Source organism: Aeromonas sp. NJAU223 (genome assembly GCF_051125555.1).
In the GTDB taxonomy this organism is placed as follows: domain Bacteria; phylum Pseudomonadota; class Gammaproteobacteria; order Enterobacterales; family Aeromonadaceae; genus Aeromonas; species Aeromonas veronii_G.
Window position 1 is genome coordinate 1,068,963 of sequence record NZ_CP144204.1, and the last position, 57,671, is coordinate 1,126,633.

General features: G+C 61.9%; 46 protein-coding genes (1 of these 46 only partly in view). 27 read left to right on the plus strand and 19 right to left on the minus strand.

Annotated features, from left to right (window positions below):
• Nucleotides 1-164: 164 nt before the first annotated feature.
• The 3 genes from dapD to map all read right to left on the minus strand — a co-directional run bounded on the left by dapD (nucleotide 165) and on the right by map (nucleotide 4,644).
• Nucleotides 165-992, minus strand: a complete 828-nt coding sequence (dapD, locus tag VZC39_RS05090; protein WP_434666285.1) for a 2,3,4,5-tetrahydropyridine-2,6-dicarboxylate N-succinyltransferase — start codon at nucleotides 990-992, stop codon at nucleotides 165-167.
• A gap of 135 nt (nucleotides 993-1,127) precedes the next feature.
• Entirely contained in the window at nucleotides 1,128-3,803 is a 2,676-nt protein-coding gene (gene glnD / locus VZC39_RS05095; protein ID WP_349921357.1) for a bifunctional uridylyltransferase/uridylyl-removing protein GlnD, read from the minus strand.
• Between the two features lie 52 nt (nucleotides 3,804-3,855).
• The gene (map, locus tag VZC39_RS05100) at nucleotides 3,856-4,644 is read right to left on the minus strand and encodes a type I methionyl aminopeptidase (RefSeq protein ID WP_349921358.1); all 789 of its coding nucleotides are present in this window, start codon (nucleotides 4,642-4,644) and stop codon (nucleotides 3,856-3,858) included.
• Between the two features lie 360 nt (nucleotides 4,645-5,004).
• Between map and rpsB the strand changes: the two genes are divergently transcribed.
• The 21 genes from rpsB to pdxY all read left to right on the plus strand — a co-directional run bounded on the left by rpsB (nucleotide 5,005) and on the right by pdxY (nucleotide 31,489).
• Nucleotides 5,005-5,733 carry a 30S ribosomal protein S2 gene (gene rpsB, locus VZC39_RS05105; protein WP_005303470.1) on the plus strand — a complete coding sequence of 243 codons (729 nt, stop codon included), beginning with the start codon at nucleotides 5,005-5,007 and terminating at the stop codon, nucleotides 5,731-5,733.
• A 104-nt stretch (nucleotides 5,734-5,837) separates the two neighbouring features.
• On the plus strand, nucleotides 5,838-6,719 hold the full coding sequence (tsf, locus tag VZC39_RS05110) for a translation elongation factor Ts (RefSeq protein ID WP_349921359.1): 882 nt from the start codon (nucleotides 5,838-5,840) through the stop codon (nucleotides 6,717-6,719).
• 71 nt (nucleotides 6,720-6,790) lie between these two features.
• Nucleotides 6,791-7,525 carry a UMP kinase gene (pyrH, locus tag VZC39_RS05115; RefSeq protein WP_349921360.1) on the plus strand — a complete coding sequence of 245 codons (735 nt, stop codon included), beginning with the start codon at nucleotides 6,791-6,793 and terminating at the stop codon, nucleotides 7,523-7,525.
• A gap of 186 nt (nucleotides 7,526-7,711) precedes the next feature.
• Nucleotides 7,712-8,269 (plus strand): ribosome recycling factor, encoded by a 558-nt coding sequence (frr, locus tag VZC39_RS05120; RefSeq protein ID WP_349921361.1) that lies wholly within the window; start codon nucleotides 7,712-7,714, stop codon nucleotides 8,267-8,269.
• Between the two features lie 72 nt (nucleotides 8,270-8,341).
• Nucleotides 8,342-9,118: a polyprenyl diphosphate synthase gene (gene uppS / locus VZC39_RS05125; RefSeq protein ID WP_434666294.1), complete on the plus strand. Its 777-nt coding sequence runs from the start codon at nucleotides 8,342-8,344 to the stop codon at nucleotides 9,116-9,118.
• A 26-nt stretch (nucleotides 9,119-9,144) separates the two neighbouring features.
• Nucleotides 9,145-10,002: a phosphatidate cytidylyltransferase gene (locus VZC39_RS05130; protein WP_349921363.1), complete on the plus strand. Its 858-nt coding sequence runs from the start codon at nucleotides 9,145-9,147 to the stop codon at nucleotides 10,000-10,002.
• Nucleotides 10,002-11,198 (plus strand): 1-deoxy-D-xylulose-5-phosphate reductoisomerase, encoded by a 1,197-nt coding sequence (ispC, locus tag VZC39_RS05135; RefSeq protein ID WP_434666297.1) that lies wholly within the window; start codon nucleotides 10,002-10,004, stop codon nucleotides 11,196-11,198. Before VZC39_RS05130 ends, ispC begins: the two co-directional genes overlap by 1 nt.
• A 58-nt stretch (nucleotides 11,199-11,256) precedes the next feature.
• Nucleotides 11,257-12,609, plus strand: a complete 1,353-nt coding sequence (rseP, locus tag VZC39_RS05140) for a sigma E protease regulator RseP (protein ID WP_434666300.1) — start codon at nucleotides 11,257-11,259, stop codon at nucleotides 12,607-12,609.
• Between the two features lie 34 nt (nucleotides 12,610-12,643).
• Nucleotides 12,644-15,067 carry an outer membrane protein assembly factor BamA gene (gene bamA / locus VZC39_RS05145; RefSeq protein WP_434666302.1) on the plus strand — a complete coding sequence of 808 codons (2,424 nt, stop codon included), beginning with the start codon at nucleotides 12,644-12,646 and terminating at the stop codon, nucleotides 15,065-15,067.
• A 152-nt stretch (nucleotides 15,068-15,219) separates the two neighbouring features.
• Nucleotides 15,220-15,732, plus strand: coding sequence for an OmpH family outer membrane protein (locus VZC39_RS05150; protein WP_349921367.1), 513 nt, complete (start codon nucleotides 15,220-15,222; stop codon nucleotides 15,730-15,732).
• A gap of 3 nt (nucleotides 15,733-15,735) precedes the next feature.
• On the plus strand, nucleotides 15,736-16,755 hold the full coding sequence (gene lpxD, locus VZC39_RS05155) for a UDP-3-O-(3-hydroxymyristoyl)glucosamine N-acyltransferase (protein ID WP_434666305.1): 1,020 nt from the start codon (nucleotides 15,736-15,738) through the stop codon (nucleotides 16,753-16,755).
• A 24-nt stretch (nucleotides 16,756-16,779) separates the two neighbouring features.
• Nucleotides 16,780-17,241: a 3-hydroxyacyl-ACP dehydratase FabZ gene (gene fabZ, locus VZC39_RS05160; protein WP_434476178.1), complete on the plus strand. Its 462-nt coding sequence runs from the start codon at nucleotides 16,780-16,782 to the stop codon at nucleotides 17,239-17,241.
• A gap of 5 nt (nucleotides 17,242-17,246) precedes the next feature.
• A complete protein-coding gene (gene lpxA, locus VZC39_RS05165; RefSeq protein ID WP_349921369.1) occupies nucleotides 17,247-18,038 on the plus strand; it encodes an acyl-ACP--UDP-N-acetylglucosamine O-acyltransferase in 792 nt (263 codons plus the stop codon).
• On the plus strand, nucleotides 18,031-19,170 hold the full coding sequence (lpxB, locus tag VZC39_RS05170) for a lipid-A-disaccharide synthase (RefSeq protein WP_434666309.1): 1,140 nt from the start codon (nucleotides 18,031-18,033) through the stop codon (nucleotides 19,168-19,170). Before lpxA ends, lpxB begins: the two co-directional genes overlap by 8 nt.
• 76 nt (nucleotides 19,171-19,246) lie before the next feature.
• Complete coding sequence (rnhB, locus tag VZC39_RS05175; protein WP_349921371.1) at nucleotides 19,247-19,837, plus strand: ribonuclease HII; 591 nt, start codon at nucleotides 19,247-19,249, stop codon at nucleotides 19,835-19,837.
• A complete protein-coding gene (gene dnaE / locus VZC39_RS05180; RefSeq protein WP_434666313.1) occupies nucleotides 19,838-23,317 on the plus strand; it encodes a DNA polymerase III subunit alpha in 3,480 nt (1,159 codons plus the stop codon).
• 16 nt (nucleotides 23,318-23,333) lie between these two features.
• Nucleotides 23,334-24,284, plus strand: a complete 951-nt coding sequence (gene accA, locus VZC39_RS05185) for an acetyl-CoA carboxylase carboxyl transferase subunit alpha (protein ID WP_349921373.1) — start codon at nucleotides 23,334-23,336, stop codon at nucleotides 24,282-24,284.
• 369 nt (nucleotides 24,285-24,653) lie between these two features.
• The gene (gene cadC / locus VZC39_RS05190) at nucleotides 24,654-26,177 is read left to right on the plus strand and encodes a lysine decarboxylation/transport transcriptional activator CadC (protein WP_434666316.1); all 1,524 of its coding nucleotides are present in this window, start codon (nucleotides 24,654-24,656) and stop codon (nucleotides 26,175-26,177) included.
• Nucleotides 26,178-27,015: 838 nt separating this feature from the next.
• Nucleotides 27,016-28,350, plus strand: coding sequence for a cadaverine/lysine antiporter (cadB, locus tag VZC39_RS05195; RefSeq protein WP_434666318.1), 1,335 nt, complete (start codon nucleotides 27,016-27,018; stop codon nucleotides 28,348-28,350).
• 76 nt (nucleotides 28,351-28,426) lie between these two features.
• Complete coding sequence (locus VZC39_RS05200; RefSeq protein ID WP_434666320.1) at nucleotides 28,427-30,559, plus strand: lysine decarboxylase CadA; 2,133 nt, start codon at nucleotides 28,427-28,429, stop codon at nucleotides 30,557-30,559.
• 69 nt (nucleotides 30,560-30,628) lie between these two features.
• Nucleotides 30,629-31,489 (plus strand): pyridoxal kinase PdxY, encoded by an 861-nt coding sequence (gene pdxY, locus VZC39_RS05205; RefSeq protein WP_434666323.1) that lies wholly within the window; start codon nucleotides 30,629-30,631, stop codon nucleotides 31,487-31,489.
• A gap of 9 nt (nucleotides 31,490-31,498) precedes the next feature.
• On the opposite strand, the gene VZC39_RS05210 is transcribed toward pdxY, so the two are convergent.
• Together VZC39_RS05210 and VZC39_RS05215 are read right to left on the minus strand one after the other, a co-directional pair.
• The gene (locus VZC39_RS05210; RefSeq protein ID WP_434666326.1) at nucleotides 31,499-32,908 is read right to left on the minus strand and encodes an MATE family efflux transporter; all 1,410 of its coding nucleotides are present in this window, start codon (nucleotides 32,906-32,908) and stop codon (nucleotides 31,499-31,501) included.
• A gap of 105 nt (nucleotides 32,909-33,013) precedes the next feature.
• Nucleotides 33,014-33,919 (minus strand): LysR family transcriptional regulator, encoded by a 906-nt coding sequence (locus tag VZC39_RS05215; RefSeq protein ID WP_349921379.1) that lies wholly within the window; start codon nucleotides 33,917-33,919, stop codon nucleotides 33,014-33,016.
• 496 nt (nucleotides 33,920-34,415) lie between these two features.
• Here VZC39_RS05215 and VZC39_RS05220 point away from each other — a divergent pair, with 496 nt between their 5' ends.
• Nucleotides 34,416-35,711 (plus strand): HAAAP family serine/threonine permease, encoded by a 1,296-nt coding sequence (locus VZC39_RS05220; protein ID WP_349921380.1) that lies wholly within the window; start codon nucleotides 34,416-34,418, stop codon nucleotides 35,709-35,711.
• A 100-nt stretch (nucleotides 35,712-35,811) separates the two neighbouring features.
• Here the strand turns inward: VZC39_RS05220 and VZC39_RS05225 are convergent, their stop codons facing one another.
• Nucleotides 35,812-36,477: a hypothetical protein gene (locus tag VZC39_RS05225; protein ID WP_434666329.1), complete on the minus strand. Its 666-nt coding sequence runs from the start codon at nucleotides 36,475-36,477 to the stop codon at nucleotides 35,812-35,814.
• 385 nt (nucleotides 36,478-36,862) lie between these two features.
• On the opposite strand from VZC39_RS05225, the gene VZC39_RS05230 reads away from it, so the two are divergent.
• Together VZC39_RS05230 and yjeH are read left to right on the plus strand one after the other, a co-directional pair.
• Nucleotides 36,863-37,288, plus strand: coding sequence for a substrate binding domain-containing protein (locus tag VZC39_RS05230; RefSeq protein WP_349922388.1), 426 nt, complete (start codon nucleotides 36,863-36,865; stop codon nucleotides 37,286-37,288).
• An 87-nt stretch (nucleotides 37,289-37,375) separates the two neighbouring features.
• On the plus strand, nucleotides 37,376-38,653 hold the full coding sequence (gene yjeH / locus VZC39_RS05235; RefSeq protein ID WP_349921382.1) for an L-methionine/branched-chain amino acid transporter: 1,278 nt from the start codon (nucleotides 37,376-37,378) through the stop codon (nucleotides 38,651-38,653).
• Between the two features lie 45 nt (nucleotides 38,654-38,698).
• Here the strand turns inward: yjeH and VZC39_RS05240 are convergent, their stop codons facing one another.
• The 4 genes from VZC39_RS05240 to VZC39_RS05255 form a co-directional block, all read right to left on the minus strand.
• Entirely contained in the window at nucleotides 38,699-39,241 is a 543-nt protein-coding gene (locus VZC39_RS05240; protein ID WP_349921383.1) for a GNAT family N-acetyltransferase, read from the minus strand.
• Between the two features lie 58 nt (nucleotides 39,242-39,299).
• Nucleotides 39,300-41,030, minus strand: coding sequence for an ABC-F family ATP-binding cassette domain-containing protein (locus VZC39_RS05245; RefSeq protein WP_349921384.1), 1,731 nt, complete (start codon nucleotides 41,028-41,030; stop codon nucleotides 39,300-39,302).
• A gap of 379 nt (nucleotides 41,031-41,409) precedes the next feature.
• Nucleotides 41,410-41,847 (minus strand): PliI family lysozyme inhibitor of I-type lysozyme, encoded by a 438-nt coding sequence (locus VZC39_RS05250; RefSeq protein ID WP_349921385.1) that lies wholly within the window; start codon nucleotides 41,845-41,847, stop codon nucleotides 41,410-41,412.
• Nucleotides 41,848-41,922: 75 nt separating this feature from the next.
• A complete protein-coding gene (locus VZC39_RS05255; RefSeq protein ID WP_434666335.1) occupies nucleotides 41,923-43,953 on the minus strand; it encodes a M13 family metallopeptidase in 2,031 nt (676 codons plus the stop codon).
• A gap of 127 nt (nucleotides 43,954-44,080) precedes the next feature.
• On the opposite strand from VZC39_RS05255, the gene tilS reads away from it, so the two are divergent.
• Nucleotides 44,081-45,430 carry a tRNA lysidine(34) synthetase TilS gene (gene tilS, locus VZC39_RS05260; RefSeq protein ID WP_434666338.1) on the plus strand — a complete coding sequence of 450 codons (1,350 nt, stop codon included), beginning with the start codon at nucleotides 44,081-44,083 and terminating at the stop codon, nucleotides 45,428-45,430.
• Nucleotides 45,431-45,561: 131 nt separating this feature from the next.
• Here the strand turns inward: tilS and VZC39_RS05265 are convergent, their stop codons facing one another.
• Nucleotides 45,562-46,473, minus strand: coding sequence for a GGDEF domain-containing protein (locus tag VZC39_RS05265; protein WP_434666341.1), 912 nt, complete (start codon nucleotides 46,471-46,473; stop codon nucleotides 45,562-45,564).
• 271 nt (nucleotides 46,474-46,744) lie between these two features.
• Between VZC39_RS05265 and VZC39_RS05270 the strand changes: the two genes are divergently transcribed.
• The gene (locus VZC39_RS05270) at nucleotides 46,745-48,697 is read left to right on the plus strand and encodes a cation:proton antiporter domain-containing protein (RefSeq protein ID WP_434666343.1); all 1,953 of its coding nucleotides are present in this window, start codon (nucleotides 46,745-46,747) and stop codon (nucleotides 48,695-48,697) included.
• 10 nt (nucleotides 48,698-48,707) lie between these two features.
• Here the strand turns inward: VZC39_RS05270 and VZC39_RS05275 are convergent, their stop codons facing one another.
• The 4 genes from VZC39_RS05275 to VZC39_RS05290 form a co-directional block, all read right to left on the minus strand.
• On the minus strand, nucleotides 48,708-49,853 hold the full coding sequence (locus VZC39_RS05275; protein ID WP_434666345.1) for a patatin-like phospholipase family protein: 1,146 nt from the start codon (nucleotides 49,851-49,853) through the stop codon (nucleotides 48,708-48,710).
• Between the two features lie 125 nt (nucleotides 49,854-49,978).
• Nucleotides 49,979-50,830: an alpha/beta hydrolase gene (locus tag VZC39_RS05280; RefSeq protein WP_434666348.1), complete on the minus strand. Its 852-nt coding sequence runs from the start codon at nucleotides 50,828-50,830 to the stop codon at nucleotides 49,979-49,981.
• A gap of 57 nt (nucleotides 50,831-50,887) precedes the next feature.
• On the minus strand, nucleotides 50,888-51,469 hold the full coding sequence (locus VZC39_RS05285; protein ID WP_434666350.1) for a TetR/AcrR family transcriptional regulator: 582 nt from the start codon (nucleotides 51,467-51,469) through the stop codon (nucleotides 50,888-50,890).
• 86 nt (nucleotides 51,470-51,555) lie between these two features.
• Entirely contained in the window at nucleotides 51,556-52,200 is a 645-nt protein-coding gene (locus tag VZC39_RS05290; protein ID WP_434666353.1) for a response regulator, read from the minus strand.
• Between the two features lie 154 nt (nucleotides 52,201-52,354).
• On the opposite strand from VZC39_RS05290, the gene VZC39_RS05295 reads away from it, so the two are divergent.
• Nucleotides 52,355-52,981: a glutathione S-transferase gene (locus VZC39_RS05295; RefSeq protein ID WP_434666355.1), complete on the plus strand. Its 627-nt coding sequence runs from the start codon at nucleotides 52,355-52,357 to the stop codon at nucleotides 52,979-52,981.
• A 57-nt stretch (nucleotides 52,982-53,038) separates the two neighbouring features.
• Here the strand turns inward: VZC39_RS05295 and VZC39_RS05300 are convergent, their stop codons facing one another.
• The 4 genes from VZC39_RS05300 to VZC39_RS05315 all read right to left on the minus strand — a co-directional run.
• Entirely contained in the window at nucleotides 53,039-55,150 is a 2,112-nt protein-coding gene (locus VZC39_RS05300; RefSeq protein WP_434666358.1) for an alpha-amylase, read from the minus strand.
• A gap of 215 nt (nucleotides 55,151-55,365) precedes the next feature.
• Nucleotides 55,366-56,526, minus strand: a complete 1,161-nt coding sequence (locus VZC39_RS05305; RefSeq protein WP_349921396.1) for a hypothetical protein — start codon at nucleotides 56,524-56,526, stop codon at nucleotides 55,366-55,368.
• Complete coding sequence (locus VZC39_RS05310; protein WP_349921397.1) at nucleotides 56,526-56,897, minus strand: GtrA family protein; 372 nt, start codon at nucleotides 56,895-56,897, stop codon at nucleotides 56,526-56,528. Before VZC39_RS05310 ends, VZC39_RS05305 begins: the two co-directional genes overlap by 1 nt.
• On the minus strand, nucleotides 56,894-57,671 hold the 3' portion of the coding sequence (locus VZC39_RS05315) for a glycosyltransferase family 2 protein (protein ID WP_349921398.1). 248 nt of this gene lie beyond the right edge of the window; the window shows 778 of its 1,026 coding nt (coding positions 249-1,026); its start codon lies beyond the right edge, outside the window; the stop codon is at nucleotides 56,894-56,896. Before VZC39_RS05315 ends, VZC39_RS05310 begins: the two co-directional genes overlap by 4 nt.

Sequence of the window (57,671 nt, forward strand, 5' to 3'; positions counted from 1 at the left end):
TCCAGCCAAGGCTGGTTACTCGCCGATAGCGCGCAGCAGGGCGCTGATGTCGAGGCATTGGGCCGTGGGTCTTGGTTTCATAACGTATCCGGATTGGGATGGCGGAATCGGAATAAAAAAAGGCGCCATTAGGCGCCCTTTTTGTTTCAGCGTTCAACCACGGATTATTCGTCGATGGAGCGCAGCAGGGCGTTGATGCCGACCTTGGCGCGGGTCTTGGCATCCACCTTCTTGACGATGACGGCAGCGTACAGGCTGTACTTGCCGCACTTGGAGGGCAGGGAGCCGGAGACCACCACGGAACCCGCCGGCACGCGGCCGTAGTGGATCTCGCCGGTCTCGCGGTCATAGATGCGGGTGGACTGGCCGATGAAGACGCCCATGGAGATGACGGAGCCTTCCTCGACGATCACGCCTTCCACGACTTCGGAGCGGGCACCGATGAAGCAGTTGTCCTCGATGATGGTCGGGTTGGCCTGCAGCGGCTCCAGTACGCCGCCGATGCCGACGCCGCCGGAGAGGTGGACGTTCTTGCCGATCTGGGCGCAGGAGCCGACGGTGGCCCAGGTATCGACCATGGTGCCTTCATCGACGAAGGCGCCGATGTTGACGTAGGAGGGCATCAGCACGGTGTTGGGGGCGATGAAGGAGCCTTTGCGGGCGGTCGCCGGCGGCACCACGCGCACCCCGGCCGCCTTGAACTGCTCGGCGCTGTAGTCGGAGAACTTGAGGGGAACCTTGTCGTAGTACTGGGCGTCGTCACCCTTGATGATGCCGTTGTCATTGATGCGGAAGTAGAGCAGTACCGCCTTCTTCAGCCACTGGTGAACCACCCACTCGCCGGCGATCTTCTCGGCGACCCGGGCCTTGCCGGTGTCCAGCAGCTCGATGGCCTCCAGAATGGCGCTCTTGGTGGCGGCATCGACGGAGCCGGGAGTGATGGTGTCACGGCGCTCGAAGGCCGCTTCTATGGTCTGTTGCAACTCGGTCATGACAGGTTTCCTTTAAAAAATTCCGTTTGTTGTATCACATTTTTCCAATTGTTTTTAAGGGCCCCGGCCGATTTCTTCGAGAGAGCGGCGATTTATTGTGCGTTGTTCGTTCAAGGGCTTGTTCTGACTGATAAATCAGAACGAAATATGGCGCCTGCCGAGACCCTCCTCGGTGCCGTCATCTCCGTTCTCCGAGGGGTTGAGCTGATTGACCAGCCGCTCCTCCAGGGCTTGCTGCTCGGACGGGGTCAGGGGCTCCCCGGCGAGGGTGGTGAGGCTGAAGAAATCCTCTACCCGCTCGCCGATGGTAGTGATCTTGGCCGCATGCAAGGAGAGGCCGCACTGCTGGAACACGGCGCCGATGCGGGCCAGGAGACCAGGGGTATCCAGCGCCGTCAGCTCCAGCAATGTGTGGCGGTTTTCCCCTTTGTGGGGCAGGAACACCACCCGGGTCGGCACGCTGAACTGGCGGTGGCGCCGGGACAGGGGCTTGCTGCGCAGCACCAGCTTGCCCGGCTCCTGCAGCGCCTTCTCCAGCGCCTTCTTGATGGTGGCGGTGCGGTTCGGGCTGATGGGGTCGCCGGTGGGCTCCAGGACGATGAAGGTATCGAGCACATAGTCGGTGCGCGAATTCATGATCTGGGCGTCGTGGATGTTGAGGTTCTTCTGATCCAGCGCCGAGGCCACGGTGGCGAACAGGTTCGGGGTGTCGCGGCAATAGATGAACACCTCGCTGCCACCCCGGGTGCTGTGCTTGCCGATGGTGACCAGGGGGGCAGGGTTGTCGCCATGCTCGATGATCTTGCGGCAGTGCCAGGCGATCTGCTCCGGGCTGTGGCGCAGGAAGTAGTCGGCCTTGAAGTCGCTCCAGAGGGTGTTGACGGCTTCTTCTGATACCTCCCGCTGGGCCAGGATCTGTTTGGCCTGACGCTGGTTTTCGCGGATCTTGAGGCGCATGTCCGGCGGATTCTCCAGCCCCTGGCGCAGCGCCTTCTGGGTGGCGAAGTAGAGCTCCCGCAGCAGGGTGCCCTTCCAGTCGTTCCAGAGGGTGTCGTTGGTGGCGCAGATGTCCGCCACGGTGAGGCAGTAGAGCAGGTCGAGGTGCAATTCGTCCCGCACCTTCTGGGCAAAATCGGTCACGACCTCGGGGTCATAGATGTCCCGACGCTGGGCGGTGACCGACATCAGCAGGTGATGGCGTACCAGCCAAGCCACCAGGCGGCTCTCGTAGCGATCCAGCCCGTGCAGTTGGCAGAACTCCAGGGCATCCACGGCTCCGAGCTCGGAGTGATCCCCGCGCCGGCCCTTGGCGATGTCGTGGAACAGGGCGGCGATGCTGAGCAGCTCCGGCTTGCGCAACTGGGTGAATACCTCGTGGCAGAGCGGGTGAGTCTGGCGGCTGGCCGGATTGGCGAAGCGGTGAATGTTCTGGAGCAGCCGATGGGTGTGCTCGTCCACCGTGTAGGCGTGGAACATGTCGAACTGCATCTGGCCGACGATGAGGTTCCACTGGGGCAGATAGGCCGCCAGGATCCCGTACTTGTGCATGAGCGTGAGCGGTCGGCCGATGCCGTTGGGGTGGCGCAGCAGCGCCATGAACAGGCGCCTGCATTCGGGCAGGTCCTGCAGCCAGCAACTTAGGGTGCGTCTGGCTTCGCGCAGCTGGCGCAGGGTGGCGGAGTGGATGCCGGCGATGTCGGGGTGCTGGGCTATCTGGTAGAAGAGCCGCAATATGGCGGCGGGATCCCGGCCAAACAGTTCGGAGTCCACCGCGTCGATGAGGCGGCCACGCAGCTGGAACTCGTCGCTGATGCGGCGCACGTCCATGGCGGTATTGCCGAGAATGGCCTCGTCAAACAGCTGCAGCAGCATCTCGTTGAGTTCTGCCACCCGGCGCACCGTCTGGTAGAAGCGCTTCATCATCTGCTCGACCGGGCCGTTGCCCTCGCCCTCGAAGCCCAGCATCTGGGCCACGGTGCGCTGCCTGTCGAACAGCAGACGGTTATCCCCTTTATTGATGGCCATGTGCAGGGCGAAGCGCACCTTCCAGAGGAAATTCTGGCAGTCGAGCAGCTCGCGGTACTCGGCGCGGTTGAGGAAACCGTGGCTGGTCATCTCGAACAAGGTGGTGGCCCCGAAGTGGCGGCGGGCGACCCAGGCCAGGGTCTGGATGTCGCGAAGGCCACCCGGATTGCTCTTGAGATCCGGCTCGAGCTTGTAGGCGGTGCCGAGGAACTGCCGGTGGCGCAGGGTCTGCTCCTCGCGCTTGGCGCGAAAGAACTCCTCGCTCGGCCAGAAATGCTGGGGCTGGGTGGCGGCCTGCAATTGCTCGAAGCCAGCCAGACGACCCGTGATGTAGCGGGCCTCGATGAGGTTGGTGGCGACCGTGATGTCGGCCCGGCCCTGTTCGATGCACTCGCTCACGTTGCGCACCGACTGCCCCACCTCCAGCTTGAGATCCCACAGCAAGGTGATGAACTCGCCGATGCGCAGCCCCAGCACCTCGTCGAGCTCATCCCCTTCATAGAGGATCAGGAGATCGATATCGGAGTGGGGGTGCAGCTCACCCCGGCCATAACCGCCCACCGCAATCAGGGTGAGGGGGGTCTTGTCGAAGCCGAACTTGCACCACAAGCGGGTCAGCAGTGCATCCATGTATTCGGAGCGGGTCGCCACCAGTTCGATGATGTTGTCGCCGGCATCGAAACGCGCGTGCAACCAGGTGAGAAAGCGGCTGAGGTACTCCTTGCAGTTCTCGCGGCTGAGCTGATCGTCGGGCAACAGGTGGGGGGAAAGCAGGCTGGCGTCCATGGCATCTCGTCGTCTTGAAAACACAAACCCCGGCATGGGCCGGGGTTTGATGTTAACCGTGTTTGATGAAGCGGTCGATAGTGTCATCGGGGCGCAGTGTCATCACCTCGCAACCGTCCTCGGTCACCAGCAGGGTGTGCTCCCACTGGGCGGAGTCGCCGCCATCCTTGGTGGTCACCGTCCAGCCATCTTTCGGGTTGATGCGGCAGTGATACTTCTTGCTGTTGACCATGGGTTCGATGGTGAAGCACATGCCGGGCTTGAGCTCCTGCTTGCCGCCGTTGCGGTAGTGCAGGATCTGCGGCTCTTCGTGGAACTCGGCACCGATGCCGTGGCCACAGTAGTCACGGACCACGGAGAAACCGGCCTGCTCGACGATGGGCTGGATCACGGCGCCAATTTCGGTGATGCACATGCCGGGACGGACCCGCTTGATGGCGGCGTAGAGGCTCTCCTGAGCCACCTTGCACAGTTGACGACGCAGGGGGGTGGTCTGGCCGACGATGAACATGGCGGAGGTGTCGCCGTGGTAGCCATCCTTGATGACGGTGATGTCGATGTTGAGGATGTCCCCTTCCCGCAGCTTCTTGTGGTTGGGGATGCCGTGACAGATGACATCGTTCACCGAGGTGCAGATGGACTTGGGGAAGCCGTGGTAGTTCAGCGGCGCCGGGACGGCCTGTTGCACATTGACGATGAAGTCGTGGCACAGAGTATTGAGCTCATCCGTGGTCACGCCGGCCTTTACATGGGGGGCGATCATGACCAGCACATCGGCTGCCAGCTGGCAGGCAACGCGCATTTTTTCTATCTCTTCGGGAGTCTTGATGGTGATGGACATGGATTCTCTCTTGCGACCCTGGCCTCTCATCGCGGGATGACCCAGCCAGGTAATGAAAAATAGATGCGTTTGCAATCAGGACAAAATTTTATCCCCAACCCCCGTTCACTTCCAGTGTGATCGTCATCCCAACGTCAGCCAGCGGTCGCACCCCGGTTCAGACGGGGGGATTTTTAGGCAGGCGGCCGGTGGTATCCCATGCAAACTTATGGTATAAAGCGCGCCGGAATGGGGAACTTGTTCCTCGCTCCATCACCCTTACTTAAACAACACACACACATCGACACCTGTACCGGGGTGCCCCTTTGGGGTCGGTTACATGGGATGTGTGGAGGCCTAACCCCAATACAGAGGTATAAAATGGCTAAAGTTTCTATGCGCGACATGCTGCAAGCCGGTGTTCACTTCGGTCACCAGACTCGTTACTGGAACCCGAAAATGAAGTCCTACATCTTCGGCGCCCGCAGCAAAGTTCACATCATCAACTTGGAAAAAACCGTTCCGATGTTTGACGATGCCATGAACTTCATCAGCTCCGTAGCTGCCAAGAAGGGCAAGGTACTGTTCGTAGGTACCAAGCGTGCCGCGTCTGAAGCCGTTAAAGAAGCCGCTGAGCGTTGCGACCAGTTCTATGTGAACCACCGCTGGCTGGGTGGCATGCTGACCAACTGGAAAACCGTTCGTCAGTCCATCAAGCGTCTGAAGGATCTGGAAACCCAGAGCCAAGACGGTACCTTCGACAAGCTGACCAAGAAAGAGGCGCTGATGCGTACTCGCGAAATGGAAAAGCTGGAGAAGAGCCTGGGTGGTATCAAGAACATGGGCGGCCTGCCTGACGTTCTGTTCGTTGTCGATGCCGACCACGAGCACATCGCTATCAAAGAAGCCAACAACCTGGGTATCCCGGTAGTTTCCATCGTTGATACCAACTCCAACCCGGACGGCGTTGATTACGTCATCCCGGGTAACGACGATGCTATCCGTGCCGTACAGCTGTACCTGAATGCTGCCGCTGACACCGTACTGGAAGCTCGCGCTCAGGACATCGTTGTTCAAGCCGAACAAGATGGCTTCGTTGAAGCTGAGTAATTAGTAAGGACTGAAAAGCCCTTATTAACCAAGCTGATGTAATTGGTTAGCAGGGGCCCTTGTGGCCCCTGTTTCTTGTCAAATCAAGACCGAGGATACTGGACATGGCTAACGTTACTGCCGCCCTGGTAAAAGAACTGCGCGAGCGCACCGCCGCTGGCATGATGGATTGCAAAAAAGCACTGGAAGAAGCTGCTGGTGATATCGAGCTGGCCATCGAGAACATGCGTAAATCCGGTCAGGCCAAGGCCGCCAAGAAAGCGGGCCGTATCGCCGCTGAAGGCGTGATCTTCGCCCGTACCGAAGGCAACGTTGCCGCCATGATCGAGCTGAACAGCGAAACCGACTTCGTCGCCAAAGATGCCAGCTTCATGGCCATGGGCCAGAAGATCGCCGACATCGCCGCGACCCAGAAAATTGCTGACGTTGACGCCCTGAAGGCGGCCGACTTCGGTAACGGTGAGTCTGTTGAGCTGACCATCACCAACCTGATCGCCAAGATCGGTGAGAACATGAACCTGCGTCGCGTGATGCTGGTTGAAGGTGACAACCTGGGTACCTACGTACACGGTTCCCGCATCGGTGTTATCACCAAGCTGGCCGGTGGTACTGCCGAGCTGGCCAAAGATCTGGCCATGCACGTTGCTGCCAACAGCCCGCAATTCGTCAAGCCGGAAGACGTGTCTGCCGAAGTCGTTGCCAAAGAGCGCGAAATCCAGATCGACATCGCCATCAACTCCGGCAAGCCGAAAGACATCGCCGAGAAGATGGTTGAAGGCCGCATGAAGAAGTTCACCGGTGAGGTTTCCCTGACTGGTCAACCCTTCGTGAAGGATCCGTCCATCACTGTTGCCGATCTGCTGAAGAAAGAAGGCGCTGACGTTGTCTCCTTCACCCGTTTCGAAGTGGGCGAAGGCATCGAGAAGCAAGAGACCGATTTCGCTGCTGAAGTAGCAGCCCAGATCGCGGCCGCTCAGAAGGCCTAATCGAACCGGTTTTTCCGTTTCCCCAGACCGCGACTTATGTCGCGGTCTTTATATGACCAGGAATCAGTGACATGAGTACCAATCCCAAGCCTGCATACAGACGTGTTCTTCTGAAGTTGAGTGGTGAAGCCCTGCAAGGATCCGAGGGTTTTGGCATTGATCCGGCGGTGCTGGAACGGATGGCCCAAGAGATCAAAGAGCTGGTTGAGCTGGGTGTTCAGGTTGGTCTGGTCATCGGTGGCGGCAACCTGTTCCGTGGCGCCGGTCTTGCCAAGGCGGGCATGAACCGCGTGGTGGGTGACCACATGGGCATGCTGGCGACCGTCATGAACGGCCTGGCCATGCGTGATGCCCTGCATCGTGCTTATGTGAATGCCCGCCTGATGTCGGCCATCTCCCTGCAGGGGGTCTGTGACTCCTACAGTTGGGCCGAAGCCATCAGCCAGCTGCGCGCCGGCAAGGTGGTCATCTTCTCCGCCGGTACCGGCAACCCCTTCTTCACCACCGACTCCGCAGCCTGCCTGCGCGGCATCGAGATCGAAGCCGACGTGGTGCTGAAAGCGACCAAGGTCGATGGCGTGTTCACCGACGATCCGGTCAAGAATCCGGATGCCGTGCTGTATCACGAACTGAGTTATGATGAAGTTCTTGAAAAAGAACTCAAGGTAATGGATCTTGCAGCCTTTACCCTGGCCCGTGATCACGATCTGCCGATCCGGGTGTTCAACATGAACAAGCCGGGTGCCCTGCGCCGTGTCATCATGGGTGAGCCGGAAGGCACCCTGATCCATCAGGCCAGCAAGTAAGATAGCGTCAGTCATCGGACTTTCTTATCCATGGCTGGCCAATCGGGTAGAGTGGGCAACCCTGTGCACTTGCTCATGACACCAGCTAATAAGATAACCTGGGTCATTAGGCGTGCTTATCCATTACGCCAGTCAATAAGATAGACACGAGCCGCGTACCGGCTCGTTCGCCAAAAGGAAAACACTGTGATCAACGAGATTAAAAACGACGCCAAGGACCGCATGGCCAAGAGCGTAGAATCGCTCAAAACCCAGATGTCCAAGATCCGTACCGGCCGTGCTCATCCGAGCCTGCTCGACGGCATCCAGGTGGAGTATTACGGTGCCGCCACTCCTCTGAAACAGTTGGCCAACGTCGTGGCGGAAGATGCCCGTACGCTCTCCATCTCCATCTTCGATCGCTCCATGATCCAGGCGGTGGAGAAAGCCATCCTGACCTCCGATCTGGGCCTGAACCCCTCCAGCAACGGCCAGACCCTGCGCGTGCCCCTGCCGCCGCTGACCGAAGAGCGTCGTCGCGATCTGACCAAGATCGTCCGCGCCGAAGCGGAAGGTGCCCGGGTTGCGGTGCGCAACATCCGTCGTGATGCCAACGCCGACTTCAAGTCCCTGCTCAAAGACAAAGAGATCTCCGAAGACGACGACCGTCGTGGCCAGGAAGAGATCCAGAAGCTCACCGATTCCTTCATCAAGCTGGTAGACGAAGCGCTGGCTGCGAAGGAAAAGGAGCTAATGGAAATCTAAGCCTCCGACAGGTATATTACGAGCGCCGTGTAGTGCCCCTGCACGGCGCTTTTGTCTTTGTGGGAGAAATGAATGTCGCTTTTGGCAGCGCTGGGCGATAGCGCCAGCTCGTCTTTGCCTCGTCACGTTGCCATCATCATGGATGGAAACGGTCGTTGGGCTCAAAACCGCGGCAAGATGCGGGTCTCGGGCCACAAGGCGGGTGTGAAGTCCGTCCGTGAAGCAGTGACCTTCGCCGCCCGCGCCCAGATGGAGGCGCTGACGCTGTTTGCGTTTTCAAGCGAGAACTGGCGCCGTCCCGAAGGGGAGGTGAACGCTCTGATGGAGCTGTTCATGACGGTGCTGGGGCGCGAGGTGACCAAGTTGCACAGCAACGGCATCCGTCTCAAGGTGATCGGCGATACCGCCCGTTTCAGCGAACGGTTGCAGGCCAAGATTGCCAAGGCGGAGGCATTGACTGCCGCCAATCAGGGGCTGACCCTCAACATTGCCGCCAACTATGGTGGTCAGTGGGACATCGCCCAGGCCGCTCGCAAGCTGGCCCGCGCCGTGGCAGCCGGTGAGCTGGATGCGGAGGCGATCGACGAGGGGATGCTGGCAGACCAGGTCTGCATGGCCGATCTGCCGCCGGTGGACCTGCTCATTCGCACCGGTGGCGACCATCGCATCAGCAACTTTGTGCTGTGGCAGCTGGCCTATGCCGAGCTCTATTTTACTCCGGTATTGTGGCCCGATTTCAACGAGGCCGAGTTCAGTGAGGCGGTAGCCTCCTTCGTGGCCCGCGAGCGTCGCTTCGGGTGCACGGGTGAACAGATACGGGCATTGATCGCCGAGCACCAGACCGGCTAAATCCCGCTCCCAAGAGAGAGGTTCTTTTGCTAAAACAACGAATTATTACCGCATTACTGCTAGTACCCCTGGTGTTGGGGGCACTGTTTTTTCTGCCATTGAAATTCTTCGCCCTGCTGGCCGCCCTGGTCTTCGTGCTGGCCAGCCGTGAATGGAGCGCCTTCGTCTCTGCCCAGCCGCAGCAATGGTTGCCGCTGGTGTTCTGTCTGTTGCTCGGTGCCAGCCTGTATTGGGTGCCGGTGGAGCAACTCTGGATCCCGCAGCTGCATCCCCTGCTGATGGGGGTACTCTGGACCGCGGTCAGCTGGTGGCTGCTGGGGCTGCTGCTGGTATTGCGCTACCCCCAGAGCGCCAAGCTGTGGCAAAAGTCCATCTGGCTCAAGTCCCTGTTCGGCCTGGTCACCCTGGTGCCCTTCTTCTGGTCCCTGGTGGCCATCCGTGGCTACAACTTCTATCACGACCCCATGATGGGGGCCTGGATCCTGCTGTTCGTCATGGGGCTGGTCTGGGCGGCAGATTCTGGCGCGTATTTTTTCGGCAAGGCATTCGGCAAACACAAGCTGGCGCCGGCGGTGAGCCCGGGTAAAACCATCGAGGGCATGCTGGGCGGCCTGTTTACCGCGAGCCTGCTGGCGGTCGGTGTCACCTGGTTCATGGGCTTCGTGCCCGCCAAGATGGGGGTGGTGTTGCTTTGCTCCCTGCTGGCGGTGCTGGCCTCCGTGCTCGGCGATCTCACCGAGAGCATGTTCAAGCGCGAAGCGGGCATCAAGGACTCCGGCACCCTGCTGCCGGGCCATGGCGGCATCCTCGATCGTATCGACAGCCTGACGGCGGCGCTGCCGGTCTTCTTGCTCAGCTATCTGCTTCTCAGTCAGGAGTTCTAATGTCCAACCTGGTGATCCTGGGAGCCTCGGGCTCCATCGGTCAGAGCACCCTCAAGGTACTGCGACAGAACCCGGGGCGCTGGCAGGTGCTGGCGCTGACGGCGGCCCGCAGCGTGGATGCCATGCTGCGAGACTGTCTCGAATTCTCCCCCCGTTTTGCCGTTATGGTCGATGCGGGCGCGGCCCGCGAGCTGGCGGAGCGCCTCAAGACCCATGGCAGTGCCACCCGGGTGCTGTCCGGCCAGGCCGCCCTGTGCGACGTGGCCGCCCACCCCGACGCCCACAGCGTCATGGCGGCCATCGTCGGCGCCGCCGGACTGGCGCCTACCATGGCCGCCGTGCGGGCGGGCAAGCGCATCCTGCTGGCCAACAAGGAGGCGCTGGTGATGTCCGGGGCCTTCTTCATGGAGGCGGTGCGCGATGGCGGCGCCACCCTGCTGCCCATCGACAGCGAACACAATGCCATCTTCCAGTGCCTGCCAGAGGATATCCAGCGCCAGCCCGGTTTCTGCGATCTGGCGGGGGCCGGCATCAGCAAGATACTGCTGACCGGTTCCGGCGGCCCCTTCCGTTATACCGACATCGCCGAGCTGGATCGGGTCACCCCGGCCCAGGCGGTCGCTCACCCGAACTGGTCCATGGGGGCCAAGATCTCGGTGGATTCCGCCACCATGATCAACAAGGGGCTCGAATACATAGAGGCGCGCTGGCTGTTCAATGCCGCCCCCGAGCAGATCCAGGTGGTGATCCACCCCCAGTCGGTCATCCACTCCATGGTGCAGTACAAGGATGGTTCCGTGCTGGCCCAGCTCGGCAATCCCGACATGTGCACCCCCATCGCCCACGCCCTGGCATACCCGGCCAGGATTGAGTCCGGCGTTGAACCTTTGGATTTCTTCAGTGTCGGAGAATTCAGCTTTATTCGTCCGGACTATGAACGCTATCCCTGCCTGGCACTGGCCATGACCGCCTGTGCGCAGGGACAGGCGGCGACGACTTCCCTCAATGCCGCCAATGAGGAGAGCGTCGCGGCTTTTCTTGCAGAGCGGATCGGATTTATGGATATTGCCAGAGTCAACGAGTCCATCATGGGAGCCCTGGGCAACAGCCCCGCCACCTCCCTGGACGATCTGATTGCGCTGGACACTGTGGCCCGTGCCCGTGCCCAGCAACTGATTAAGGAGCTTGCTCGATGATTGGAATGCAACTGTCGTTCCCATCCCGCCGCGCCCATGACGCCGGGGTGGCGCACTGATGGGCGGGGTTCTCTGGAATATCGGGGCCTTCATCGTCGCCCTCGGACTGCTGGTTGCGGTCCATGAATTCGGCCACTTCTGGGTGGCCCGCCGCTGCGGCGTCAAGGTGGAGCGCTTCTCCATCGGGTTTGGCAAGGCTATCTGGCGCCGTATCGGCAAGGATGGCACCGAATACGTGCTGGCCCTGATCCCCCTCGGTGGCTATGTGAAGATGCTGGATGGTCGGGTCGATGAACTCAAGCCCGGTGAAGAGCAACAGGCTTTCAACCACAAGAGCGTCTGGGCGCGGATGGCCATCGTCGCGGCCGGCCCCATGGCCAACTTCGTGTTTGCCCTGTTCGCCTTCTGGCTGATGTTCATGATTGGCGTCCCAAGCGTCAAGCCGATGGTTGGCGAGGTTCGCCCCGGCTCCATCGTGGCCGAGGCGGGTGTCCTGCCCGGCATGGAAATTGTCGGCGTGGGGGATGAGACCACGGGGGATTGGGAGGCGGTGACCTACGCCCTCATCAGTCACCTGGGTGATAGCTCCGTGCAGCTCAAGCTGAAAGCGGCAGATACCAGCTATGCCACCGACAAGACGCTGATGCTGGAGAGCTGGACCTTCGATCCGGACAAAGAGTCCCCCATCGGCAGCCTCGGCATCGTGCCCCTTGGCGGCAAGGTGCTGCCCGTGGTCGATGCCATCGTCCCCAACAGCGCCAGCGAGAAGGCGGGTCTGCAGGTCGGGGATCGCATCAAGCGGGTAGGGGATGAGGCGATCACCGAGTGGACCCAGTTCGTCCAGCGGGTGCAGCACTCTCCGGAGCAGGCATTGCAGGTGACGGTGGAGCGGGAAGGCAGCGAGCTGACCCTGGCCCTGACCCCGGATGCGAAGAAAGTGAGGGGGGAACTGGTCGGTTTCGTCGGCCTGTCGCCGCAACTGGTTCCATTACCGGATGAGTATCGAGTTCTGTTACAGTATGGGCCTTTGCAAGCCCTGTGGCATGGCCTCCAGAAGACCTGGAGCCTGATCACGCTGACCTTTGACATGATTGGCAAGCTGATTGGTGGCATCGTCTCGCTGGACAACCTGAGCGGCCCCATCTCCATTGCCAAGGGCGCCGGCAGCAGCGCCGATTACGGACTGGTCTATTTCCTCGGTTTCCTGGCGCTCATCAGCGTCAATCTGGGGATCATCAATCTGTTCCCCCTGCCGGTGCTGGATGGTGGCCACTTGGTCTACTTCCTCATCGAGGCAGTCACCGGCAAGCCAGTACCGGAAAAAATTCAGGAAGTTGGGTTCAGGATAGGCGCCGCCATTCTGATGTTACTGATGGGCATTGCGCTGTTTAATGATTTCGCTCGCCTCTGAGGCTAGAGCATCAACAAGGACACATAAGAACAAAATGGCTGTTAAAAAAGCATTGGTGTTGAGTTGCCTGCTGGGAGCCAGCTTCCTGGCTCAGGCGGCCCCTGCCTCTTTTGTGGTGCAAGACATTCAGGTCGAGGGTCTGCAGCGGGTGACCCTGGGCGCCGCCCTGTTGAATCTGCCGGTGCGGGTCGGTGACTCCGTCGACTCCGTCTCTCTGGCCAACGCCATCAAGCGGCTCTATGCCTCGGGCAACTTCGAGGACGTCAAGGTCTACCGGGACGGCCAGGTGCTGCAAGTGGTGGTGAAGGAACGCCCGACCATCTCCAGCATCGAGTTCTCCGGCAACAAGGACATCAAGGAAGAGCAGCTGACCCAGAGCCTGGAGTCCTCCGGCATCCGGGTCGGTGATCCCCTGGATCGTACCGTGCTGAGCTCCCTCGAGAAGGGCCTCGAAGATTTCTACTATGGCGTGGGCAAGTACTCCGCCAAGGTCAAGGCCATCGTCACCCCGCTGCCCCGCAACCGGGTCGATCTGAAGTTCACCTTCGTGGAAGGGGAAGCGGCCAAGATCCAGCAGATCAACATCGTCGGCAACCAGGTGTTCCCGGAAGAGAAGCTGCTGGCCCAGCTCTCCCTCAAGGATGATGTGCCCTGGTGGAACTTCACCGGCGACCAGCGCTACCAGAAGCAGAAGCTGGCGGGCGACATCGAAGTGCTGCGCTCGTACTACATGGACCGCGGCTACATCCGCTTCAGCCAGGAGTCCACCCAGGTCTCCATGACCCCGGACAAGAAGGGGGTCTACGTCACCCTGAACATCAAGGAAGGGGACCAGTACAAGGTCTCCGGCGTACAGATAAAGGGCGATCTCATCGATCGCGGTGGCGAGATGCAGGGGCTGATCCCCATCGAAGCCGGCAGCGTCTATTCCGCGAGCCAGGTGACCCACACCGAAGAGGTGCTCTCCAAGTTCCTCGGCCGCTACGGCTACGCCTATCCCAAGGTGACCACCTTCCCCCAGGTCAATGACGCCACCAAAGAGGTCGAGCTCATCGTCAACGTGGAGCCGGGCCCCCGTGTCTACGTGCGCAACATCAACTTCACCGGCAACGTCACCACCAAGGACGAAGTGCTGCGTCGCGAGATGCGTCAGATGGAAGGCACCTGGCTCTCCTCCGACAACGTCGAGCAGTCCAAGACCCGTCTCAACCGTCTGGGCTTCTTCGAGAGTGCCGAAGTGGACACCAAGCGGGTGGCGGGCAGCGATGACCAGGTCGATCTCGACTTCAAGGTCAAGGAGCAGCCGGCCGGTTCCATCAACGCTGGTATCGGCTACGGCACCGAATCGGGCCTGAGCCTGCAGGCGGGTCTGCAGCAGGACAACTTCATGGGTACCGGCAAGAAGATCGGTATCAACGCCAGCACCAACGACTACTCGAAGAACATCGATCTCAGCTATAACGATCCCTACTTCACCGTCGACGGGGTCAGCCTGGGCGGTCGCCTCTACTACAACAAGTTCAGCGCGGCCGACGCCAACATCGTGGACTACGAGAACACCACCATCGGCTTCCGCCTCTCCAGTGGTTTCCCGGTCAACGAGAACAACCGTCTCGACTTCAGCCTCGGCTACGAGAACAACAAGCTGTCCCAGCCCAACCCCTATGTCCAGGTGGATGAGTTCTGGAAGGTGTACCAGTCCAACCTGGATGGCGAGAACCGCATGGTGTTCAACACCGTCGACGTCACCGCCGGCTGGACCCGTTCCACTCTCAACAAGGGCCAGTTCCCGACCGCGGGGGATCGTCAGCGGGTCAATGCCAAGGTGACCGTGCCGGGCATGGACTTGCAGTACTTCAAGCTCAATGCCGAAGACGCACATTATTTCCCGTTTGATGCGGATCACCAGTGGGTCATGCTGGCCAAGGCCCGTGCCTCCTATGGCAACGGCTATGGCAGCAACGGCGACTACGATCATGTGCTGCCGTTCTTCGAGAACTACTATGCCGGTGGCTTCGATACCCTGCGCGGTTTCAAGAGCAACACCGTGGGTCCGAAGGCACTCTACTACTACAACCTGGGCGGTAACGACGTGATCCAGGGCACCGACAGCTCGGTCGGGGGCAACGCCCTGGCGGTCGCCTCCCTGGAGATGATAGTGCCGACGCCGTTCGCGTCCGAGAGCTATCAGCCCCAGCTGCGGACCAGCTTCTTCATCGATGCCGGTACCGTGTGGGACACCACGTTCGACTACAGCGATTACCAGAACCGTTGCTTCAGTGGCTGTAACTATCTGATGGACTATTCTGACCCCAGCAATATCCGGATGTCCGCCGGCCTCTCCCTGCAGTGGCTCTCCCCCATGGGCCCCCTGGTGTTCGTGCTGGCACAACCGCTCAAGAAATACGAAGGGGACGATACCGAAGTCTTCTCCTTCAACATCGGCCGCACCTTCTGACGAGTTGCGCGGATGTTCCCCCCACCCAGGTGGGGGGTATTCAATGATGGGGCGCGCAACGGGCGAGCCTCACCAGGCAACAGGCGGTCTTGAGACTGCTTGCACAATCGAGTAAATCAGGTAGCCCTCAACCGAGGGACCAAGGAGTAAGTGTGAAGAAAGCGTTGAAAGTAGCTGGTTTGAGTCTTGCACTGATGGCTGCCGGTATGGGCTCCGCCTGGGCTGATACCAAGATCGCCGTGGTCGACATGAGCGAAGTCTTCCAGAAGTTGCCCCAGCGTGACGCCGTGGCCAAGAAGCTCAAGAGCGAATTCGAGCCGCGCATGCGCGAGCTGCAGAAGCTGGAGTCCGACGGCCAGAAGCTGGTCGAGAAGTTCAAGAAGGATGAAGCCTTCATGAGCAACGACCAGAAGAAGCAGAACCAGGAGAAACTGGCCAAGCTGCAGATGGAATTCAACCAGAAGCGTCAGGCCTTCGAGCAGGACAATGGTCGTCGTCAGGCCGAAGAGCGTGGCAAGATCCTGACCAAGGTGCAGGCTGCCATCGATTCCATCGCCAAGAGCAATGGTTATGATCTGGTGCTGGAGCGCAATGCCGCCCCGTATGCCGCCAGCAAGATGGACATCTCTGCCCAGGTTATTTCTCAGGTAAGCAAGAGCAACTAATTGATGGCATTCACTCTCGCACAGCTGGCCCAGCAACTGGGGGCCCAGGTTCATGGGGATGGAACCCAGGAAATCCGCAAGGTCGCGACACTGGAAAAGGCCGGGGAGGGTGATATCACCTTCCTGTCCAACAATAAGTACCGCCACTATCTGGAGCAGAGCAAGGCCACGGCCGTGCTCATCACCGAGGCGGACTTGCCCTTCTGTCCCACCAATGCCCTGGTGCTCAAAGACCCCTATGTGGGCTTTGCCCGGGTAGCCCAACTGCTGGACACCACCCCGCAGCCGGCCACGGATATCCATCCGAGCGCCGTCATCGCGGCAAACGTGCAACTGGGCGAGAGAGTGGCCATCGGCGCCAATGCCGTCATCGAATCCGGCGTCGTGCTGGGGGATGACGTGCGCATCGGCCCGGGTTGTTTCGTTGGCCAGAATACCCGACTGGGAGCGCGCTCCCGGTTGTGGGCCAACGTCACCCTCTATCACAACGTGACCCTGGGCACGGACTGTCTGGTGCAAGCCGGCACCGTGATCGGGGCCGACGGTTTCGGTTATGCCAACGAGCGTGGCGAGTGGATCAAGATCCCCCAGCTCGGCGGCGTGACCATCGGCAATCGGGTCGAAATCGGGGCCTGTACCACCATTGACCGAGGTGCGCTGGAAGATACCCGCATCGCGGACAACGTTATCATCGACAACCAGTGCCAGATAGCTCACAACGTCGAGATTGGCTACGGCACCGCCGTGGCGGGCTCCACCGTGATGGCCGGTAGTCTCAAGGTCGGCAAATACTGTATCATTGGCGGCGCTTCCGTCTTCAACGGGCACATGGAGATCTGCGACCAGGCCACCGTCACCGGTATGGCCATGGTGATGCGACCCATTACCGAGCCCGGTGTCTACTCCTCCGGCATCCCCCTGCAGACCAATAAAGAGTGGCGCAAGACCGCCGCCCGGGTGATGCGTATCGAAGAGATGCACAAGCGGTTGAGCCGACTTGAGAAAAAGCTGGATCAAGAATAATCACGATTGGTATAGGGTACTGTTTTGACTACTGAAAAGAAGAGCCTGGGTATCCAGGAAATCATGGACTTGCTGCCCCACCGTTATCCCTTCCTGATGGTGGACAAGGTCGAGAACTACGAGATCAGCGATGAGCGCAAGACCCTGCGTGCCATCAAGAACGTCTCCTTCAACGAGCCGATCTTTCAAGGCCACTTCCCGGCCAAGCCGGTGTTCCCCGGCGTGCTGATCCTGGAAGCCATGGCGCAAGCCACCGGCATCCTGGCCTTTACCATGGTGGGCAAGCCGTCCCCCAACGAACTCTATTACTTTGCCTCCATCGACAACGCGCGCTTCAAGCGCCCGGTCGGTCCCGGCGATCAGCTGGTGCTGGACGTGGAGTTCCTGAAAGAGCGCCGCGGCATTGCCAAGTTCACCGGTGTTGCTACCGTTGATGGTGACATTGTCTGCACCGCCGAGCTGATGTGCGCCAAACGCGAGGTTTAACGAACGTGATCGATCAGACTGCCATCATTCACGAGACCGCCATCGTCCATGAGACCGCAGTGATTGGCAAAGGGGTTGAAATCGGCCCCTTCTCCGTCATTGGCGCCGAGGTGGAAATCGGCGACAACACCTGGGTAGGCTCCCATGTGTTGATCAAGGGGCCCACCAAGATCGGTCGCGGCAACAAGATCTTCCAGCACAGCTCCATCGGTGAGGATTGCCAGGACAAGAAGTACGCCGGCGAGCGCACCTTCCTCGAGATCGGCGACAACAACGTCTTTCGCGAGAACTGCACCGTGCACCGTGGCACCACCCAGGATCACGCCCTGACCAAGGTGGGCAGCGGCAACCTGTTCATGGTCAACGTGCACGTGGCCCACGACTGCATCATCGGTGACAACTGCATCTTCGCCAACAACGCGACCCTGGCGGGTCACGTGGTGATCGGCGACTTCGTCATCTTCGGTGGCCTCTCCGCCATCCATCAGTTCGGCCGTGTCGGTTCCCACGCCTTCGTCGGTGGCTGCGCCGCCCTCAACAAGGACGTGCCGCCCTATGTGATGGCCGCCGGCAACTACGCCAAGCCGTTCGGGGTCAACTCCGAGGGCCTGCGTCGTCGCGGTTACAGCCCGGAAGCGATTTCTGCGGTAAAACGCGCCTATAAAGAAATTTTCCGCTCCGGAAAGACCATCGAAGAGGTACTTCCCGTACTGACCGAGATGGCGGCCAGCGAACCTGCCGTTCAGCTCTATGTGGATTTCCTCAAAGACAACGAGCGCGGGATCATTCGTGCCTAAGCCCTTTCGCATCGGCATCGTCGCCGGAGAGACCTCCGGCGACATCCTGGCAGCCGGCCTGGTGCGCGAGCTCAAGGCCCGCTACCCCGATGCCCAGTTCGAAGGCATCGCCGGGCCGCGCATGCAGGCCCTCGGCGTCAAGGCCCTGTTCGAGATGGAGGAGCTCTCCGTCATGGGCATCAGCGAGGTGCTGGGGCGTCTTCCCCGCATCCTGCAGGTGCGCCGCGAGCTGCTGCGCCACTTCATCGCCAATCCGCCCGATATCTTCATCGGCGTGGATGCACCGGATTTCAATATCGGGGTGGAGCTGAAACTGCGCCGCGCCGGTATCAAGACGGTTCACTATGTCAGCCCCTCCGTCTGGGCCTGGCGTCAGAGCCGTATTCACAAGATCAAGGCCGCCACCGACATGGTGCTCGCCTTCCTGCCATTCGAGAAGGCCTTCTACGACCGCTTCGATGCCCCCTGCCGCTTCGTCGGGCACACCATGGCCGATGCCATTCCGCTGGAGCCGGATCAGGCTGCCGTGCGCAAGGAGCTGGGCATAGACCCCTCCCGCCGCTGGCTGGCGGTACTGCCCGGCAGTCGCACCGCCGAAGTGGCCTTCATGGCCCCGGTCTTCCTCGAGGCGTGCAAGCAGCTGACCGTTCACTGCCCGGATCTCGGCTTCATCGTGCCGCTGGTCAATGCCAAGCGGCGCGAGCAGTTCCTCGCCATCAAGGCGGAGGTGGCCCCGGATCTCAACATGGTGTTCCTCGATGAGCAGGGCCGGGAGGCCATGATCGCCGCCGACGTGGTGATGCTGGCCTCGGGCACCGCGGCGCTGGAAGCCATGCTGGTGAAAAAACCCATGGTGGTGGGCTACAAACTCAAGCCGTTCAGCTACTGGCTGGCCCAGTGGCTGGTGAAGACGGATTATGTCTCCCTGCCGAACCTGTTGGCGGACAAGATGCTGGTGCCCGAACTCATCCAGCACGAGTGCACCCCCTGCAATCTGGTGCAGGAGGTCAACAAGCTGCTGGACAACGACAACCGCGAGCTCATCGCCACCTTCACCCGGTTGCACCAGCAGATCCGCTGCAACGCGGACGTGCAGGCGGCAGAGGCCGTGGCCGAGCTGCTGGACAGATAGACGTGGCGGGTCGCCATCGGCGTGATGTTGTGCTGACACTGGCCCTGCGGGGCCGGTTTTGATTCAAGGCTTTGATATGCAAATCGAGATTCCACAAGACAAGCGAGTGGCCGGGGTTGATGAGGTGGGCCGTGGCCCCCTGGTGGGGGACGTGGTCACCGCTGCGGTGATCCTGGATCCGGCGAACCCGATCGCAGGCCTCGCCGACTCCAAGAAACTCTCCGAGAAGAAGCGCCTCGCCTTGTTCAGCGAAATCAAGGAGAAGGCCCTGGCCTTCGCCATCGGCCGCGCCAGCCCGGCGGAGATCGACGAGCTCAACATCCTGCACGCCACCATGCTGGCGATGCAGCGGGCCGTGGCTGGGCTGAATGTGACGCCCGAGCTGGTGTTCATCGACGGCAACCGCTGCCCGGCCCTGCCCATGGAGGCCCGTGCCGTGGTCAAGGGTGACAGCCTGGTGGCCGCCATCAGCGCCGCCTCCATCCTCGCCAAGGTGACCCGGGATGCGGAGATGACCGAGCTGGACAGCCGCCATCCCGAGTATGGGTTTGCCCGCCACAAGGGCTACCCCACCGCCGAACACCTCGCCATCCTGGCCGAGCGTGGCCCCCTGCCCGAATACCGGCAGAGCTTCAAACCGGTGCGCCGCGCCCTGGGGATCGAATAAATGGCCGATCCTCGTTTCATCCACCTGCGGGTCCACTCCGATTTCTCCATGGTGGACGGCCTGCAGAAGATTGGCCCCATCGTCTCGGCGGCGGCGGCCAACGGCATGCCCGCCCTGGCCCTGACCGATCAGATGAACATGTGCGGCCTGGTGCGCTTCTATGGCTCCGCCCATGGCAAGGGGATCAAGCCCCTCGTCGGCGCGGATTTCTGGGTGCAGAGCGACGAGCTCGGCGAGGAGCAGTTCCGCCTCACCCTGCTGGCCATGGACAACGATGGCTACCAGAACATCACCCTGCTCATCTCCCGCGGCTACCAGCGCGGCCATGTGCAGGGTCGCCCGGTCATCGACAAGGCCTGGCTCAGCGATCACGCCAAGGGGGTCATCGTGCTCTCCAGCGGGCGGGAAGGGGACGTGGGCAAGTTCCTGCTCAAGGGCAACCGCCAGATGGTGGAGCAGTGCCTCGCCTTCTATCAGCAACACTTCCCGGATGCCTACTATCTGGAGCTGCTGCGCACCGGTCGGCCCGATGAGGAGGTGTATCTCCACATGGCGGTCGCCCTGGCGACCGAGTTCAATGTGCCCGTGGTGGCCACCAACGAGGTGGTTTTCCTCAACGCCGACGACTTCGACGCCCACGAGATCCGGGTCGCCATCCACGACGGCTACACTCTGATGGACAAGCGCCGTCCGCGTCGCTACAGCCCCCAGCAGTACCTGCGCAGCCAGGAAGAGATGCTGGATCTGTTCGCCGACATCCCAGAGGCGCTGGAGAACACGGTGGAGATCGCCAAGCGCTGCAACGTGACGGTGCGCCTCGGCGAATACTTCCTGCCCAACTTCCCCACCGGCGACATGACCACCGAAGACTTCCTGGTCATGAAATCCCGCGAGGGGCTGGAGGAGCGGCTCGAATTCCTGTTCCCGGACCCCGCGGTACGGGCCCAGAAGCGTGGCGAGTATGATGAGCGCCTCGAGATCGAGCTCAAAGTCATCAACCAGATGGGCTTCCCCGGTTACTTCCTCATCGTGATGGAGTTTATCCAGTGGTCCAAGGACAACGGCATCCCCGTCGGTCCTGGCCGGGGCTCGGGGGCGGGGTCGCTCGTGGCCTACGCCCTCAAGATCACCGATCTGGATCCCCTCGAATTTGACCTGCTGTTCGAACGTTTCCTGAACCCGGAGCGGGTCTCCATGCCCGACTTCGACGTCGACTTCTGCATGGACCGACGGGACGAGGTGATCGACCACGTCTCCGAGATGTATGGCCGGGAGGCGGTCTCCCAGATCATCACCTTCGGCAGCATGGCGGCCAAGGCGGTGGTGCGGGACGTGGGCCGGGTGCTGGGCCACGCCTACGGCTTCGTGGATCGTATCTCCAAGCTCATTCCGCCGGATCCCGGCATGACGCTGGCCAAGGCGTTCGAGGCCGAGCCCAAGCTGCCCGAGCTCTATGAGCAGGATGAGGAGGTCAAGGACCTCATCGACATGGCGCGCCGGCTGGAAGGGGTGGTGCGCAACGCCGGCAAGCACGCCGGTGGCGTGGTCATCGCCCCCACCAAGATCACCGACTTCGCGCCGCTCTATTGTGACGACGAGGGGCACCACCCGGTCACCCAGTTCGACAAGAACGACGTGGAGTACGCGGGCCTGGTGAAGTTCGACTTCCTGGGGCTGCGCACGCTGACCATCATCGACTGGGCGCTCGGCATGATAAACCCGCGGCTCGCCAAAGAGGGCAAGCCGCCGGTCGACATCGCCGCCATCCCCATCGACGACAAGAAGTCCTTTGCCCTGTTGCAGCGCTTCGAGACCACGGCGGTGTTCCAGCTCGAATCCCGCGGCATGAAGGACCTCATCAAGCGGCTGCAGCCCGACTGCTTCGAAGACATGATCGCCCTGGTGGCCCTGTTCCGACCGGGGCCCCTGCAGTCCGGCATGGTGGACAACTTCATCGAGCGAAAGCACGGGAAGGAGGCCATCTCCTACCCGGACGAGAAGTGGCAGCACGAGAGCCTCAAACCCATACTCGAGCCCACCTACGGCATCATCCTCTACCAGGAGCAGGTGATGCAGATAGCCCAGACGCTGGCGGGCTATACCCTGGGCGGCGCGGACATGCTGCGCCGGGCGATGGGCAAGAAGAAGCCAGAAGAGATGGCCAAGCAGCGGGCCGGTTTCGAGGAAGGGGCCATCAAGAACGGCGTCGACGGCGAGCTGGCGATGAAGATCTTCGATCTGGTGGAGAAGTTTGCGGGCTACGGCTTCAACAAATCCCACTCCGCCGCCTACGCGCTGGTCTCCTATCAGACCCTCTGGCTCAAGACCCACTTCCCGGCGGAGTTCATGGCGGCGGTGATGACCGCGGACATGGACAACACCGACAAGATAGTGACCCTGGTGGACGAGTGCCAGCGCATGGGGCTGACCGTGATACCGCCGGACGTGAACACCGGTCGCTATCGCTTCAGCGTCAATGAAGATGGCCACATCGTCTATGGCATCGGCGCGGTGAAGGGGGTAGGGGAAGGCCCTATCGAGGCCATCCTCAGTGCCCGGGATCAGGACGGTCCCTTCCGGGATCTGTTCGACTTCTGCAACCGGGTGGACATCAAGAAGCTCAACAAACGGGTGATGGAGAAGCTCATCCTCTCCGGCGCCATGGACAGGCTCGGCCCCCACCGGGCCGCCCTGATGGCGACCCTGGAGGAGGCGATGCGCGCCGCCGAGCAGCACGCCAAGGCCCAGGCCGTGGGCCAGGTAGACATGTTCGGGGTGCTCACCGAGGAGATCGACGACGTCAAGAAGGCGTTCGCCAACGTGCCCCACTGGCCGGACAAGATCTGGCTGGAAGGGGAGCGGGAGACCCTGGGCCTCTATCTGACCGGCCACCCCATCAACCAGTACAGCGGCGAGCTGCGTCGCTACACCTCGGGGCGTCTGTGCGATCTGCACCCCACCTCCCGGGATACCGTGACCACGGCCGCCGGGCTGGTGATCGCGGCGCGCAGCATGGTGACCAAGCGTGGCAACAAGATGGGGATCTTCACCCTGGACGACAAATCCGGCCGTCTGGACGTGACCCTGTTCAGTGAAGCGCTGGAAAAATATGAAGAATTGATGCAAAAAGACCGTATTTTGGTGGTTTCTGGACAGGTCAGCTTTGATGACTTCTCCGGTGGCCTTAAAATGTCGGCCCGCGAATTGCTGGATATCAACGATGCGAGGGAGCGTTTCGCCAGGGCGATCCGGATTTCCCTCGATGAACAACGCATTGACGAGCGCTTTTTCCCGCGTTTGTGCGAGATTTTGGAGCCCGCCCGTGCCGGAGTCTGTCCGGTTCAGGTAAACTATCGTCGGCCCGGCTCCCGGGCGCGATTGACGCTCGGTACCGAGTGGCGGGTGACGCCCACCGATCAACTGATAGATGACTTGCGAGTCCTGCTTGGACGAGAGCGGGTTGAATTGGTTTTTGATTAGAGGATCTATTGTCCCTATGAGTCTTTTTCTGGATTTTGAACAGCCGATCGCCGAATTGCAGGCACAGATCGATGAACTTCGCCATGTGAGCGAGCATAACAATGCCGTGGACTTGAGCGAGGACATTCGCCGGCTGGAGAAGAAAAACGAAGAGCTGACCAAGAAGATCTTCGGCGATCTGGGGGCCTGGCAGGTATCCCAGATGGCACGTCATCCCCAGCGCCCTTATACCCTCGACTACATCGAGCAGATCTTCACCGATTTTGACGAACTGGCGGGCGATCGCGCCTATGCCGATGACAAGGCCATCGTCGGCGGTATCGCCCGTCTCGACGGCGAGCCGGTGATGATCATCGGTCACCAGAAGGGTCGCGAGACCAAGGAGAAGATCAAGCGCAACTTCGGCATGCCGCGCCCGGAAGGGTACCGCAAGGCCCTGCGCCTGATGGAGATGGCCGAGCGCTTCAAGATGCCGATCATCACCTTCATCGATACCCCGGGCGCCTACCCCGGCGTGGGGGCCGAGGAGCGTGGCCAGTCCGAGGCCATCGCCCGCAACCTGAAGGTCATGGCCGGTCTGACGGTGCCCGTGGTCTGCACCGTTATCGGTGAAGGTGGCTCAGGCGGCGCCCTGGCTATCGGCGTCGGCGATCGGGTCAACATGTTGCAGTACTCCACCTACTCCGTCATCTCGCCGGAAGGGTGCGCCTCCATCCTGTGGAAGAGCGCCGACAAGGCACCGGTGGCCGCCGATGCCATGGGCATCACCGCCCAGCGTCTGAAGGAGCTCAAGCTCATCGACCATATCGTCCAGGAGCCCCTCGGTGGCGCCCACCGGGATGTGGAACAGATGGCCAAGAGCCTCAAGACCCGCATCAAGCAGGATCTGGACGCACTGCGTCCGCTCGACAGCGAGCAGCTGCTGGAGCAGCGCTACCAGCGTCTGCTGGGTTACGGCTACTGCTAAGCCCCCACAGCCAGCACTCTCAAGCCCCCGCACCGTCGGGGGCTTTTTTTATGCCTTCATGCTGTGGCATGGCCATTTTGTGGTCAATATGATGGCTTTTTTGGCAAGACGCAGCGCAAATCCCCCATGGGATCAAGCCAGCGCCAGATAATCGGTGAAAGAAGTGGGATCTGGCTCCCGTTTTGCTTAAAGTATTTCTCTCCCGTGCCCAGGCCGGGATCCCGCAAGGATGCTCTTAGGACGCAGGCAGGTCTCACCTGCTGACTCTCAGGCATCGCCAGATGGCCCCATTCAATGCCCTGTACCCGGTCAGCCACCCCTGTCGCGTCACTCTCATCGTGCATAGCCCCCATCTGCAGTGAGTGAAACATGAGCGAATCGGTTTTTGAAATCCATGACTGGACCCTGAGGGTCGACGACAACATGCTGTGCCGCCCCGAGCGGGAGGTCTACCTCGAGCCCAGGCTGGTCAATCTGCTGCGGTTTCTGGCGAGCCATGCTGGTACCGTCTTCTGCCGCGACACCCTGATCAACGAGGTGTGGGCCGGTGCCGTGGTGACCGATCAGGTGGTGACCCAGTCCATCTTCGAGTTGCGCAAGATCCTGAAGGATGGTCGCCACGATGCCGCCGAGTACATCGTCACCGTGCCCAAGCGGGGTTACAAGCTGGTGGCGCCGGTGCGTCCGTTGCAGGTGCTCTCCGTGGTGGTGGCGGAGCCCGAGGGCACGGCCTGTCCCGAGATCATCCCCACCGGAGCAGACTCCGGCCCCCCCGCCGATGAGCAGGGCAAGACCCCTTTCCCCGCCGGTCCCCTGACCCGCGCCATCTCGACCCACGCCAGAGACAGCCGCAGCCGCCGCCGGATGCTGGGATTCGATCTCTTCGTGGTGGTTCTGCTTATCACCGTCGTCAGCCTGCTCAGCTACCAGCACGCCGCCCCCCGGGTGCACTCCATGCTGGATCCCGAGTTGCTGGTGTTCCGCTTTCACACCGGCATGGATGGCACCAACGAGAATGTGCGCCTCGCCGATGGCATCACCCGTGCCCTGATGGGGGAGGTGGCGGCTGCCACCCCGCTGCGGGTGCAATACGGTGCCACCAACCTGCTGGGGGGGATCCGCCCCGGCAAGGAGCTGAGTGTGCGGGTCTCCCACCAGCCGGGGGGCACCTATCTGGATCTGGAATACCGTAATCTCAACACTAGCCGGGTGTTGTTCAGCCACCAGTACCTGCTCAGTCGCCACAACGTGCACGGGGTGCTGCAGGCGAGCAGTCAGGATCTGTTGCGGGTGCTGGCGCGGCCGGATGCCTCCCCGGGAGCGGGCTGGCCCACGGATGACGAGGCGCTGATGGCGCTGATGGAGGCTCACTACTACACCAACAAGCAGGATCAGGCGGCCCTCGGGCGCGGTGTCGAGTTGCTCGATGCCTCCCTGGCATTGCAGCCGGATCAGCCGCTGCTGCTGGCGGAGCGCTATCTGGCGGGGGAGGCGCTGGCGACGCTGTCCGGTGAGCCCCAGAGCGAGCGAGAGCAGCAGATTGGCGTCCATCTGGCCGAGGTGGCGCAGGGCGGGGCCGTGTTGCCCGCCCGGGTGTGGGAGGCGTTGGCCCTGCAGGCCATACTGGCAGGCCAGCAGCAGCAGGCGAACCGCTTGCTGGCCCAGGCCGCCAGCCGCGGCCGCACCGTGCTCTATCACATCTTGCGCGGCAAACTGGCGGAGCTGGACGGCAGCCCCGACCTGGCGGGGGATGCCTACAGCCAGGCCTTCCTGATGGAGGCGACCGAACAGACCTATCTGCTGTGCCAGCGTCTGGGTTTCTACAGCAATATGGAGACCCTGGCCCCCGTGCTGTTCAACACCCTGGGACAGAGCAAGGTCAAGCTGTTCTGATGGCGTGAACGCGCTCCTTGCCGTTCAAGGCCGCCTGCGGGCGGTCTTGAACGGGGAGTCTCTACGCACTCCCGTGCCGTGTTCCTGCTTTGTGTGATCGTATCCAGCCCATAAGTACCTTCTACCTCTACTTCCTCCATATCCTCCACTTCCTCCATATCCTCCACTTCCTCCAAATCCTCCCATCTTCTACTTTCTCCAGCTCCTCCCTCATGGGACCTTCGCCTCTTCCGCTGCGCCCGGGGTAGTCCCTCTCCTTGCTCGCCCCTTTTCTTCGAGACCGGGGCAGGCGGTGCCGACCCGAGCTCTCTTATCACCTCTGACAATCAAACTCTCTGGTTTTATCGTGATGAAAAGTGGTCTGCGCTGCCTTTTGTGCCGATGCCATTGAGGATGTTCTTTTCAATGGCCATCTGTGCACGGATTGTGTCGTTTCATGTCAAGCGATACGGGGCAGGGGAGGGCCCGGGGGCTGGGTGGCCGCCGTTGCCCCAGCCGTAACCGGGCCCGGACTGGGATGGAGAGGAACCGTTTGGCTCATCAAGGCGGTCAGGAAAAATATCAAGGCGCCGTCCGCCTCGTCATCAGGGTCATCAAGGGGCGGGGCGGAATATCAGGGTTTTATCAAGGTGATGGATGAGGCATCAATCAACTCACTGTTTTTAGATGATTTTTACGATTTTCGATGAGCCCGGGAAAAAACGTCACTCATGGTTTTATCCCTGAGCGGACCCTTATGTTTTGCACGAAAGAGAAGCCTAGTCTGGGGGCATTCGCTGGCAGCCCGCCTCGGGGGGATGTCAGACACACGACTTTTTATCGACCCGGAGTGCTTCTTATGTCCCTAGATACGAGCAAGAAGATCGGCCTCATCGCCTGTACAGGTGTGGTGGTCGGCAACATGATGGGGAGCGGCATCGCCCTGCTGCCTTCCGCCCTCGCCACCATAGGTTCCATTTCCGTGTTCAGCTGGGCCATCTGCTTGGTGGGGGCCATGGGGCTGGCCTTCGTGTTCGCCCGCCTCGCCACCAAGAACCCGCAGGAAGGGGGGCCCATCGCCTACGCCGGCGAGATCTCCCCGGTGTTCGGCTTCCAGACCGGGGTGCTCTACTACCACGCGAACTGGATAGGCAACCTGGCCATCGCCATCACGGGGGTCTCCTACCTCTCCGTCTTCTTCCCCATCCTCAATGACCCCATTCCGGCGGCCGTGGCCACCATAGCCGCAGTCTGGGTCTTCACCCTGGTCAACCTGCTCGGCGGCAGCTGGGTGAGCCGCCTCTGTACCCTTGGCCTGGTGCTGATCCTGCTGCCGGTGGTGGGCACGGCCCTGCTCGGCTGGGATCACTTCGACGTGAACGTCTATCGCCAGAATTGGAACACCACCAGTGGCAGCGATGTCCATGCGGTCATCAGCGCCGTGCTGATCTGCCTCTGGTCCTTCGTCGGGGTCGAATCCGCCGCCGTCTCCTCCGGCATGGTGAAGGATCCCAAGCGCACCGTGCCGCTGGCCACCATGCTGGGCACCGCCATCGCCGGCGTCATCTACATCCTCTCCACCCAGGTGATCAGCGGCATGTTCCCGGCCGGTGAAGTAGCCGCCTCCGGCGCGCCCTTCGCCATGGCCTCCTCCGCCATCTTCGGTGACTGGTCCGCCCCCTTCGTCTCCGCCTTTACCGCCCTGGCCTGCTTCACCTCGCTGGGTTCCTGGATGATGCTGGTGGGGGAGGCGGGCAAGCGCGCCGCCCACGACGGCAACTTCCCGAAGATCTACGGCGAACTGGACAAGAACGGGGTCGCCAAGAAGGGGCTGATCCTGGGCTCCCTCAAGATGACGGCGCTGATGGTGGTGCTGACCGCGTTCACCTCCCAGTCCGCCCACGCCGCCGACCTGTTCAACGTGCTGACCACGGATGCGGTGCTGCTGACCATGCTGCCCTACTTCTACTCCAGCATTAATCTCATCCGCTTCGAGGGCATGACGTCCCGCAGCATGGGGGCCATGACCTTCTCCGGTATCGCCTGCGTGTTCTGCCTGGTGGCGCTGATGGGGGCCAAGGGCTCCAATCTCACCGCCACCTTCGTGGTCTCGCTCATCATCCTGATGTTCTACGCCAAGAAGCAGGGTCTGCGTCAGCACGATGCCCAGCTCAGCGAACAGACCAGCCACTAATTCTCCCTTTTCCATTCCCGCGCTCTCCCCTCGCCATCCCCGATGGAGAGCGCCTCATCATGTGTGGAGTTTCAAGATGAATATCATTGCCATCCTCAACCACCTGGGCGTCTTCTTCAAAGAAGAGCCGATCCGCCAGCTGCAAGCCTCCCTCGAACGCAAGGGCTTCGAGGTCGTCTACCCGGTCGACGTGGCCGATCTGCTCAAGCTCATCGAGAAGAACCCCCGCGTCTGCGGCGCCATCTTCGACTGGGACAAGTATTCCCTGGGCCTGTGCAAGGAGATCCACGATCGCAACGAGAAGCTGCCGATCTTCGCCTTCGCCAACGACCAGTCCACCCTGGACATCCACCTGACCGATCTGCGCCTGAACGTGCACTTCTTCGAGTACCGCCTCGGCATGGCCGACGACATCGCCCTCAAGATGGGGCAGGCCACAGAGGCGTATCAGGACGCCATCCTGCCGCCCTTCACCAAGGCGCTGTTCAAGTACGTGGAGGAGGGCAAATACACCTTCTGCACCCCGGGTCACATGGGGGGGACCGCCTTCCAGATGAGCCCGGCCGGCAGTATCTTCTATGACTTCTACGGCCCCAACGCCTTCAAGGCGGACGTCTCCATCTCCATGCCCGAGCTCGGTTCCCTGCTGGATCACACCGGTCCCCACAAGGAGGCCGAGGAGTACATCGCCCGCACCTTCAACGCCGATCGCTCCTACATCGTCACCAACGGCACCTCCACCGCCAACAAGATAGTCGGCATGTTCTCGGCGCCGGCAGGCAGCACAGTGCTGGTGGATCGCAACTGTCACAAGTCCCTCACCCACCTGATGATGATGAACGACGTGACCCCGATCTATTTCCGCCCGACCCGCAACGCCTACGGCATCCTGGGGGGGATCCCGCAGAGCGAGTTCAGCCGCGAGACCATAGCCGCCAAGGTGGCCGCCACCCCGGGCGCCCAGGCGCCGCGCTACGCCGTGGTGACCAACTCCACCTACGACGGCCTGCTCTACAACACGGGTTTCATCAAAGAGACCCTGGACACCCCCTACATCCACTTCGACAGCGCCTGGGTGCCCTACACCAACTTCAGCCCCATCTATGAGGGCAAGTGCGGCATGAGCGGCGACGCCATCCCGGGCAAGGTGGTCTACGAGACCCAGTCCACCCACAAGCTGCTGGCGGCCTTCTCCCAGGCCTCGATGATCCACATCAAGGGGGAGGTGGAGGAGGAGACCTTCAACGAAGCCTTCATGATGCACACCTCCACTTCGCCCCAGTACGGCATCGTGGCCTCCACCGAGATCTCCGCCGCCATGATGCGGGGCAACACCGGCAAGCGGCTGATCAAGGATTCCATCGATCGCGCCATCTCCTTCCGCAAGGAGATCAAGCGACTGCGGGAGCAGAGCGAGGGCTGGTTCTTCGACGTCTGGCAGCCGGATCACATCGACGGAGCCGAGTGCTGGAAGCTGGATCCCAAGGATGACTGGCATGGCTTCAAGGAGATCGATGATGACCACATGTACCTGGATCCCATCAAGGTCACCCTGCTGACCCCGGGCATGGGGCGCGATGGCCAGTTGCTGGAGAACGGCCTGCCGGCCTCCCTGGTGGCCAAGTTCCTGGACGAGCGCGGTATCGTGGTGGAGAAGACAGGCCCCTACAACCTGCTGTTCCTGTTCTCCATCGGCATCGATCAGTCCAAGGCGATGCAGTTGCTGCGCGCCCTGACCGAGTTCAAGCGCGGCTATGACTTGAACCTGACCATCAAGAGCATGCTGCCGGAACTCTACCGCGAGGATCCCGCTTTCTACGACGGCATGCGCATCCAGGAGCTGGCCCAGCGCATTCACGAGCTGACCCGCAAATACCGTCTGCCGGAGCTGATGTTCAAGGCGTTCGACGTGCTGCCGGAGATGAAGATGACCCCGCACCTCGCCTGGCAGCAGGAGCTGGCCGGCAACGTGGTGGAGGTGCCGCTGCGCGACATGGTGGACCGCATCAGCGCCAACATGATCCTGCCCTACCCGCCGGGAGTGCCCCTGGTGCTGCCGGGGGAGATGGTGACCCAGGATTCCCTGCCGGTGCTCGAGTTCCTCGAGATGCTGTGCGAGATCGGCGCCCATTACCCGGGCTTCGAGACCGACATCCACGGCCTCTATCGCCAGACCGATGGCAGCTACACCGTCAAGGTACTGCGCTGATCCAGAGTGACGAAACGGGCCGACAGGCCCGTTTTTTCCCATGCAATCCATGGTTAGGAGTACGGAGTCATGAAACGAGTGTTATCGATCCAGTCCCACGTGGTGTTCGGCTGCGCCGGCAACAGCGCCGCCGTCTTTCCCATGCGGCGAATGGGCATCGAGGTATGGCCCGTCAACACGGTGCAATTTTCCAATCACACCCAGTATCGCGAAGGGTGGCAGGGGATGCGGATGCCGGACGGCCACATCGGCGAGCTGATGACGGGCCTCGCCGATATTGGTGTGCTGGGGCAGTGCGACGGGATCCTGAGCGGCTATCTCGGTTCCCCCGAGCAGGGGGAGGAGGTATTGGCGGCGGTGGCGCAGCTCAAGGCCCTCAACCCCGCTGCCCTCTACTTCTGTGACCCCGTCATGGGGGGTCCGGACAAGGGGTGTGTGGTGGCGCCCGGTGTCGCGACCTTCTTCAGGACGCAGGCCCTGGCCGCGGCCGACATGCTGGCGCCCAACCTGCTGGAGCTGGAGCGGCTCACCGGCCGGGCCATCAACACCCTTGGGGAGGCGTTGGCCGCCTGTGAGGCGCTAAGAGCACTGGGGCCCAGGCTGGTGATGGTCAAACACCTGGGACGGGCGGCCGTCCATCCCGATCGGTTCGAGATGGTGCTGGTGTGCGATCAGGGCGCTTTTCATCTCTCCCGCCTCCTCTATCCTTTCGAGCGTCAACCCATCGGCGTCGGCGATCTGCTGAGCGCCACCATGCTGGCCAATCTGCTGTCGGGCTGCGACCCCGTGACCGCATTCGAGCGCACCAACGCCAGTGTGGACGGGGTGCTGGCCTGCACCTGGCGGGCGCGGGCCAGTGAATTGCAGCTGGTAGCGGCTCAGGCCGCGCTGGCCGAGCCCCAGGTTCTCACCCATGCCACCCGGTTATGACCCCGGGGGTCAACTCGCGCGGCGGGCCAGCAGGGCCGCCTGCGGCGAGGGGTGGTGGCGTGCGCGGGGGGCGCAGGCCTTCGCCAGGGTCTGCCACTCCCGCCACAGCAGCCAGCACACCGGTGGGGCCAGCAGCAGTACGGTCGCGGGCTGGGCCAGCAGCACGCCGTCGCGCCCCCACCAGAGCGGCAGCAGGAAGATGAGCGGCAACAGCACCAGGGTCTTGGCGATGGAGATGAACAGGGCCTGGCGGGTGCGGGCCATGGCCTGCAGCAGCACGATACCGAACATGATGATCCCCTCCAGCGGAATGGCGCCGAGGTTGAGGGTCAGGCTGCCCATGGCGGCGGCCAGCAGCTCGGGATCCTGTTCACCGGTATAGAGCATGGCCACCTGGCGGGGCAGCAGCTGGATCAACAGCCAGACCAGCATGCCGTAGATGAGCGTGATCTTGAGCCCCATCTCCATCAGGAACTTGAGATCCCGGTGACGACCGGCCCCCGTCGCCTGGCTGACCAGTGGCTGAATGCCGAATGCGAGCCCCTGCAGCACCACGATGAACACCGCCTCGGTGTAGCCGGCCACGGTGAAACCTGCCAGATCCTTGACCGAGCCGTGTACCATCAGCTGGCTGTTGTGCAGCATCAGCAAGAGCCCCAGGTTGAACTGGGCGATGAGGCTCGGCAGGCCGGTGAACAGCAGGCTCGGCATGGCCGGGACCTTGGGCAGCAGTTGGCGCCAGCTGAGGCGCAACCGCGCATGAGGGGTGAAGAAGTAGCCTATCCCCAGCAGGCAGACGACCCCTTCTGCCATCAGGGTCGCCTGGGCGGTGCCCGTCAGACCCAGGCCGAGTCGACCGACCATGATGTAGTTGAGCAGAATGTTGAGCACGGCGCCGCCGCTCACCAGCACCATGGCGAGGCGGGGGCGGCCGTCGTTGCGAAGCAGATAGGGCACGGCGAGGTTGCCGGCGAGCAGCAGGGTGCCGCCGCCGATCCAGCTGAGATAGTCGCTGGCCTGTTGCCAGGTGTCGGTGCCCTGCTCGATGCCGAGGATGAGCAGAATGTCGGTGTGCCAGCCGTGCAGCAGCAGGGGAGCCACCACCCCGAGCAGGATCAGCAGCCAGAGGGCGTTGACCAGCCCCTGGCGCGCCAGCGCGAGATTCCTGGCCCCCTGCTGGAAGGAGATGAGGGTCGCCGCCCCCATGGCGATCATGGCGGCGAGGCCGATGAGCACCATGATGACGGGGTAGACCAGGTTGATGCCGGCAAGGCCCGCGGCCCCCACGTAGTGGCCGACGAAGATGCCGTCCACCAGGTAATAGGCGCCGGACACCAGCATGGCGAGGATGGAGGGGAGGGCGTAGCCCCAGAAGCGGCGGGTCATGGCCCGTTGACGCAGACGGATGTAGGCGGACATATCTGTTCTCGGGAAAGATCGGGAAGCGAGCAGACAGTCTAGATTGATAATATTTTTATGATAATCCGGCTTTTATTTGATGAATTGATGAGTTTTATTCATCAATCAGCGAAGCCTGTGGTACGCCTTCAACATGTCGATCAGGGCTCGCAGCCCGCTGCCCAGCTGATGCCGGCTGGGATAGAAGAGGTTGAATCCGGCAAAACTCGGGCTCCAGTCGTCCAGCACGCTCTGCAGCCTCCCGTCGGCCAGCGCCTCGCTCACCTCCTCCTCCAGACAGTAGGCCAGCCCCAGCCCCGCCTCGGCCGCCCCCAGATAGAGCGCCGGGGTGCTGGTGGTCAGGGGCCCGCTCACCTCTATCTCCAGCAACTTGTCATCGGCGGCGAAGGCCCAGCGATAGTGGTGGTGAGGAGTGAGGCGATAGCCGATGCAGTCGTGCTGGCTCAGCTCGCTCGGATGGCGGGGAATGCCGCGGGCCGCCAGATAGGCTGGGGAGCCCACCACCAGGTAGCGATGCTGGGCTCCCAGCGGCACGGCCACCATCTCTTTTGGCAGCAAGTCCCCATAGAAGAGGGCGGCGTCATAGCCATCCTCGATGAGACGGGGCATCAGCTCCATCTCCACGACTTCCACCCGCATGCGCGGGTAGCGCACCAGATAGTCGATGAGCACGGGGGCGAGCAGCTCCTGAATGGCGGCCTTGGGCCCGCAGATCTTCAGATGGCCGATGGGCTCGTCACTGTGGCGGGTGAGTTCGCAAAGTGCCTCCTCCAGCCTGCCCAGCGTGGGCAGCAACTGCCCCAGCAGCCGTTCCCCCGCATCGGTCGGTACCACGGCCCGGGTGCTGCGATTGAGCAGCCGGGTCCCCAGACGGTGCTCCAATCCCTTCAGACTGTGGCTGATCGCCGAGGCGGAGACCCCGAGTTCGAGGGCGGCCTTGCTGAAACTGCGATGGCGGGCGACGGCGGCAAACACCGCCAGTTCGGCGAGATCGGAGCGGGTAATAGTCATATGGCTCGGTGAAAAAAGGGCGAGCAACAAGGGTACGCCAAGGGGGCGGCGGGCACAATCGGTCGCCAAAACGGCGAATGTAATGCAGTTGTTGCGGTCACTAAGTATTGGAATCCATTGAAACAAATTTGAATTGTTAAAAAATACTGACAGTTTGGCATTCGAAATGTGAGCTGGCGCGTCCAGAAGGCGACGACAATCAAACTTTGGTTGATTAATTCAAAAAAACGCTGTGATTAATAGGGGTGTTTATTTAGAGTCAGCTCATCGGATGAGGTGCTTGTTTCCAGTTTGTTATGCGAAGCGGGTGCAGTACTCAACGCCAGCATGTCATGCCGCAAGATGTTGCAATCCGGTTGTCACGGGAGGTGATGACAGGGTGCCGCGGTGTGAAGCAGTCATGCAGGGACGAACAGCAGCAGTTCCAGGGATGCGGAACCGGCCAGGTGGCCAATAAACAACGAGATCCCCTTTCCTTGATGACAGGAATATCCCTATGTCTGACATGAACATTGCAGTAGAAGGCAACATAACCCGTCCTGCCTCTTCCCGTGGCATCAACAAGGCCGATGTGGTCTGGATGCTGGGCCTGTACGGTACCGCCATCGGTGCCGGTGTGCTCTTCCTGCCGATCAACGCCGGTGTCGGTGGCCTGTGGCCGCTGGTGGCCATGCTGATCCTGGCCCTGCCGCTCACCTTCTTCGCCCACCGTGGCCTGACCCGCTTCGTGCTGTCCGGCTCCACCCGTGATGGCGACATCACCGAGGTGGTGGAAGAGCACTTTGGCAAGACCGCGGGCAAGTTCATCACCCTGCTCTACTTCTTCGCCATCTACCCGATCCTGCTGATGTACTCCGTGGCCATCACCAACACGGTGGAGAGCCTGATGGTGCACCAGCTGGGCATGACGGCGCCCCCCCGTGCCATTCTCTCCCTGGTGCTGATCCTGGGCCTGATGGCGATCGTGCGCCTCGGCGGCCAGGTGATCGTCAAGGCGATGAGCGTGCTGGTGTTCCCCTTCGTGGTCACCCTGATGGGCCTGGCACTCTACTTGGTTCCCCACTGGAACGGTGCCATCATCACCGAAGCGCCGGCCCTGTCCGACGCCTTCAACGGTGACTTCATCAAGACCCTGTGGCTGGCCATTCCGGTGATGGTGTTCTCCTTCAACCACTCGCCGATCATCTCCTCCTTCGCGGTGGACAACAAAGGTCGCTACGGTGAAGGGGCCGAGAAGAAGTGCAGCAACATCCTGCTGGGCGCCCACGTCATGATGGTCATGACCGTAATGTTCTTCGTGTTCAGCTGCGTGCTGAGCCTCTCCCCGGCGGATCTGGCGGCGGCCAAGGAGCAGAACATCTCCATCCTCTCCTACCTGGCCAACCACTTCGACAACCCGGTGATCGCTACCGTGGCACCGCTCATCGCCATGGTCGCCATCAGCAAGTCCTTCCTGGGTCACTACCTGGGGGCACAAGAGGGCATGAACGGCCTGATGGCCAAGTCCCTTCGCGAGAAGGGCAAGAATGTCGACGTCAAGCAACTGAACAAGGTCACCGCGGTCTTCATGATCCTGACCACCTGGGCCATCGCCACCATCAACCCGAGCATCCTCGGCATGATCGAGGACCTGGGCGGCCCCATCATCGCCATGCTGCTGTTCCTGATGCCGATGTACGCCATCGCCAAGGTGCCCGCCATGCGTAAATACGCCGGCAACCTCAGCAACGGTTTCGTCACCCTGATCGGCCTCATCGCCATGTCCGGCATCATCTACAAGCTGATTGCCTGATAACACGGGTTACCCGCTTGAATGAAGAAGCCGCCTCGCAAGAGGCGGCTTTTTTTATTCTTATAATACTATCCAGCCTTGTTTAATAACGGTTTTCATTTTATTTTTTCAAAGCTTTTTTAAATGAGCATAAAAAATTTTCAATCTGTGTAGGTTCTAATTTTTGAATTGGTTTTGGAAACTCTGATACCGGAAGTTTTTCTTGACTTGATGCTCCTTTTTTTAAAAGTCCTTTTTCTTCTAGATTTATTGCGCCGATACGTGTTCCTGCATGTAAATAAATCATGCTAGGGGAGAACCCTAAATATGCGGATATACGAATAGCAGTATCATAAATAGCTAGCTCACCAAATTTAATAACCTTGTTTTCTTTTATTACATTATAAACGTCATCAAAAGAGTTAGCACAAGTTAACTCCCTTTGCTTAGGCATAATATTGTCTATCATTAGTTGCAGCGTGCCGTTATCAACACCATGTTTAACGCCACCAAGCTCGATAAACTCAGCCTGATGGCTATGCTTTAATTCATATTCGTGTCCATCATAAAAAATTTTGAATTTTGCACGGCAGCTATATATTATTACCTGCTCTAGGGAGGGTAGTGTGCGATAGAAGTTTAAGTAATGGTGTTGGAAATCAGCCCTGCTTATGAACGTTATTTTTTGAGTAATTTCTTCACTAAACTCATTTTGAGGTTTATATAATGTGTAGTCTTGTTTAAGGTATAAATTAACAAGATATTCTAAATGCTTAGTTGAGTTCATATTTTTGCCCTTATTAAATATAGTATTGTTTTAAAATTTATAGAAATTAGTTAGTCGATATGCCGAATTTATTTATTATGCTCAGTATCCGATTGGAGAACTATTTCGTTTATACACAATCTTTATTTCCATCAAATGGAGGTAGCCGTTTGAGTATGTTAGATTCTGTTGTTTAAAATAGAAAGTCAAGCAAATAAGAAGTTTATGCGGGATCAATAAATAACGAACTTATGGGTGATGTCTTGAGTCTAAAAGAGAATTCATAGCGCCAGAAAAAAGGTTAAAGTACGAATGCCAGCCGAGTGATCGTTGCTGGCAGTGGCATAACAGCATTAAGCTTATTTGTTGTCGATGTTCTCCACTATCCGCACCCTGCTACCCGCTTCTGACCCAGCACTACCGCCTCTGCGCGGCGCCCGACTACCTAAATCGCCACGGCGTGCCTCGTCATCCGGCCGATCTCGCCCACCACCAGTGTCTGCATGGCAACTGGGGCGAGCACGAGCGCTGGCAATTTGTTGGCGAGAATGGCCAGAGCGAGGAGGGGCGGGTGGCCTCGCGCCTTCGCATCAACCACTGGCCAGCGCTGCTGACGGCAGTGCTGGCAGGGGCTGGCATCAGCTTGCAGCCTGCCGATCAGGTGCAAGGCCATATCGCCTCAGGGCGTCTGCTGCCCCTGCTCGACACTTATCGCATTCCGGACAAGACCCTCCATTTCATCTACCCGGCGGCGCGCCGCCAGGTGCTCAAGATCACCCTGCTGGGGGATTTTCTGGTCGAGGCGCTACAACCGGACTCAGTGCCTAAATAAAGCGCTGTATATTCTTGCATCGTGCTTAACAAAGGGGCGAGGGAGGCCTAACATGGCGGGATGTTTTTCTAGTCGGGACAAAAGGATATGTCTGGGTTGAAAAAGGATCTCGGGCTCTGGCAGGGAATGGGGCTGCTCGCTACCTCACTGCTGGGCACCGGGATCTTCGTGGTGCCGGCGACTGCCGCCTCGCTGGCGGGGGGGGCGTCGCTCTGGGCCTGGGGGCTGCTCATCGTGCTGGTGCTGCCCATCGCCTTCACCTTCGCCCGCCTCGGGCGCCGTTACCCCCATGCGGGGGGCGCCCCCCACCTCATCGGGCTGGCCTTTGGCAACGGCGCCGAGCGCTTCTCCGCCTTCCTGTTCCTGGCGGTGCTGCCGGTGGGTCTGCCCGCCGCCCTCACCATAGCCGCCGGCTTCTGGCACTCCTTGTTCGAATTGGGGGAGTGGACCCTCTGGGCCATCCAGCTGCTGACCCTGCTCGGGGTCTTCCTGCTCGGCCTGCGGGGGGCGCGCTCCTCCGGCAATCTGCAACTGCTGATCGCTTTGGCCATACTGGGGCTGACCCTGCTCATCGGCGTCAAGGGGGAGATCAGCTGGCGTGACGCGGCCCAGCCGCTGCCAGCGGCGAGCGAATGGCCCGCCATGGGCACGGCGCTGGCGGTGATGTTCTGGTGCTTCGTGGGGCTCGAGGCCTTCGCCCACATGGGGGAGGAGTTCAAGCGGCCGGAGCGGGACTATCCCATCGCCCTGCTCGGCGGCGTGCTGCTGGCTGGGCTCATCTACTGGATCCACTCCCTGGTGGTGCTCAAATACGGCCTGTACGGAGACGAGGCGAAAAATGCCACCGCCATCCCGGCCCTGCTCTCGCTCTTGTTCGGGCCCACCGCCAAGTGGCTGGTGGCCATACTCGGCTACCTCTCCTGCTTCGCCAGCATCAACATCTACCTGCAGGGTTTTGCACGTCTCATCTGGAGCATGGCACGAGAGGGCAAGCTGCCCGCCTCCCTCTCCAAACTGTCCGCCCGGGGGGCGCCTCTGAACGCCCTGTGCTGGGTGCTCGCCATCTGCCTCGTCTCCATTACCCTGATCCTCTGGCTCCAACTGCCGCTGGATGCCCTGATCCGCTACGCCAACGGCAACTTCGTGCTGGTCTACCTGCTCTGCATGGCGGCGGGCTGGCGCCTGCTTGGCGGCACGGGCAAGGGGCTGGCGGGGCTGAGCGTGCTGCTCTGCGCCCTGGTGCTGGTGGCACTGGCCTCCGAGGTGCTCTATGCGGTGCTGCTGAGTGCTCTCTATGGCGGCTTCTCCCTGTGGCGCCGCCATCGTCGTCGCGTCTCCGGTGGTGATCCCTGCGCCATCAAATAAGTCTGCCTCTGAATGAGAAAAGCCCCGCACGTGCGGGGCTTTTTGCTAGTCGGCGGACGGGGTGAGATCGCTGCGCAAGAGGGCGTAGTGGTGCAGGGAGATGAAGCCATCCCCCTTGCGCTCGCATTCGCGCGCCGTGCCCTCGTAGCGAAAGCCGGCCCGCTCGAGCAGGCGGGCGGAGCGGCTGTTCGGCTCCTCCACCACCGCCAGCAGCCGATGGAGGTCCGTGGTGCCATAGACGAGGGGGAGCCATAGCCCGAGCGCCGCGCTCATCACTCCCTTGCCCCAATGCTCGGGGTAGAGCCAGTAACCGAGCTCGGCCCGTTTGTGCTCCGGGTCGACGCCGTTGTAGCCGATGGCTCCCAGCGGTTCCCCCGTGCGTCGGCAGCGAATGAGGTGCCAGGCGCCGCTTCCGGTGCGGATCAGGTCGGCGTACCAGGCCATCTGGGCCTGACAGGCCGCCAGGCTGTCATAGCTGACGCCGTAATACTTGATGACCCCGGGATCCGACAGGCCGCGATAGATGTGGGGCAGATCGGCATCGGCGACGGGATCGAGCCTGACCTCAGGCCCTGCTGGTACAGTCATGGGATGTTCCTTGCGGCCAGCCTTGGCTGGCCGCTGAAGGGGTGGATAAGAACCGGGTTCATGTCCCGGAGAGCCCCAGCAGGCCGGCCAGCCTTGCCAGCTCGTCACGCCAGCTCTGCTGCAGGCGCGGAGTCTGGTGCCTGGGCTTGCGGGCCAGATCGGCGGAGAGCAGGGCTTCCAGCTCGTACCAGCGCGCCAGTTGCGTCTCCTCGTCATCGGCGTTGGCTTGCTGCCGGGCCGGACTCGCGGTCACAGGGTCTGCCCCCGGGACGGGCGGCTCATCGCCGAGCAGCTCGGCATAGGCCCGCTCGGCGCTGTGGGCCTCCACAATCCGTCCCTCCTTGATGAGCCAGAAGCGGTTGCAGCTGCGTTCGATGAGCTCCCGATCGTGGGAGACCAGCAGCACGCCCCCCGGGAAGGCGGCAATGGCCTCTGCCAGCTCCTCCTTGCCTGCCAGATCCAGGTGATTGGTGGGCTCGTCAAGCCAGAGCATGTGGTGGCTGCCGAGCGACAGGGCGAGAAACAACAGCCGTGCCCGCTCACCCCCGCTCAGGGTGGCCACCTTCTGGCCGTGCCTGACATAGGGGAAGCCCGCCCGGATCAGCGCGTGGCGCAGCGTCACCTCCGGCAGGGGGGCCAGGGGGTAGAGGGCGTCACTCAGGGTGGCGTCCCCGTCCAGCTGCTGCAGGGACTGATCGTAATAGGCGATGCTGGCATCGGGATGGCAGTACCAGCCTGTCTGCGGGCGCTGAGAGGCGAGATCGGCCCAGCATTGGCGCAGCAGGGAAGATTTGCCGGTGCCGTTGGCGCCGAGCAGGGCGACCCTGTCACCGGCGCGCAGTCTGAGCTCCTCAGCCCGCAATAGCGGTGGCAAGCCGGGGGCCGGGGCGACATCGAGCGCCTCCAGCCGCAGCAGGGTATCGGCGGGCAGGCTCAGCCCGCGCAGCTCGAGTTGCCAGGGGGCCAGCGCGGCCACCCGGCTCTGCTCTTCCTGCAGGCGGGCGATGCGTTTTTCCATGGACTTGGCCTGGCGCACCAGCTTCTCGTTGTCATGCTCGCGCCCCCAGATGGCGAGGCGCTTGCTGCTGGCGCTCAGGCGGTCGATCTCTTTTTGCTCATCGGCCCGGCGCAAACGGGCCTGCTCATCCTCGGCGGCCAGGGCCGCCCTGGCCCGGCTGCAGGGGAGGGCGAAGCGATGGATCGCACCGTCCCGCAGGATCAGGGTCTCGCTGGTGACCCTGTCCAGCAGGCGACCGTCGTGGGAGACCAGCACGAAGGCGCCGCGCCAGCCCAGCAGAAACTGCTCCAGCCAGAGCAGAGAGGGGAGATCCAGATGATTGCTGGGTTCATCGAGCAGCAGCAGATTGGGCTGGCGCAGCAGGGCCCGGCCTATCTGCAGCCGGCTGTGCTGGCCGCCGCTCAGCGCACTGACCGGCAGCGCCGCCTGTTCATCCAGTTGCAGGTCGGTCAGCATCTTGCCCACCTGCCATTCGGCGGCGGGATCGTTGGCCAGCGCATCAAACAGCACGGCGCGGGTGCTGAGGGTCGCAAGCCCGGCGGGTAGTTGCTGCGCCACGAACTCACAGCGGCAGGCGCTGGCCTGCACGATCCGGCCGGCCTGGGGGGAACGCGTGCCGGCCAGCAGAGCCAGCAGGGTGCTCTTGCCGCAACCGTTGGCGCCGATCAGGCCCAGCCTGTCACCGCTGCGGATGCTGAGTTCTAGGCTGTCAAATAACGGCAGGTGCCCTGCGCTCATCTGCAGGGAGTGGGTACTCATCAGGGTTGTCATGCTCTTGCTCTCTTAAATCACGGGATCGAAGATCCCTGTCATCAGGAGCGCTGGCGACAACGGCAGAGTCGAGAAAGGTCTCGTGTAGGAAGGAGTCGGCTTTGCTCGAACCCGCTATCGCAGCGCGATGGAATGCAGGCAAGAGCACTCGAATGTGCCGAACAGGCGAGCCGAGAACATCGGACACGCTTGGATAACCATTTTTTACCTCCTTGTGTTTCGTTATGGCTGGGTGGAGCGATTATAAGCGCAGAAAAAATAACCGTCTATCGGGAGGAGAGAGACGCAGTGACAGCATCACGGGGATGCTGCGCGCATAAAATGGCGCCACAACAAAAACGCCCCGTGGTGCGGGGCGTCTGAAAACTGAGGTGCGGGATCAGTCGCGGGGTGTCTTGAGGGCCTGGATGACATCATCGGTGGGAGCCAGCTCGTTGACATGGTTGAAGCTGTCGAGCCCCTGTTGCGGGTTGATGGTGAAGGCATCGGCGCTGATATAGCCGCCTGTCCCGGCACTCTCCACGATGACGATGAGCTCGGGCTGCTTGTCGCCGTTGAGATCCAATAGTTTCAGCTCCTTGATGCTGCCATCGCGCGGCAGCACCTTGCCGTCGATGAACTGATCAAGGGGGAATTCGGGGTTGGCGCCTGAGTAGAGGCGCACGTCATAGCTGCCGGTGGAGGCGGGTTCGCCGCGCCCCTCGTTGACGATGAGCACCTGACCCGCAGGCAGCGTCAGTTGCTGGAAGAATCCCTCTGCCGCCTGGCTGGTCAGGGGCAGGGTGAGCAGTCCGAGAGTAATGAGTAAGGCTTTCATGGATGTGACCCTTGTTGCTGCTTGTGTTGCTGTGTCAGTGGCAGGGGACAAGCCCCTGCCGTGTCGTGGCCCTGATTACCAGATCTTGACCCGTTTGGCCGGGTCCAGATAGAGCTTGTCACCGGGTTGGATGTTGAATGCCTCGTAGAAGGCGGGAATGTTCGGCACTACCCCGTTGACCCGGTATTCGGGCGGGGAGTGGGGATCCGAGGCGAGCAGCATCTGCATCAGCTCGGGTCTATACATGCCCTTCCACACCTGGGCCCAGCCGAGGAAGAATCGCTGTTCCCCGGTGAAGCCGTCCAGTACCGGAGCCTCCTTGCCTTTCAGGGAGAGCAGATAGGCCTTGTGGGCGATGGTGAGGCCGCCGAGATCGCCGATGTTCTCCCCCAGGGTGAACTGGCCGTTGACGTACTGCCCCTTGATGGGTTCGAAGCGGTTGTACTGGGCCACCAGTCGGCTGGTGCGGAAGCGGAACTCCTTGAGATCATGGGGAGTCCACCAGTCGCGCATCACGCCGTCACCGTCGGATTTCGCCCCCTGATCGTCGAAGCCGTGGCCCATCTCGTGGCCAATGACGCCGCCGATGGCACCGTAGTTCACCGCATCATCCGCCTGCATGTCGAAGAAGGGGGGTTGCAGTATGGCGGCCGGGAACACGATCTCGTTGTTGCTCGGGTTGTAGTAGGCGTTCACCGTCTGGGGTGACATGTGCCACTCGTTTCGGTCCACCGGCTTGCCGAGGCGCGCCAGGTTGTCGGCGTATTCGAAGGCGCGGGCCCGCTGCAGGTTGCCCACCAGATCGTCGGCACGGATACTGATGGCGCTGTAGTCCTTCCACTTGTCCGGGTAGCCTATCTTGGGTCTGAACTTGGCGAGCTTCTCCTTGGCCTGAGCCTTGGTGGCTGGCGACATCCAGTCCAGCTCCTCGATGCTCTGGCCGTAGGCGGTGCGCAGGTTCTCCACCAGCTGCTCCATGCGTTCCTTGGCCGCAGGCGGGAAGTAGTGCTCCACATAGAGCTTGCCCACCGCCTCGCCCAGGTGATCGTCCAGTACCCCGAGGGCCCGCTCCCAGGGGGCGCGTTGCTTGGGTGTCCCGCTTAAGGTGGTGCCGAAGAAGGCAAAGTTCTGGGCATCGGTCTGGCTGTCGAGGTAGGGGGCGTAATCGGTGATGAGGTGCCACTTGAGGTAAGCCTGCCAGTCCGCCAGCGGGGTCTGGCGCATCAGGCCGTCGAGGGCACTGAGATAGCTTGGCTGGCCGATAACCAGGCTCTGCTGACCCGCGAGGCCGGCTTCACCGAGGTAGGCATCCCAAGGGATGCTGGGGGCGAGGCGCCCCAGTTCGCTCACCGGCCCCTTGTTGTAGTTCTTCTCCCTGTCCCGCAGGGCTACGTTGTCCCACTGGATCCTGGCTATCCGGGTCTCGAGGGCCAGCACCCGCTTGGCCTTGGCGGCGGCATCCGGCTCGCCGAAGCGACCGAGCATGCCGGCGATGTGTTGCTCGTATTTTTTGAGCAGCGCCTGGCTCGCGGCATCCGTCTTGAGGTAGTAGTCCCGATCCGGCAGGCTGAGGCCGGATTGGTAGAGATAGACGGCGTAGCTGTCCGGCGCCTTGGCGTCGGCGTCTATCCAGAAGCCGAAGGGAGCACCGCCGCCGCTGCGGCCGCTCTGGGCGAAGGCGCGAGCCAGCGCCTGCTGGTCGCCAATCCGGTCGATGTCGGCAAGCAGGGGCAGCAGGGGCGTCGTACCTTTGGCATTTCGGGTCTGCTGGTCCAGATAGCTGTGGTAGAGATCGCGGATCTGCTGGGCCTCCGAGCCCGCAGTCGCCTTGGCATCCAGCCCTTCCACCAGCACCCGCACATCGGCGAGGGACTTGTCCCGGAGCATGTAGAAGGCGCCGTCGGCGGGCCTGTCGTCGGGGATCTTGGCGGTGCCGAGCCAGTGACCGTTCACGTAGCGGAAGAAGTCGTCACCGGGTTTGACCGAGGTATCCATGTTGGCCAGCGCGAGGCCGGAGTGCTTGTTGCTGACGTCCGGCGCCTGACTGCAGCCTGCCAGCAGGGCCAGTCCGATGAGGCCGGCCAGTATGCTTTTCTTATTGTTCATTGTTTGATTCCAATTCGGGTTATTCAGCTTCCCTGCCCAGATCGGGAGGAATCTCACTCTAGCAGCCGGGTTAGCGCTTGATAAGTCCGACTCTGCTAAGATCGGCCCGACCATTTTGGGGAAGCCAATGATTTCTCGTATCTATTCTCGCTTTTGTCAGACTCTGCCCGCGCCCGAAGGTTCCAGCGGCTTGCTGGTGGCCTTCAGCGGCGGGCTCGACTCCACCGTGCTGCTGGTGCTGGCTGTGCGCTATGCCAGGGAGCGGGGGCTGCCGGTGCGGGCCCTGCACGTCCATCACGGCCTGAGCCCCCATGCGGACGACTGGGTCACCCATTGTGAAGGGGTGTGTCAGCAACTGGCGGTCCCCCTCATGGTCGAGCGGGTGCAACTGGTCAGGGGCAACGGCGAGAGCCTGGAGGCCCAGGCTCGCACGGCGCGCTACGCCCGTCTCGCCGCCCGGCTGGAGAAGGGGGAGTGGTTGCTCAGCGCCCATCATCAGGACGATCAGCTGGAGACCCTGCTGCTGGCCCTCAAGCGCGGCGCCGGCCTGCGAGGCTTGGCGGGCATGGTGCCGAGCCAGCCCTTTGCGGGTGGCCTGTTGCTGCGCCCCCTGCTGGACGTGAGCCGGGCCGAGCTGGCGGAGTGTGCCGCCACCCTGTCGTATGGCTGGGTGGAAGATGAGAGCAATCAGGACACGGAGTACGATCGCAACTTCCTGCGCCAGCAACTGATCCCCCAACTCAAGGCGCGCTGGCCCGCCATGGCCCAGACGGCGGCGCGCAGCATGGCCATCTGCGCCGAGCAGGAGGCGCTCGTCGACGAGCTGGCGCAGGCGGACTGGCAACTGGCGGCAGAGGGGGAGGGGCTTCGCATCGCGCCGCTGCTGGGGTTGTCCCAGGCCAGGCGCAATAACCTGCTGCGTTACTGGATCCGCCGCCAGGGCGGAGAGATGCCGGCGCGGGATCTGCTCGCCCTGCTCTGGCTGGGGGTGGCGCTGGCGCGGGAGGATGCCAACCCGCGCCTCTCGTTGAAAGGGCTGGAGTGTCGCCGTTATCAGGGCGTTCTCCATCTGGTCAGGCCCGAACTGGCCCCTCGCCACGAGACGCTCCCCCTGACGGTGGGGGAGACGCTGTCACTGCCGGATGGGCTGGGACTCTGCAGCCTGCGACCCCAGGCTGCCAGTGACGCTGAGGGGGAGAGACTGCGAGTACCGCGAGCGGACGAGCCGCTGTCGGTGCGCTTCCAGGTGGCGGCGGGCAGCATGCTCAAGCCAGTGGGACGCGGAGGCAGTCGGCGTTTGAAAAAACTGTTGCAGGAGTATGGGGTACCCTCCTGGCAACGGGGGCGCATTCCCATCCTCTACTACGGCGAACAGGTGGCTGCGGTGGGGGATCTCTTCGTCTGTGACGGTTTTCTGGCGACCGATGGGGGCCTTGCCTGGCATTGGCAAGCCAGGATCCTGCCCGACAATGCATAGGGACTTGGGCGGGTTTTCAGATAGACAGCGGGCAGGCTGACCGTCGGCATCTTCCCTCGATACTGGCGAGGCTGCTGTGGCTTACTCCTGCCTTCTTGCGGGCGTGGAGTCGGGTAGCCGCTTCAATCCAATCAATCGGTGATGCTGGCCTTCTTGCGGGCATAGAGGTGAGCATCCGCCGCCTCATACAGGCTCTGCACATCCAGCCCCGAGTGCCAGCTGGCCGCCCCCAGACTGCATCCTACCGCGAAGGCGCTGAGCTCCTTGTGGCTGTGCAGCACGTGCTGCAAACGCAGCCAGACCGGGCGCCAGGCTTCGGGATCGGCAGGTTGCAGCAAGAGGGCGAACTCGTCTCCCCCGAGGCGAAACGCCTGATCCGTGCTGCGAATGCAGCCTTGCAGCAGTTGGGCGAAGCGACTCAGCACCAGATCCCCCACCGGATGACCCCAGGTGTCGTTGATCAACTTGAAGCGATCGAGATCCAGCAGCACCAGCACCAGGCCGTGGGGCTCGCGGCAGTGCTGCTCCACCGCCCGACCTATCACCTCGTCGAAATAGGAGCGGTTGCCAAGCCCGGTCAGGTGATCGAGGCGTACCTGCTGCTCCAGGGCGTCGAGACGCAGATAGAGGGGCAAGGGGAGGGAGAGCAGTTGGTGACACTGACGCAGCTGGCGTTGCTGCTCCCCGCTGATGGGGCGTTCCAGCTCGTATTGCAGCAGGCAGAGCCGTTGCTCGTGCTGGCCGCGCAGCTCGAAGCGATAACTGTGCAGCGTCTGGCCAGCCCGTGGAGGATGGGAGATGAGGGCGCGAGAGTGGCCGCAATCGACATGCAGGCTGTGGATGGGGACAAGGGTTGCCGCCCGCTCGGCAAAAACTGTCAGCAGGGCGTCAAGATCCCGTTGCGCCAGCAGCAGGTCGATCAGCTGATGGTTGTCCATGACAGAGGGCGGCTGAAGCCGCTCCAACCGCTGTACCCACTGCTCGACACCCTGTCCGAAGCCATTCAATGACGATGTGTTTTCCACGCTGCAACCCTTGAACATCCTATTTGCATGCCCTTTTCTAGCAATCCCTGTGCCGAAAATATATCCGATGGGAAAAAGTCGGCTGGCTAGGCTTAACGAAACACAAGGGGAGTAAAAACGGAGGATGGATGTCGCCCGGCTGGCGGCGGGATCCTTGGAGAAAGGCGCTGGCCGCCAGGATCCCGGCTGGGGACAAGAGGATTGTCCGTCTCCAGGCCGGGTGTCCGGCGTCAAGAGGCAGCGTGTTGTGCTGCCTTGGTGTGGGTTGATAGAGAGAGTGGAGGCCTGAGTGTATGCAGACCTGCTGATCCTGCTGTTTTTCGCCGTCCTGCTGGTGGCGCTGTTTCGGCGTCTCGGCCAGCCGGTGATCCTCGCCTATCTGTTCGCCGGCATGCTGCTCGGCCCCCATGGCGCCGCCATCATCACGGGTCAGGCCATGATGCAGACCATAGGGGAGCTGGGCATCGTCTTTTTGATGTTCTCCCTCGGTCTCGAGTTCTCGCTGCCCAAGCTGGTCGCCATGCGCAAGCTGGTGCTGGGGGTCGGCGGCCTGCAGGTGCTGCTCACCACGACGCTCTTCTTCGCGCTGGCCTGGTGGTGGGGGCTGAGCCTGCCCCAGGCGCTGGTGGTGGCGGGCACATTGGCGCTCTCCTCCACCGCCGTGGTGATCAAGCAGCTCGGGGAGCTCAAACAGCTGCACACCCGGCGCGCCCAGCTCGGGGTGAGCGTGCTGCTGTTCCAGGATCTCGCCGTGGTGCCGCTGCTGGTGATGATCCCCATCCTCGCCCAGCCCGAGGTGCAGGGCAGCGCCCTGCTGGCGGAGATCGCCTGGGCCTCGTTGAAGGGGCTGCTCGCTCTCTTCACCCTGCTGGCGGTGGGAAAGTGGCTGCTGCCATTGGTGTTTCACGAGGTGGCGCGGGCCCGCTCCGACGAGCTGTTCGTGCTCTGCGCCCTGCTGGTGGCACTGCTGGCGGCCTCCCTCACCCAGTGGATGGGGCTCTCCATGGCGCTTGGCGCCTTCCTGGCGGGTATGATGCTGGGCGAGTCCCACTATCGCCATCAGCTGGAGGTGGACATCAAGCCGTTTCGGGACGTATTGATGGGTCTCTTCTTCATCACCATCGGCATGACCATGGACTGGTTGCTGGTGGCCACGGCCTGGTGGCAGGTTGCGTTGAGTGTGCTCGGCCTCATCCTGTTCAAGTCCCTGCTGGTCTTGCTGGCGGGTCGGCTGATGGGGGAGCGCAAACGCGACGCCATGGCGGCGGGCATCATGCTGAGCCAGGTCGGGGAGTTTGGCTTCGTGTTGCTGGCGCTGGCGAGCCACCACGGCCTGCTCGGCCACGGGCAGGTCTCCTTGCTCATCGGGATCGGGGTTTGCTCCATTGCCCTGACCCCCTGGCTGGTGCAAAAGGCGCAAGGGCTGGCCCACAGTTTTACCGGCACTGTCCTGCTCTCCCGCGCCGACGTCGCCATCTCGGGCCTTGGCAAACATCAGCACGTCATCATCGCCGGGTTCGGTCGCACCGGCCAGACCTGTGCCCGCTTCCTGAAACTCGAGGAGCTGCCCTTCCTCGCGCTGGATCTCGACCCCGAGCGGGTGAGCGAGGCCAAGCTTGCGGGGGAGCAGGTGGCATTCGGGGATGCCAGTCGGCGGGACATACTGCTGGCCGCCGGGCTCATGCGGGCGCGGCTGGTGATCATCACCTTCGATGATCGCAAGCGGGTCGACGCCATGCTGACCCTGATCCGGGAGTTGGCGAGCGGGGTCAAGGTGCTGGTGCGCACCCGGGATGACAGCTTCCTCGAACACTACAAGCAGGCGGGGGCCTTCGAGGTGATCCCGGAGTCCCAGGAGGGGGCCCTGATGCTGGTCTCCCACCTGCTGGTCAACTGCGACATCCCCATCGGCCGGGTGATCCGGCGCATGGAGCATGAGCGCAGCAGCCAGTATCGCTTCCTGCACGGCTTCTACTGGGGGGATCAGAGCGCCAGCAACCTGGAGACGGATCAGCTGCTGGAGCGTCTGCATCCGGTATTGCTGCACGATCAGGCCTGGGCGGTGGGACGCAGCCTGGGGGAGCTCTCTCTGGTGGAGGTGAGGGTCAAGGCCATCCATCGCGGGGATCAGAGCCTGGAGCCCAGAGCCGAACTCAGGCTGGCGGCAGGGGACAGGCTGGTGCTGTTTGGCAACGCGGTGGCCATGGAGCAGGCCGAGCAGCGCCTGCTGGAGGGGCACTAGGGGCGGCTCCTCAGGCTTCCTCTCGCACCGGCTCTTCGATATCCAGGAAGGCCTCGATCCGCTGGCGCTCGTTCAGGGCATCCTGATAGCCAAGCTGGATCAACTGCTGACAATAACCCGGATAGAACATCAGGAAGCTGGCCAGGCTGCTGCTCTCGTGGCCGTTTACGCCGAGCACCCGCAGCAGGCGGCGCAATTGGGTCGGCAACTTGTGCAGATAGTCGAGGGCGACAAGATCCAGATCCTGGCTCGGCCGGATGACGCAGGTCTCCACCTGGCGCAGCCTGAGGCGATTGCGCTCCCGCTCAGGAATGAGGGAGAGGGTCTGGTTGATGCGCCCGAGCCGCTCCAGATCCGAGTTGAGGGTGTCGGAGAAGACGGTGTTGAGCAGATGGCCCGCGATGTTGGAGCTGGTCAGATGGCCCTGACGGGGGGCCTGATTGATCTGGCCCGGACTGTCCAGGGTCACCAGCAGGATCCGCTCTGCCCCCAGGTGGATGGCGGGGCTCAGAGGACTCAGCTGGTGGATGGAACCATCCCCGTAGAAACGCTCGCCGATGCGGGTGGCCGGGAAGACGAAGGGCAGGGCGGCGGAGGCGAGCAGGTGATCCGAGGTGAGCAGAGTACGCAGGCCGCGCCGTCTGGCTCGCTCCCAGGGTTGATGCTCGGCGCGGCCCTGAAAGAAGGTGGTGGAGAGGCCGTCATCGTAGTCGGAGGCGGTGATGGCGATGGCCTCCAGGCTGCCGTAGAGGATGTTGTCATCGATGCGGTGATAGTCGATGACCTGCTCCAGCAGGCGGCGCAATGGGGCGTTGTCGAACAGGTGGAAGGCGCGGTTGTTGTCCGCGCTGATGAGACCGGCGGATCCCTGGTAGAGGGTGCGCCACAGCAACTGGCAGGGGTGGAAGTCGAAGATGTGGTGGGTCTCGAAGCGGCGCCAGACCCACTCCAGCTTGCGCACCCCCAGATGGAAACAGGAGGCGTAGCAGGCCAGTGCCGTGACGTTGAGGGCACCTGCCGAGGTGCCGCACAGGATGGGAAAGGGGATGCCGATGTTGCGGGGGTAGAGCTCGGCCACCGCCTTGAGGACACCCACCTGATAGGCGGCGCGAGCACCACCACCGGTCAACAGGAGAGCTGTGTTGGGTCTGGCCATGGGATTGCGCCTTATTGTTGCCACCGCACGATTTAACTATAAGACGCTGTATCAAATATAAAAATGGGCCGACATATCATTTTTTACGACAGGGTTGGCGGCCCATTGCCGGGACGGGGCCAGCCCTAGGCGCGGGCCTGGCTCAGCTCGTCAAAGGCTGCAAACACCGGGGGGCTGGCGAGGATGCGGCCATGGCCGAGCCCCCGGGTGCTCACCAGCCGGCAGTGCCCGTCCTCGGCCGCCCGCAGCGAATCCCCATGGGGAGCGAACCTGTCCTCCTCGTCGTGGACGATGAGAGAAACCCCGTCGCGATCGGCCAGCCTGCCCATGGGATCCACGGTGCTGAGGGGGTGCTGGTACTCTCGTTCTATCTCCTTGACCACCGCATCGAACAGCCGGATGGAGTAGCCGGAGCGGGCCACCATGCCGTAGAGCTGGGGCACGTAATCGAGCACCGGGGAGATGAGCAGCAGCGGCAGGGGGTCGAGGGCCGGGTGGCGGCTTGCCAGGGTCACTGCGCCCCCCATGCTGTGGGTGATGACCCCCTCGATGGGGCCGAAGCGTTCGAGCAGCTCGTCGAAGGCGCGCACGAAGCGGGGCAGATGGCCGGTGTGGCCCTCGCTCTGGCCGTGGGCGGGGTGATCGTAGGCCAGGGCGGTGAACCCCTGGGCGGCGATGTGGCTCATCAGGGGGTAGAACTGGCTGGCGCTGCCGGACCAGCCGTGCATCAGCAGCCAGACCGGGCCCTGACCGAGGCGGTAGCTCATCAGGGTGCCCTCGCTGGTGTGCACGGCCTGCTGCACCAGGCCATCGGGGGCCGTGGCATCGCGACCGGCCCGCTGCGGGGTGAGCAGCAGCTTGCTGGCGGTACGGCGGGCGTGAGCGGGAGCCAGCACGTGGTGCAAGCGGGTGCCCAGCCCCAGCAACAGCTTGCTCGGGCTGAAGCGGCGGGTGTTGAAATAGATTTTGCTGCTCATGGTCATCCTGTGGTTTTTATGTGCGAACGGTCGTGCTTTTTTGTGGGTTTTTAAAAACTAGCGCCAGCTCATCAGCAGATTTTCCACCTCGGGCCAGAAGTGGCTGGCGGGATCCTGACACAAATCCAGGGCATTGAACACCTGATCCCCGAGATAGAGGCCATAGAGCCGGTAGACGGCGCGCCAGGGATCGAGATCTGCGCGCCACTCACCGCTGGCCTGACCCTGTACCACCTGGCGGGCCAGGTAGTCGAGCCAGAAGCGTACCAGCTGTCGGGCCGACTGTTGAACGGCCCCCTCCTGGGCCGAGGTCCAGGCGTCGAGGAACATGCAGCGGCCTACGAAGCTTTGGTTCCAGGCGAGCCAAGCCTGCAAAAGGGCCACCAGCTTGCTCTGCTGGGTCTGGTGGTGCTGACGGCGCACCGGCTGGATCACCCGCTCCCTGAACACCTCGGCGGAGTAGGTGAGCACGGCGACCTGCAGGTTGTCCCTGGACTGGAAGTGGGCGAACAGGCCGCTCTTTGACATCTCGCAGGCACTGGCCAGCGACCCTATGGTCAGGCTCTCCAGCCCTTGCAGGCTGGCTTGCTCGAAGGCGGTCTGCAAAATGTTTTCCCGGGTCAGTCGGCCCTTGCTCATGATCTCTCCTCGCTGTCGCTGGCAGCATAAAGTACGACCGTACTATTTGTCGAGCGGAGGAGTCCAGGTCATGGACCCGGGCAGTCTCAGTCGTCCTTGATCCCCAGCTGCTGCAATGCGATGACCGCCTGGGTGCGATTCTTGACCCCGAGCTTCCTGAAGATGGCGGTGATATGGGCCTTGATGGTGGCCTCGGAGACGTTGAGCTCCCAGGCGATCTGCTTGTTGAGACTGCCGTCTCGCAACATGATCAGCACCTTGTACTGCTGTGGCGTGAGGCTGGCGAGCCTGCTGGCGAGATCGGATCCGTCGACAGGCTCGGGCTGCAGGGAGATCCCCTCCGGCACCCAGTTATCGCCACCGATCACCGTATTGAGGGCGCTGACCAGCTCCTTCATGGGCACGGATTTGGGGATGAAACCGAGGGCGCCGAGGAGCAGCACCTGGTTGATGATGGCGGGATCCTCGGAGGCGGAGACCACCACCACGGGCAGATCCGGGTATTGGCCGCGCAGATAGGCGAGTCCTTCGAAACCATTGGCCCCCGGCATCTTGAGATCGAGCAGCAACAGATCCACTTCGGGGTGATCCCCCAGCAGATGGGTCAGGCTGTCGATGGAGTCGGCTTCCAGCAGTTGGGCATCGTCGATGGCTAGGTGCACCGCTTGATAGAGTGCGCCCCGAAACAGGGGGTGGTCATCTGCGATGCAGATGGTAAATTGGCTGTCCATTGCTCACATCATGGCTAACTGTTTGTTTTGAAAAATCAAACTAGCACCCTGCCCATATGGGGTCAAACCCGCATACGCGCAAATGTGAGACGACCGTGAGATGTCGTGCCCGCGGGGCGCACGCGCTCATCCATAACCCAAGCAGGAGGAAAACATGGGATCCCTGGTTTTGACGGTAGGTACGGGTTCCACCTGGGCGATGCGCGCGTCCATGGTGCTCGGTCTGAGCGGACTGGCCTGGCAGGAGCAGGTATTCGATCTGGAAGACGCCAGGGAGGTGGCGCGGCTGAAGCGGGTCTCGCCGACCGGGCTGGTGCCCTGGCTCGATGACGGTGAGCTGCGCATTCACGACTCCCTCGCCATCGCCGAGTACCTGCATGAACGCTGTCCAGAACGCCACCTCTATCCGGTGAGCGTGGCCGAGCGGGCTCTGGCCCGCAGCCTGTGCGCCGAGCTGCATGCGGGCTTTGGCCAGATCCGCAGCCGCCTGCCGTTTTTCCTGGGAGCGCCAACCCAGAGTGAGCCACCGGTGGAGGTGCTCGTCGAGCTGGCCCGGCTGCAGACCATCTGGTCCCAGGCGAGGGGAGACTTCTACTTTGGCGAGGCGGGGATCATCGATGCCTTCTATGCGGTGATGGCCTATCGGTTGGCGAGCTACGGCATCGGGCTGCCCGGCCAGGCCGGTATCTATCAGCAGGCCCTGCTGGCCTGGCCCCTGTGGCAGGAGACCTTGGTCAAGGCGCGGCTGCAATGGCCTGCAAAATCCCGCCAATCGTTGTGATGGCAGCATAAAAAAGGGGAGCCGATGGCTCCCCTTTTTTCATGGTTGCAGTGTCGACTATTTGGCCCGGCCGGCGAAGACCACCACCACCTTGTCGGCCCCTTTCTCGCGCACGAAGCTGTAGGGGGCATCCGAGAGCTTCTTGTGGCTGCCTGCCGCCACCGCCGGGTGGGCGGCGCGGAACTGACCGAGGCGCTGCCAGTGCTTGACCAGCTCCGCCTTGTCGCCGCTCGCCAGCTCCTGCCAGTTCATGTCGGAGCGCAGGGCCTGATCGAACACGCCCCCATCCTTGGCCAGCCCGCGACCGGACTCATCCCCGTAGTAGAGCTGGATGCCGCCCGGCAGCAGCATGAAGCTGCTGGCGACCCGCCGCTGCAGCGGCACGTCCTGATAGTCGCCGAAGAACAGCTTGGTGTCGTGGGAGCTGATGTAGCTCAGCACGTTGAACTCCGGATCCTGATTGATGCGGCTGGCATAGCTGGCGTAGGTGGGCTCGGCGCCAGCCAGGCACTGGGCCTGGGGCAGGGCGAACTCGCGCTGATAGTCAAAGTTGATCAGGGAATCGAAGCCGTTCTGGTACCAGAAGTCCTTGGAGACCCCGTGATCCCACACCTCCCCCACCATGTAGAAAGGCAGATTGTCGAGGGCCTTGGTGGGGTTAGCCGCCTTCCACTCTTGAAGGGCCGCCGTGCCTGCCTGCTTGAGTTTGGCCCAGACCGCCGGCTCCAGGTGCTTGACGGTATCGGCCCGGAAGCCGTCGATGCCAAAGCGGCGCACCCAGTCGGTGTGCCAGGCGATGAGATAGTCGCTCACGCTGGCATCGGGCAGCGCCTTGGCGCCGGTGTCTTTTTTGGCCGCCAGCAGCGGCGGCAGCCCCACCGGCCTGGTCGACTCGGTCAGGAAGTCCGGCAGGCCCGCCACCGTGCCCGTCACATCGTCGGTACCGGGTTGGGGATAGCCGGGCAGACCGGCCCGCACCCAGTCCGGGCCCCACCACTTGTTCCAGTCATTCGATTGATAGTCGATGAACTGGTTGTAGCCATGCCAGTTGAGGCCGCCGCTTGGGCGCCAGTCGTTCCAGCGGGCGGGGAGTTTGCCGGTGTTCTGGGCAAGGTCGGTGAGGCCGAGATCATGCAAGTCCGCCAGGGTGGCATAACCGGCGTGGTTCATCACCACGTCGAGGATGATGCGCATGCCACGCTTGTGAGCCTCGTCCACCAGCGTCCTGAGGCTCTCCTCGTCGCCATAGTTGGGGTCGATTTTGGTGAAGTCCAGCGCCCAGTAGCCGTGGTAGGCGTAGAAGGGGAAGTTGCCCTGCTCGCCGCCGCCGATGAAGCCGTGTACCTGCTCCACCATGGGGGTGATCCAGATGGCGTTCATGCCGAGGCTCTTGATGTAGTCGAGCTTCTCGGTCAACCCCTTGAAGTCGCCGCCGTGCCAGGTGGCGACCTCATCCTGGCCATCCTTCTGGCGGCCGAAGCTGTGATCATTGCTGGGATCCCCGTTGTGGAAGCGGTCGGTCAGCAGGAAATAGACGCTGGCCTCATCCCAGTTGAAGGGTTCGGCCTTGACCGCCGCCACCGGTTCGAGCAGCAGCAAACCGCCGCTTTCGGCGCTCGGGGTCAAGGTGAGCTTGCCACCCTTGACCACTGCCTCCTGTTTTGAATACGCATCCCGCAACCGGGTGCCATCGGGCCAGACTCCTTTCAATGAGACAGTGACCGGGCCGCCGTCCCAGGCGATGCAGGGCTCCTCCGGTGGCTGACGCTTGAACTCGCTCTTCTTGGTGGCTCTTAGTACCTTGAGGCTGGGGGTATCCGGGTTGAAGGTGAACTCGTAGTCTCCCGCCAGCATGACCCGTAGGGTGAAGCTGTTCTCCTTGGCGCACTTGTCCATGGGTTGGGCGGTGCCAAAGGGGAGCGCTTTGTTTTCGCTCGGGCCGAAGCTGGTGCCGCAGCTGTTGGCGGCATCGCCGATGCGGATCTGGTGGCTGCCCTTGTCGAGCTTGTGGGTCAGGCTGACGGTACCCTTGTCCAGCGCCAGTTCCCCGGCGACCGGCTTGCCATCCACATAGAGCTGCACTGGTGAAGCTGCCAGAGCCTGACTGGCAAACAGGGGGGCAGCCAGCAGGGCGAGCCAGAGGGGCGAGGGGCGAGGGGCGAGACGCATAAGCCATTCCTTGAGCTGAGAGTGAGCGAATGAAATTCCGTTGAGCGCTCATTCTAGGGGGCCGAGGGGAGGGGCTGGATCGGGAAAATCCCGATTTGTGAGGTGAGTTCAAATGGTTACGTTTTCAAGCTCGGGAAACTGTGATGCCTGCCCAAAGATGGCAGCCATAAAAAATGCCGGTCCATGGACCGGCATTTTTTGGGGGCGGGGGATCGTCAGACGGTGAAGAACTTGAAGTTGACGAAGGCCACCGCGATGAAGGAGGCGACCATGCCACTGACGCAGAGCACCGCCGGGCGCAGGGCGGGCCAGCGATGGGTCAGCAAGATGATGGCCAGCAGGGTCGGGTAGAGACCGAACATGTAGCGGGGCATGGCGTTGAGCCCGGTCATCAGCGGTATGGTGCAGCAGATGAACATCAGGGTCGCCTCGGCCCAGCGCTTCTGGCTGAACAGGTAGAGGTTCAGACACCAGCCGAAGATCACCATGATGGAGAGGTAGGCCTTGCGACCACCGAGCTCGAATCCGCTCAGCCACCAGTCCAGCGGGCTATCCATGTAGCGGCCCCAGGCCACCTGGATGTGCTTGAAGGCGAAGGCATCCCCGGTGAGGTGATACAGGAAGACCATGTAGGAGAAGAGGCCAAGCGGGATGAGCCAGATGCTGAACACCACCTTGAAGGCCCGCTCGGTGAAGCGGAAGAACTCGCGCCAGCCATAGGCCTGCAGTGCCAGGATCAGCACCGGGAACACCATCATTACCCCGAGGTTGCGGGTGCTGGAGATGAAGATGCCGATGACGCCGACCAGCAGCCACTGCTCACGGTAGGCGAACAGGAACATGAGCAGCATGAAGAGCATGAACATGGACTCGCCGTACCCGGAGACGAAGTAGGCGGAGAAGGGGGAGAAGGCCAGCAGCCAGACCCCGAAACGGGCGGTATCATCCCCCAGCTTGAGCTGGCGCAGCACCAGCAGCATGGCCGGCAGGGAGAAGAAGAAGGCGATGTTGGTCACCAGCATCAGGCCGATCAGGCTCTCGACGTTGAGCAGGTTGGAGAGACCACCGGACAGCATGGGGTAGAGGGGCATGAAGGCCCAGTTCGCCGCATTGCCCTTGCTGAGCCAGCGAGGGTAGAGGTCGTAGCCGTTTTCGATGATGCGCTGGAACCAGACGCAGTCAAACTGGCAATAGGCCTGCAGCGGGCCGATACCGGGGGCGCCGTAGAGCTGGACGCCGAAGTAGCCCATGCCGTAGAGGGCGGCCCGGCTCAGTACGAAGGCGGCGATGATGATCAGCCAGTCGCGGCCGCTGATGGCCAGGGACGGGCGATAGGGTCCCGCGGCTGCGGGAACGGGTGTTGTCATGTCATTCATCAGGCAAATACCCAGACGCGAGAGAGAAGGTAGGTGAGTATGGTCACGGCCAGGGTGGCAATGACCACGGGCAGCAGGCCGGAGAGGCCGGCAAACAGCAGGCCGCTCAGGAGCAGGTTGCGCACCGCCAGGGAGAAGAGCGCCACCAGCAGGAACTTGCCGGCCGCCCCCTGCTTCTGGAAGGTGATGTAGCGATGGCCGAAGAAGGAGAACCAGAAGGCCACCCCGAAGGCGAGGGTGGTCACCAGGTGTTCGGAAATATCCGGCCAGTTGTGAAACAGCGCGAACGAGGTGCCCAGATCGACGAGGGTAGCCCCCCCGCCGACGAAACCGAAGCGAACCAGACGCCAGAATTCCTCGCGGGAGATCATTGAGGCGCCGGCTCCTGCTTGTCCTGCTGTTCGGCGCCATCCTGTGGTTTGCCTGCATCAGCTTGTTTGTCTTTGGCGTACTGGCCGTAGACCCCCTCGATGAGGTAGACAGGGCGCTGCTTCACCTCGACGAACATGCGGCCAATGTATTCGCCGATGATGCCAAGGGAGAGCAGCTGGATGCCGCCGAGGAACAGCATCACCGACATCAGGGAGGCGTAACCGGGGACGTCGATGCCAAAGAACAGCACTTGGGCCAGGATCTTGAGGATGTAGAGGAAGGCGATGAAGGAGACACCGACCCCCACATAGCTCCATACCCGCAGGGGCCAGCTGGAGAAGCTCATCAGCCCATCGAGGGCGAAGTTCCACAGTTTCCAGTAGTTGAACTTGGTCTCACCGGCGTGGCGGGCAGGGCGCTCATAGGGCACGCCCACGGCGCGGAAACCGGCCCAGGCAAACAGTCCCTTCATGAAGCGGTTGCGCTCCGGCAGTAGCTTGAGGGCCTCGACCACCTTGCGATCGATCAGCCGGAAGTCACCGGCGTTCTCCGGCAGCTTGGTGCTGGTGGAGAGCGCATTGAAGAAGCGGTAGAAACCACCGGCGGTGAGGCGTTTCATCGGAGTGTCGGCGCTGCGATCCACCCGGATGCCGTAGACGGTGTCATAGCCACCGGTCTGCCACAGTTTGACGAATTCCAGAATGAGGGCGGGGGGATCTTGCAGATCCACGTCCATGGGGACGATGGCATCGCCCTTGGCCTCATGCAGGCCA

Coding starts and splice junctions, on each gene's coding strand:
- dapD (WP_434666285.1), bottom strand. CDS start 992: ATGACCGAGTTGCAACAGACCATAGAAGCGGCCTTCGAGCGCCGTGAC.
- glnD (WP_349921357.1), bottom strand. CDS start 3,803: ATGGACGCCAGCCTGCTTTCCCCCCACCTGTTGCCCGACGATCAGCTC.
- map (WP_349921358.1), bottom strand. CDS start 4,644: ATGTCCATCACCATCAAGACTCCCGAAGAGATAGAAAAAATGCGCGTT.
- rpsB (WP_005303470.1), top strand. CDS start 5,005: ATGGCTAAAGTTTCTATGCGCGACATGCTGCAAGCCGGTGTTCACTTC.
- tsf (WP_349921359.1), top strand. CDS start 5,838: ATGGCTAACGTTACTGCCGCCCTGGTAAAAGAACTGCGCGAGCGCACC.
- pyrH (WP_349921360.1), top strand. CDS start 6,791: ATGAGTACCAATCCCAAGCCTGCATACAGACGTGTTCTTCTGAAGTTG.
- uppS (WP_434666294.1), top strand. CDS start 8,342: ATGTCGCTTTTGGCAGCGCTGGGCGATAGCGCCAGCTCGTCTTTGCCT.
- ispC (WP_434666297.1), top strand. CDS start 10,002: ATGTCCAACCTGGTGATCCTGGGAGCCTCGGGCTCCATCGGTCAGAGC.
- rseP (WP_434666300.1), top strand. CDS start 11,257: ATGGGCGGGGTTCTCTGGAATATCGGGGCCTTCATCGTCGCCCTCGGA.
- bamA (WP_434666302.1), top strand. CDS start 12,644: ATGGCTGTTAAAAAAGCATTGGTGTTGAGTTGCCTGCTGGGAGCCAGC.
- lpxD (WP_434666305.1), top strand. CDS start 15,736: ATGGCATTCACTCTCGCACAGCTGGCCCAGCAACTGGGGGCCCAGGTT.
- rnhB (WP_349921371.1), top strand. CDS start 19,247: ATGCAAATCGAGATTCCACAAGACAAGCGAGTGGCCGGGGTTGATGAG.
- dnaE (WP_434666313.1), top strand. CDS start 19,838: ATGGCCGATCCTCGTTTCATCCACCTGCGGGTCCACTCCGATTTCTCC.
- accA (WP_349921373.1), top strand. CDS start 23,334: ATGAGTCTTTTTCTGGATTTTGAACAGCCGATCGCCGAATTGCAGGCA.
- cadC (WP_434666316.1), top strand. CDS start 24,654: ATGAGCGAATCGGTTTTTGAAATCCATGACTGGACCCTGAGGGTCGAC.
- cadB (WP_434666318.1), top strand. CDS start 27,016: ATGTCCCTAGATACGAGCAAGAAGATCGGCCTCATCGCCTGTACAGGT.
- VZC39_RS05200 (WP_434666320.1), top strand. CDS start 28,427: ATGAATATCATTGCCATCCTCAACCACCTGGGCGTCTTCTTCAAAGAA.
- pdxY (WP_434666323.1), top strand. CDS start 30,629: ATGAAACGAGTGTTATCGATCCAGTCCCACGTGGTGTTCGGCTGCGCC.
- VZC39_RS05210 (WP_434666326.1), bottom strand. CDS start 32,908: ATGTCCGCCTACATCCGTCTGCGTCAACGGGCCATGACCCGCCGCTTC.
- VZC39_RS05215 (WP_349921379.1), bottom strand. CDS start 33,919: ATGACTATTACCCGCTCCGATCTCGCCGAACTGGCGGTGTTTGCCGCC.
- VZC39_RS05220 (WP_349921380.1), top strand. CDS start 34,416: ATGTCTGACATGAACATTGCAGTAGAAGGCAACATAACCCGTCCTGCC.
- VZC39_RS05225 (WP_434666329.1), bottom strand. CDS start 36,477: ATGAACTCAACTAAGCATTTAGAATATCTTGTTAATTTATACCTTAAA.
- yjeH (WP_349921382.1), top strand. CDS start 37,376: ATGTCTGGGTTGAAAAAGGATCTCGGGCTCTGGCAGGGAATGGGGCTG.
- VZC39_RS05240 (WP_349921383.1), bottom strand. CDS start 39,241: ATGACTGTACCAGCAGGGCCTGAGGTCAGGCTCGATCCCGTCGCCGAT.
- VZC39_RS05245 (WP_349921384.1), bottom strand. CDS start 41,030: ATGACAACCCTGATGAGTACCCACTCCCTGCAGATGAGCGCAGGGCAC.
- VZC39_RS05250 (WP_349921385.1), bottom strand. CDS start 41,847: ATGAAAGCCTTACTCATTACTCTCGGACTGCTCACCCTGCCCCTGACC.
- VZC39_RS05255 (WP_434666335.1), bottom strand. CDS start 43,953: ATGAACAATAAGAAAAGCATACTGGCCGGCCTCATCGGACTGGCCCTG.
- tilS (WP_434666338.1), top strand. CDS start 44,081: ATGATTTCTCGTATCTATTCTCGCTTTTGTCAGACTCTGCCCGCGCCC.
- VZC39_RS05265 (WP_434666341.1), bottom strand. CDS start 46,473: ATGTTCAAGGGTTGCAGCGTGGAAAACACATCGTCATTGAATGGCTTC.
- VZC39_RS05275 (WP_434666345.1), bottom strand. CDS start 49,853: ATGGCCAGACCCAACACAGCTCTCCTGTTGACCGGTGGTGGTGCTCGC.
- VZC39_RS05280 (WP_434666348.1), bottom strand. CDS start 50,830: ATGAGCAGCAAAATCTATTTCAACACCCGCCGCTTCAGCCCGAGCAAG.
- VZC39_RS05285 (WP_434666350.1), bottom strand. CDS start 51,469: ATGAGCAAGGGCCGACTGACCCGGGAAAACATTTTGCAGACCGCCTTC.
- VZC39_RS05290 (WP_434666353.1), bottom strand. CDS start 52,200: ATGGACAGCCAATTTACCATCTGCATCGCAGATGACCACCCCCTGTTT.
- VZC39_RS05295 (WP_434666355.1), top strand. CDS start 52,355: ATGGGATCCCTGGTTTTGACGGTAGGTACGGGTTCCACCTGGGCGATG.
- VZC39_RS05300 (WP_434666358.1), bottom strand. CDS start 55,150: ATGCGTCTCGCCCCTCGCCCCTCGCCCCTCTGGCTCGCCCTGCTGGCT.
- VZC39_RS05305 (WP_349921396.1), bottom strand. CDS start 56,526: ATGAATGACATGACAACACCCGTTCCCGCAGCCGCGGGACCCTATCGC.
- VZC39_RS05310 (WP_349921397.1), bottom strand. CDS start 56,897: ATGATCTCCCGCGAGGAATTCTGGCGTCTGGTTCGCTTCGGTTTCGTC.